This window comes from Veillonella sp. CHU110, assembly GCF_003992255.1.
Classification (GTDB): domain Bacteria; phylum Bacillota; class Negativicutes; order Veillonellales; family Veillonellaceae; genus F0422.
The window spans coordinates 115,343-171,558 of record NZ_RQVA01000002.1 but is presented as its reverse complement, the minus strand read 5'-3'; the positions used below and the strand labels follow the sequence as shown (position 1 = coordinate 171,558).

The window sequence follows — 56,216 nt, the reverse complement described above, 5'->3', positions numbered from 1 at the left end:
ATGCCTACTTTTTTGCATAAAAAAATATACCTTGGGGGGATGGCTTTTGCTGTCCCCCCAAGATATATTATAGAGCCAATCAAAACTGCTATTGCTCCCCAAGACATATGCAACTTTTTTATAACTTATTCATTTATCATAATTGTTGCAGCACCAACTTCAAATTTTTACAACATTTCATTTAAATTTATGTCTCACACAGTCTACCATGAAGCAAGAAAACTCTGGATACAACTTAAGCCTCACTTTTGGTTTGAAAGTTAGAGATTTTACACGAGAAATCATTTCTTCATATTCTCTTTTATCTTTTTCCAATTCCTCAATATATTTCTTCTTATCTTCCTCGCTCACATAGTCATCATCAACTATAGCTTCTTTAATAGCATCCATTAAATAAAGTCTATTTTTTTCTTCAAGGACAAAAAACTTTGCTTTTTCATCCTTTAGCCATAAAGCATAATAATAGTGTTCCCAGTCAGCTAAATAGTATTGACAAATAACTTCATCGCTATAGTAATGTAAGAATTTGTCGAATTCTTCAAGTACATAATAGGCATCAAAAATTTGCTCCGCAGAAATATCATCTGTTTTCAAATTGTAATTTTCATCTTCTCCTGACTTTACTCTTTCTAGCCAAGATATTGCTTTATCTTTATTACCAAGATATACTTCGCAATATGCAATGCTAAGCAATAGACTCATTCTATCAGGATATTTTTTCAATAGTTCTAAAAATATTTCTTTAGCTTTCTCATATTCTTTGAGTTCATATAAAGAGACTGCATGATTGAAGGAATATTCGTAACTATCATCAATATTTTTAGCTTTTTCAAAATATTTTTGACTCAATATAAGCCATTCTTTATCTTCATTAGATTGGTACATATTAAAGTAATAAAGCCCCAACCCTGTATATGTTTCAATAAAAGGAGAATCTAAATCCTTTGCTTTTAGTAAATACTCTAATGTTTCTTCAGTATAATCATGGTTACATGCAATATTGGTGTAAACTCTTGCTTTTTGAGCATTATCCAAATAAATTTCAAATTTATCAAGAAAAGAATTTAAATATCTTATATACTCACCGCGTCTAAGCTCTAACTTTAAAGAAGCAAGCGTACATACTATATCAATATCTGAAGGATATTCTTTTTGTTTGGATAACAAGTAGCTTTCCATTTTTTTAAGGTATTCTGTTGATCTTTCATAGTCCTTTAAAAATGTCTCTTTATATCTATCCTCATATTCTTTTTTCTGCTTGTCCCAATATGCCTTTATTTCATTTATCAAAATCTGTATTCCTCATTAGTTAAAATTTAACAAACACTATTTCCACTTTTTATCCTTTCCTACAGCTTCGAATTTACGTATCCACATATATTTATATTTTCTACTATTACAATACTATCCAATTATTACTTATTCATCTTTCTTATAGTAGCTAGGATAAAGAGGGTGTTCAAATAAACCATCATCAATCATTTTTTCAATCTCCGCCGGCAAATCAACTTTATATACTTTGTTATAAATTAGCTGTGCTTAAACATTCAAATCCGCCTCCCGAAGAAGCATCACCTAAAAAATTTTGAATTGATTCTATATCGGGATAATGATCAGGATTATGTAGATAACGCATATATTCCTCTAAAACTCGTCTAATGTATAGAAAGTCTTTCAGGTTCATTGTTATTTTTTCCTTATCAGAAATAGTATCTAATCCATATTCAACGATATCTTTTATATTTGTATATTTTATCATCTTTAAATTCAATACCTCTCATCATGTGTATACTCTTTATAATCTTCTAGTATTCCTCAATGAATTATCTATATCCAAAAATAATAAAACATTTTTCAATATCATCATATTCATAAGGGATACTAAATGTATTAAGCATACGCTCTATTTCTGATTTTTTATCAGTAACACATGTCTTTGGCTCAATTAAACGCCCTTGACCAAGAACTTTCTCAAATTTACTTCTAATTTTGAACCATTCAACAATTCTCATATTCATATGAAAAAATGTTCATCAGCATCAATCGTCCAATATATGCTAGGCTCTTCTTCATCAAAAAACGTCTTATATTGTATCGGGATGTCTCTCATGTTCTCCATGATGGAATCTATCAGTTCTTTCCATTTTGTATTGTTCATAAAAGAGGTTAGATTTCTTTCTTCAAGAACCTGCTTAATTTTTTCTTTTTCAGTTTTTTTGTTGTTATATTTCCCATTTTCAATCTCGTCTATAATGTGTTGCATAACAGATAACGCTCTATTATCTAGTTCTTTATAAACATAAGATGGCGATATACATTGTTTATCTCTTTGTACATAATACCACCCGTAATGCATCCAACCAGTCACTATAAAATGGAAATCTCCCTCCCAACTTATATCGAAATAAATTCTATCGTCAACTTTAGAACTACTTATTTTTATAACTCCACTTCTCGGATTTAGTTTTTCACATAAAATATTATGTATTGATTGCATCTATCACTAATTCTCCTTACAACTTTAAATTTACCTGTCTATTTCTAATACAAAGATTTTATTCTTCAAACTTTTCCTCAATATTAAAAATCACTTCACAATCGCAACCAGCACCATTTTCTCGCAAAAATTCTATAACCTTTTCAATATCCGCATTTTTATCTTTCAAAAACTCATTTGTTAAAGAAAAATCGTGATTACACTCTACCGTTTCTGATTTATCATTTAGATAATCAAATAATTCATAAAATAATTTCTTTTCCATCGGTAAGTTCTCTTCAAATTCTTCCATTTGTTTGACTTGATATTCTTGCAACAATTTTCTATTCTCAAATTTGTTCATGAGCTTTTCTCCTTTATAAAATTATTGATTTAAATCGTTTATTTTTGTACGTTATACACCATATCTCCACTATTCCAAACATACATGATTGCCGACACTGGTCGTTTTCCGTCTTCCCGAAGCCATCCTGTATATGTAGTTCTGTTGCTATAATAACCTTCAATAATGATTTCAAATTCTGAGTCTGTATATTCATCTATAAATTGTTGTAAACCAATAGACTTTCCATTGAAGCGTCCTTCACCTAAGGTTTTGTTAAATATCAATACATCGCATAGGTCGATATCACATTTTTCAAAACATATTTCACCTAGATATGATCTTTCTTCACCTTCCACAAGTTCATATATTTTATTAACTTGTAACGTCAAAGTTTCGTTGTAATATGTGATTTCTTTCACCCTACTATCATGAAGGCTGAAAATGATATTGCTATTTCTATCGTGTATAAACTTCATACTGTTCCTCATAATTTCATCTTAATATATTTAGTCATTATAGTTTTCATCATGTGTATACTCTTTATAATCTTCTATAAATCCAGTGCTGTTTCATCCAAGAGAAAATCCTCTACTCCAATATATAAAATTCCATCATCATCAAATCTAGGCACTATGTTGTTTCTAACTATAACAACTTTCTTAAATGAATCTCCTGTTCTTCTCAAGGATTCCGTTTCTTGTACTTGTTTTTCTTTTGTATCAACATTAAGTGCCGATTGAATATAATATCTATTACTTCCTCTATTGATAACAAAATCTACTTCTAAATTTTTTTTAACCGTTTTTTTATTCTCATCTTTATAGTTATATTCCACAACACCAACATCTACATTTAGTCCTCTCATACGAAGTTCATTATATATTACATTCTCCATAATATGTGACTGCTCATTCTGTCTGAAATTTAGCCTTGCATTTCTAAGCCCAATATCTGAAAAATAGTATTTATACGGAGATGATATATATTTCCTTCCTTTCACATCATATCTTCTAGCTTTTTCAATTAAAAAAGCATCAATAAAATAATTCAAGTAATTACTTACTGTAAGCTGAGATATCTTTATATTTTTTTCTGACATAAAAGTATTCGCCAGCTTAGTTGGATTAGATAAAGAACCAATAGATGAAGATATAATATCCAACAAATCATCCATGATAGATGCATCTTTAAGAATTTTATTGCGCTCCATGACATCTTTAATATAGGTGCTTGTAAACACATTCTTCAAATACTCGCTCTTTTTTTCATGATTACTTAGCTGTACAGACATTGGCATGCCACCGTACAAACAATATTCATCAAAAGCCTTACCCTTGTCTCCTTCATAACATGAATAAAATTCTGCAAATGAAAATGAATATACTCTTATTTCATCACCACGATCTCTAAACTGCGTTAGCACATCTGATGAAAGCATCTTTGAATTACTGCCAGTAATATATACATCTACATTCGGAATTTTCATAAGACCAAGTACCAAATCAACAAAGTTTACCTTTGAGTCAGTGCCTTCCAAATATGGATTAGAAATTTCTTCTACAAATTGAATTTCATCGATAAAAATATAATATTTATGTCCATCATCTTGTATTTTACCTCTTAAATAATCATCTAACTCAATTGGATTTCTATATTTGATATTTTTCAGGCTATCAAGTGCAATCATTATAATTTGATCTTCACGCACTTCACTAGAAAGTAAATACTTTCTATATAGTTCAAATAAAAGATAAGATTTTCCACATCTTCTAATACCTGTAATAATCTTTACTCTTCCATTATCTTTTTTGTCTATAAGTTGATTTAAATATCTTGGTCTTTGTACTTCCACTCTCATACCCCATTTAATAATATATTGTAAATACGCATTTTTATTAAATCTATTTACTATATTATAGCATTCTTAACCGACAACTCCAATTAGTACTTTTAAAATAAATGCGTATTTACTACTTTTATTTAAATCAGCGTAAAATAAAGCAAAAAACGCCACATACTTTCATCCTATGAAAGGCTATGAAAGTACATGACGTTTCTAATAGATATGTAATTGTCTAATGCACTGGTACCCAAAGTACCCTAACTTTCAGATTAGTGTGTACTTTTAGAATCGTTTCTTCGGCAAATGCCCGCAAAGATAGATCCTGTAAAGTTATGGATAATGGAGAACACAGCACCTGCTACAGCTGCTTGTGGTGTAAAGTGTTTCAATGCCAAGCTAGCTGCTAAGGCAGAGTTTTGCATCGCCACTTCGATTTGCATAGCACGACGATCTGGTACGTTAGAACCAAACAGACGACAAATGAAATATGTCACCACATAACCGCTCACGTTTTGCACTAAGCAAGCCAAGAAAATCATCACACCATGTGCTAAGATATTATCACGGCTAACGGCAGTGACCCCAGCTAAGATAATCAATACAGCTACGGCACCTACTGTTGGCAAGATTTCTTTCACAGGTTCAATGCGAGAACCGATGAAATAGTTCACAATAATTCCTAGCGCAATTGGCACGGCAATGATGTTCACGATGGACATGAACATTGGCCAGAATGCAATATCTACGGTTTGTCCTGCGTATAACACAATGAAAATCGGCGTTAACACTGGCGCTAATAAGGTGGATACTGTTGTAGCAGACACAGACAACGGCACATTACCATTTGCCAAGAATGTCATTACATTAGATGCAGTACCTCCTGGGGCAGCTCCTAACAAGATAAATCCTAAGGCGATTTCAGGCGGGAATCCAAATACGATTCCTACTAGCCAACCTGCCAGTGGCATCCACAAGAATTGAATCAAGGATACCAAAATGACTTGCCACGGTTGTTTAAAGACATCTAAAAATACTTTCCCTGTTAATGTTAAGCCCATGCTGAACATAACCAACTGTAACAAAGGAACCGTTTGTTTCGCTGCCCCCATGAATACTTCTGGCACTAAGAATGCGATAACTGCCATAGCCAACACAATCCACGCTAAGTAATCATTGAACAGGCGATTAATACTACGAATAAAATTCATATGTAACCTACTTTCTATAAAAAATGAGAACTTTACAATTATAGCAAATCTTTTGCTCTAATAAAAGTCATTTATCTTAAATTTATAATATGTTTGTCCTCTTATATACTACAGCTATAAGAGCATATACGCCTCCTATGTATGGCACTATACAAAAAATTGGATTATGCTGTATTACTTTCATGTCTGACAACAAAAAAACATAAGCAACTCTACTGTATTGTATCCATATGATACTAATCGTTACATCGCTTATGTTTCTCGTTATATGTCTTTATGTTTTAATGTATATAGTTCTTAGATACATCTATCATTCACTTTCTAAAAAAGCTTTAATAGCAGGATTTTGCTTCATCATTGCTTGTTCTTCCTGTGTAATCACTTGCACCTTATCTCGATCCACATTGACTAAGCACAAAAACCCTAAATGGTCACCTTGATTCGCACGGAATTGATGAGCCATCAACTTAGGAATTTCAATCATATCTCCCTCTTGTACATCTTCCACGGTATCGCCTAGTAAACATTGCCCTTTTCCACGAAAGATCATCACCATATGCGTATGTTCATGGCGTTCCATAGTGGAATATCCGCCAGGCTTCACCTCAAAATAGCGAAATTGGCACGGAATATCCCACGCACCATCAAACAGTACTTGACGTGTTACGTCTTTAAAAGGGCTATTATCTTGCTTGTATACTAATGTATCCACGCCATCCCATGTATATCCTTCTCGATTAAATTTACGTATCATTTGAATATCTTTTTAATGGCCCCTAAAATGCCACCATGCTCATGTACATAGTCTTTTACGCCTTCTACATCAAAACCAGTCGCATCAATGGCCGCACGAATGGCAGCTTCATCAATTTTTGTATGGTCAAAGCGAATGCGTACTTCTTTTGTTTTCAAATCTACTGTAGATTCCAAAACACCTGGCAACCCTCGAACAGCGCCATTCACAGTATTTTCACAATTCACGCACATCATACCTGGTACATAAAATAATTTTGTTGTTACATTACCTGTACTTCCACAGCCACAATCTTTACACATAGTTCCTCCTAATTATTTTGTTTATGATTATTTTTAGCTCCCGCTTCTACATCGATTGCTTCAGTTTTCACTGCTTCTTCTTTCACTTCTTTTTTTTCGCCACTCACAGCGCCTTTAAATTCACTGATACCTTTACCTATGGCTTTGCCAATTTCAGGTAACTTTTTCGGTCCAAAGATAACTAATGCTATGATTAAGATTAAAATTAACTCTGGCATTCCCATATTAAACATATTTATCACCTCATATCCAAAAATTATTGTTTAGAATACGCCGATTCATCTACGTACCATTCTACTGGATCATGCGTTAATACTGCCCCTGGCAAACAATGATCTACACGATCTTCCCAAGAGTACTCCTCATATTCTGCACGTTGGCGAAGAACTCTTGCCAGTGCGGCTTCTTTAGAAGATCCCACCACGGTAAACCAAACAGATTTTGCCATTTCTAGTACAGGAAATGTCAATGTCACACGGTCCCACACTTTTCCGTCTTTTACTGCTACTACCAGACGATCCCGTTCATAAAGGGCATCTGATTTAGGGAATAACGAAGCTGTATGTCCATCATCACCGAGGCCTAATAGTACCAAATCAATCGTTTCTTTTTCCGTTCGCTTTAATACCATTTTAACTTCTTGCTCATATTTATCGGCCGCTTCTTCTACAGTGCCATTATTCGTTGGTACTGGATAGTAATGAGCAGCGCCCATAATATTACCAAACAGTCTATCTTTCGCTCGTCCAAAATTATTATCTGGATTCGATTGCGGTACAAATCGCTCATCTACCCATAAGAAAAAAATATGCTCCCAATCAATATGATTTGTATATGCATCTGTATCCAATAAAGAAAATAAAGCATTCGGCGTCGTACCACCTGATATAGCCACTACACAAGAACCTGTTTCAGCAATACATGCATTGGTATACGTTATAAATCTATCAGCTACTGCCTTTGCTACATCATCTCCTGTAGAAAATGAGTGAATTATATCTCTCGCCATCGCCAGGATCCTCCTTCTAATAATTCTTCCGCTTCTACTGGACCTTCACTGAAAGCTGGATAGAAGCACAACGGTGTTGCTTCATCATTACGTGCCCATGCTTCTAGCAACGGTTTAAATAAGCGCCAAGATTTTTCTACTGCATCATTACGAACAAACAATGTTTGATCTCCTAATAAACCATCTAAAATCAGTCTTTCATAGGCATCTGGAATATCAGATAATGCCATGGAGTCGCTATACGAGAAATTCATCTCCAACGTATTTACGCTCAGTTTAGACCCAGGAGATTTAACCTCTAAAGACAGCCCCATACCTTCATTTGGTTGCATGCGAAGTACCAATACATTTTGGTTAAAGTCTTTCGCATGGAACGGTTTGAAAATAGAATGAGGAATTGGTTTAAAAGTGATAGCAATTTCACTGGATTTTTTCGGCAATCGTTTTCCTGTACGAAGATAGAATGGTACATCGCGCCATCTCCAGTTATCAATGAATAACTTCAATGCTACATACGTTTCTGTCATGGATGTAGGCGGTACATTCTCTTCTTTTCTATATTCTACCGCTGGGCGATCTTCTGTGGTAGATTCCACATATTGACCGCGCACTGAAATATCACTTAAGTTTTGGCGATGCAGTCCACGAATGGAAGAAATCAGTTTTGCAATTTCATCACGATAGTCATCTGCATTAAAGCTTGCTGGTGGCTCCATCGCAATCAAAGATAATACTTGAATCATATGATTTTGTACCATATCTCTAAGAGCCCCTGCTCCATCGTAGTATCCTGCACGTTTTTCAACGCCCAACTCTTCTGCTACTGTAATTTCTACACGCTCAATATATTTACGATTCCAAAGCGGTTCAAAAATAGCATTTGCGAAACGAAGCATCAAAATATTTTGTACCGTTTCTTTTCCCAAATAATGGTCGATACGATATGTCTGTTCTTCTGTAATATATTGTTTCAATGCAGCATCTAAGGCAATGGCACTTTCTAAATCATGACCAAATGGTTTTTCAATAATAACCCTAGACCAAGATCCAACTTCTTCTAACAGTTGAGCCCCATGTAATTCACGTACAATAGGTTCAAATAATTCTGGTGGCATAGCTAGATAAAATAATGCATTACCACCTGTACAGTGAGCCTCTGCGACGCGCTCTAACTCGTCACGCAATGCTACATACGTAGACGCTTCTGTATATTGTCCTGCTACATAGGAAAAGCGCTCAATAAATGCGGCCTCTTCTGCTGTTGGTTCTTGCGCACCTAAAATGGATGTTTGTACCTCTTGACGAAATTCTTCATGGGTCATCGCCGTACGAGCTACGCCAACCACTGCTACCTTTGGTGAAAGTAAACCTCGCTTAAACAGTGAGAAAATAGCTGGCAACAATTTACGTTTTGTCAGGTCTCCAGAGGCACCAAAAATAACGATGGCTCCTGCACCTGGTGTATGATCAATACATAATTCTTCTCGAAAATTATAGGACACATTCATTGTGAATCTCCTTTACCTCATTCCCTATCGGAAATACTAATATTGTATCTTTTATTATATCACATTCATACACCTTGACAATGGTTATAGAGTTTTGACTTTTCTCACCACATAGGGTATAATTAATAAGCACGATTTTGTGCAAAGTTATATTAATCTATGAGGTGATTATCACATGGCAACGAGAAGAGAAGCACGATTTAAGTTATGCCGTCGCTTCGGTGTGAACGTATTCGGTCACGCGAAGGCTTTAAAACGTGTAAAAAAAGACCAACGTCAAAAGAAATTATCTGAATATGGTCTTCAATTATTAGAAAAACAAAAAGTTAAAGCATACTACAACTTGCTAGAACGCCAGTTCGTACGCTATTACGATAAAGCGAAAAAAATGCACGGTGTTACAGGCCAAAACATGTTAAAATTGTTGGAATGCCGTTTGGACAACCTTGTATATCGCATTGGCTTCGGTAACTCCATTCGTCAAGCTCGTCAAATGGTAAACCATGGTCATATCCTTGTTAACGGCAAACGCGTTGACATCCCTTCCTACCAATGTAAAGTTGGCGATGTAATCGAGCTTCGTGAAGCTAGTCGTGACAACGAAATGTTCAAAGTGAACTTCCAAGAACTTCGTTCTTTCGAACTTCCTTACATCGAAAAAAATCTTGACGCTTTCCAAGGTACATTAACTCGCCTTCCTGAACGTGAAGAACTTCCTATCGAAGTAAACGAGACACTAATCGTCGAATTGTACTCCAAATAATAGGATACTACAGCAACCAGTCTTCGGATTGGTTGCTTTTTTTATGCTTTCATAGTTGAAATTATTATGGGCAGTTTATATAATGAAAGTACATATCATTTATTATGTATTAAGCGAGGTGCGATTATGAAAAAACTATTTTTTCTACTAGCGATTTTTTCGCTCTTTACAATGTCAGCATTTGCCGTTTCATTAGATGAGCTGAGAAATTCACCTGAAAGATATAAACATATCTATGCAAATCAAACTCTTGATGGATATGTAGAAATTCCTTCAATTAATGTAACACGTTATAATCCACCATATTATATTATCAATGCAACTATGTATGTGGTCGAATACAAAACAAATACTATTGGTAAAGCAGATACTACCTTTTTCTACGATTATAATCGTAGCTCAGAAGTGCTAAAGAAAAAACTCCCCGATAATATGTTAATTCTTGAGGAGCAGGAAAAAAATTCCGGAATACAATGGAAACTATCTGGACTAACCGACTATCATTTTGATGGTTCAATAGACAGACCTTATCTTCACATAAACTCTGCTAACCCTAAATTTTCACCCGAAGAAGCTCCTATCACTTCACTAGGGTATATGGCAGCTACATATAGCTTCTACAAATCTTATAATATGTACTTTAATCCACTTGCTGATAATTATTTATTCTAAAGGTGTTCAACATGTCACAAATTCTTCTCTCTATTTTTTACTTCATTCTAGCCGGTATTGCCGAAATCGGTGGCGGTTATTTGGTATGGCTCTATCTGAAAGATGATAAAAGCCCTTGGTATATGCTAGCAGGTGCCATTACCCTCATCATCTATGGTATTATCCCCACATTACAAGAAGCACCTTTCGGTAAGGTCTATGCAGCCTATGGCGGTATCTTCATCGCCTTGTCCATTCTATGGGGCTATTACGTGGATGGTATTACTCCAGACCGATATGATATTATCGGTGGTGTTGTATCCATCATTGGGGTATTGATCATTATGTATTATCCTCGGTAATAAGAATGGCATATTTTTATATTGCTATATAAATAATACAAAGCAAAACACCCTAGGATTCCACCTAGGGTGTTTTTATACTTCTTTAAGGCCCCTATTCTTTGACCTCAACCCCTATCTCCTCTAGACACAAAAATCTCTAGTCCAAGCTATGCACCATGCACTCGCTCAAACTAGAGATTTTTTATTACTCATAGAAACTATTCTTTGTACAATGTACGAAAGCTATTTATTGATCTAACTAAACTCTATTAAATTTTTTCTCCATAGAAGATCAACTCTTCGTCTTTCACTAAAGCATAGGAGCGTGTACCTAGTCCCATTCGGTCTGCACGTAGTAAGATGGCTTGCCATTCGCTATTAGGGGAAATATCTTTAAAATAATCCCACGTGCGTTTTTCTACCGTGCTAAGCACGCCATTTTCCACTGGTGTAGCTTGCGTGATAATATCGCCCAAAGCTTCATCCATAGCTACCATGTCATAGGATACAACAATTCCCAAGTTACCTACGATTTCGTTTGTAGCACCTGCAGCTACTAGTTTTTCTTGGTTCACATAATCTGCTACTACATCCATCGCCACCCCTACATGGAATCGTTGGCGATTTCTTGTAGCTGCTGCAGCATATTCAGCCACCGCTTTATGATGCTCTGTACCCGTTAAGCCAACAAGCTCACGACGGCCTTCCAAACTTGCGGAATACCAACCAGTATTGTTCACAGCACCCGAGAATCCACTGTATTCATTCGCTTTAATATGATTCACCGTAATGATGACATCACAAGTAGCTACTCTTTCATCAATGAAAGCTACTTTCACCGCTTCTCCATCAGGCACAATGACCTCTTTATACGCACTAGAAGGCTCATCCATATACACTACAGTGCCACCTTCTGCTTCAATACGGTCTTTCATATAGGCAACCACTGTTTCATAGGCCACATAGTCACTGTGTAAATCATTTCGCACCAAGGCTACTGTTTTCCCTTTGCATTGAATTTCTTCAAAGCCAATTTTACGCAATAAAAACTCTAATCGTTTATGAATTAATTCTTGATTTGCTTCTTGTATTGGTGAATAATATACTTCCATAGGTCTTCTCCCTGTATTCGCATAATATACATAATACTATTATTATATCATAGGATATATAGTTTCATGTACTATAGAGTGCAAGTTTTATCTATATTGTACCGGATAATCATAGTGAACACTCCATAGTATCCCCCACGAAATACATACTTTCTATCTGTATAAAATACTACTAAACTATGTTAGAGATATATAACTATGATGAGCATAGTATGATCTCATATCCTCAAACTCTATGCAATACAAAAAAGACGTACATGCATAGCACATACGTCTTTCGATCATGGCGGAGGATTAGGGATTCGAACCCTAGCGCCGGTAACCCGACCTAACGATTTAGCAAACCGTCCTCTTCAGCCTCTTGAGTAATCCTCCATGATACTCAATAAGAATATCATAGATTGATACTGTTTGTCAATCACTTTTTATAAATCGTAGCCAGTTTCTACAACTTCCACTTCTCCAGAATTAGGGTGCATCATCAATCCATGAATGGCTACATCTTTTGGAATGAGTGGATTCATTCGCAACATACTTACTGTCTCTTGTACATTATCTACGGGATGGGAAAATCCATCAGCCCAATGTTCTAATTCATGGCGTACCATTTGAATCGCTTCTGGCGCAACACCACGGCTAAGCATCGCCTTTGTTAAGCTTTCAGAAGTAGTCTTAGCCATACCACATTCATAGTGTCCGATAACAAAAATTTCAGATACACCCAATTCATAAATACAAACAAGCAAGCTGCGCACAACACTATCAAACACACCTGAAATGGAGTTCCCTGCACTCTTAATTACTTTCGCATGACCTCGTTCAATACCCAAGGCTTGCTCCATAAAATTAACCAGTCTCGTATCCATACAAGTTAATATAGCTACTTCTCTTGTAGGCACTTTACTAACAGGCTCTGTAACATCTCCATAGTCTGGCTTATTTCTTTCTAAAAACTCTTGATTATGGCGTAAAATTTCACTTAATAAGTTCATATACTCTCCTTTCTATTTCACAATTCGCTTCTTATAATGCTGTGAATTACCCTGTTCTTTCCAACCCACACGGTCTCCAATGGACATCACGCGGCGAGTTAAACATTCCTTACACTGGTCTGCATTATCGTCCACACATGGTTTATTATCGTATAGTAAATATTTTGCACGATGTTCTGGCACTGTAATAATAGGCATTAATATATTGGCACCTGCTGCAAGTCCTTTTTCACGACCCAATTTATCCAATGCTTGTAATGCTGTTGTGGCTGCAATATTCACATCTTTTAGGAATAAGCGTGTTAAAGCAATCATTTTTAAGCCTAATTGTACTCGTTCTAATTTCCCTTCTTTAGAATCGATACCTAGATCCAAAGCCCGTTGTCCTAATGGTGTATCATGATGGACAACATAGGGCCCCATACCGATCATATCGATATCCATATCACGGTAGAATAAAATATCATTCACAAGATCATCTAAGGTTTGACCTGGGAGGCCAATCATTACACCTGTCCCCACTTGGAATCCTACTTTTCGCAAGGACTTCAAACAATTGACTCGAGTCTCAAAAGAGTGTAACGCATCCTTAGGATGAATCATCTCAAACAATTCTTGATTCGTTGTTTCAATCCGTAGTAAATATCGGTCTGCTCCTGCCTCACGCATACGTCGGTACGCTTCTTCCGATTGTTCTCCCACGCACATAGTAATACCTAATTCATTATTACTTAGCTTTTTAATATCTCGAATTAGATCTACTACGTAATCAACAAAGCCCTCATCTGTTCTTTCACCAGATTGCAAAGTTAGAGAACCATATTCATGCTCATAGGCCCATTTCGCCATTTTCAACACATCATCTCGAGACATATCGAAACGTTCCGTCTTGCTGTTTTCATAGCGAATGCCACAATATAAACAGTTTTTTATACAGCGATTGGAAAACTCAATGAGTCCACGGTAATAGGCTACCTTATCTACGTAAGCAGCTTTTACCTCATAGGCTTTTTTATAAATCTTTTGCAATGTTTCCTCATCAGTAACGGTCATCAGAAATCGTAACTCTTCTTCTGTTAACCACTCGTTACCAACAAGGTCTTTCTCTAAAATACTATCTACTGTCATAGTCCCTCAATTTTAATACCTTGATTAGGTATATTTTTTATACTATATATTCATTATATAAACACGTATAGGTTACTACATTCTATTATATGCCTCAAATCTAATTTAAACATTTTTATGCCTATTTACGATAGGCTAACGTAAATGAACCATCTAACTGTTTTGGTAATGGATCCAATACAAACCCTTTCAATTCTTTTGGCAATTCTGAAAGTTCAGTAATTTGATGCTCACACATATAATGCACTAAAGTGCCTCGCATCTGTTTGGATGATGTACTTAATTGTTTCCATACTCCATTACGATGCTCTAGAAACTCAATAGTCACCATCTTAGGGTGATTGATCCATTTAGAATATTCTTTAGATGCTAGATTTAAAATCCACTCTTCCCTAAGCACAGCTTCATCAATCAATGGTTGCCACCATGCATACAAACTAGTTTTCTCAGCTTTTAATACAGGATCTATTAAATCTAGCCGATATCTTTTAATACCACTATCAGGGGCTACTAAGCCATACAAGGCAGATCCTATCCATACATGAGAGTTAGCAAATAGTTTTCCCTCCGTCGATAAGCCTTCGTAATTAAAATTTTTAAAAGATAAGCCATCATAACTGAGTGCAGCCATACCTTCTACTTCAGTATCATAGTTTTGGTAAAAAGTATATACCTCATCTAATACAGCCTCTTTTATTTTTAAAACTTTTCCTAAGACATCCTTTGATATACCTTGCATATGTTCTACAATCCGTTCCGTCATATGGGGTGCAAACTTTGGAGCATTAGGAATTCCTTTTATATCTTTTGTTTTACTAGGGGATATAATAATTTTCATAATATTCCTCTACTGGATTACAATCATCTTTACTATATATAATAAATCTACTAAAAGGACAATAGTTCCTTACGCTAGTGAATACAGCCCCCCGCCCTCATAATAGATTTTGTAACTATATCATACTTATTAAGTATACCATATATCGAAGAGTTTTAATATAAAAAGACGGGCACAATACCCGTCTTTTTATTAACACGCAAGTTAATATCTTTTGCAAATTTTTATTCAAGCATTTCATGACAATGTTTACATTTTGTAGCAACTTTAAGTACTGTTTCTCCACAATATGGGCAAGACTTATATTTGTCTGGCTCTGCCTTAACCTTATCAGAAGACATCATAATGGCATGTATTAATGCAACTATCCATAACAATATTCCGTAAATAGCAAATAAACTAAATGATTTGCCCTTTCTATGAGCAATGTTAGCTGGAATAAGCATTATAACTGAAAATAATGCATAATCTGTTAAAATGCTACTAAAGAATATATGTCGATTTACACCTTGAAAATGAGGATCCAAAATAACTGATGTAACAATAAATGCAATTATAAACCAAACTATATTCAATACTATAATCATGACAATTTCCTCCCTTTAATTTTCTACAACCTAGAATGATATCTTACAAGTGCATTATAACACAAAAACCCCTCAAACACGAATGTTCAAGGGGTTTTTAGTAGCTTAAGAATTATTTCAATTCTACAGATGCGCCAGCTTCTTCTAATTTAGCTTTTAAAGCTTCAGCGTCAGCAGCAGCTACGCCTTCTTTTACAGGAGCAGGAGCGCCGTCAACGATAGCTTTAGCTTCTTTCAAGCCTAAGCCAGTAGCTTCACGTACAACTTTGATTACGTTGATTTTGGAAGCACCAGCGTCTTTAAGAATTACGTCGAATTCGGATTTAGCTTCAGCGCCACCAGCAGCAGCACCAGCAGCAGCTACAGCTACAGGAGCAGCAGCAGTTACGCCGAATTTGTCTTCGATTGCTTTTACAAGATCATTAAGTTCAAGAATAGTTGCGTTTTCTAAATCAGCAACGATTTGTTCGATGTTCAATGCCATGATTGATATCCTCCATTATTGATATATGTTATCTTAGTTAATTGTGTTGCTATTATGCAACAGTTTCGTCTTTTGCTTCCGCAACAGCTTTTACTGCGTACGCTACATTGCGAACTGGAGCTTGAAGCACGGAAAGAAGCATGGAAAGCATACCTTCGCGGTTCGGCAAGTTTGCAATTTCTTGTACTTGTGCAGCAGTTAAAACTTCACCTTCCACAATACCAGCTTTAACAGTTAAAGCTTCAGTTTTTGTGTCGTTAATGAAGTTTTCAAGAATACGAGCTGGAGCTACAGCGTCTGTGCTAGAAGTTGCTAATGCAGTAGGACCTTCTAAATGCTCAGAGAAAGCTTCGTAACCTAATTCGTTAGCAGCGATGCGAGTCAAAGTATTTTTAATTACTTTGTAGTCTACACCTTCAGCCAAGAATTTACGACGAAGATCTGTTACTTGAGCAACAGTCAAACCGCTATAACCAACTAATACAGCACCTTTCGCTTCAGAAAGAGTTTCTTTCATTTGAGCTACAACTGCTTGTTTTTGTTGAGTGACAGCCATTAGAATACCTCCTTGTAGATTTTTGGTGATTTTCTATGTACTATCTTAGCGTAAAAACGACCTCAACGAAGACGTTGAGGTCGAGAACCATTCTATAATAGATTGGATTCAGCCTCAGCGGGCGAGTTTCCTCATTAAATCAAATGATGCCAGCCGTCTACAGCTAAGAGAACATATATAATTATTGTTCCTTAGTAGTGCTTGTTAATTTAAACACGTTCATAGGAACGCCAGGACCCATAGTGGAGCTAATAGTCACAGATTTAATGTATTGACCTTTAGCTGCTGCAGGTTTGGCCTTAACAATAGTATCAACGATTGTACGGAAATTGTCAAGTAATTTCGCATCATCGAAAGATGCTTTACCGATAGGACAAGCAATAATACCAGCTTTGTCTGTACGGTATTCGATTTTACCTGCTTTAATTTCGCTAACAGCACGAGCTACATCAGGTGTTACAGTACCAACTTTAGGGTTTGGCATTAAGCCTTTAGGACCTAAAATTTTACCTAAACGACCAACTTGGCCCATCATGTCAGGAGTAGCTACAACAACGTCGAAGTCGCTGAAACCACCTTGTACTTTTGCTACTAATTCTTCGGAACCAACGATATCTGCGCCAGCATCCTCAGCTTCTTTAATTTTGTCGCCTTTCGCAAATACGAGTACGCGTTGAGTTTTACCTGTACCATGTGGTAATACAACGGCACCACGAACTTGTTGATCAGCGTATTTAGGATCGACGTTCAAGTTGAAAGCGATTTCAATTGTTTCGTCGAATTTTGCAGTGGCAGTTTTCTTAACTAATTCAATACCTTCTACTGGTTCGTAGAATTTATCTGCTTCGATAAGTTTTACTGCTTCAGCATATTTCTTACCTACTTTTGCCATTTTTATTCCTCCTTATGTGGTGTAACGGGATGTCCCTCCCACCGATATGTGAGTCACATACCGTACGCTAATTAATCAACGATTTCAATGCCCATGCTGCGTGCAGTACCTTCTACCATACGCATAGCTTGCTCAACAGTGTTAGCATTTAGGTCAGGCATTTTAAGTTCAGCGATTTCACGAACTTTATCGCGACCAACTTTAGCTACTTTATCACGGTTAGGTACTCCAGATCCTTTTGGGATACCTGCTGCTTTTTTCAATAAAACTGCAGCTGGTGGAGTTTTTGTGATGAAAGTGAAGCTTCTATCTTCGTATACAGTAATAACAACTGGGATGATAAGACCAGCTTGTTGAGCTGTTCTTTCGTTAAATTCTTTAACGAAGCCCATGATGTTAACACCTGCTTGACCCAAAGCTGGACCAATCGGTGGCGCTGGACTCGCTTTACCAGCCTCGCACTGTAATTTCACAACTTTACTAACTTTTTTAGCCATGGTGATTACACCTCCTTGCGTCAAAATGTGGTGGTAACGGAGCGAAATTGCCCCTCCCACTGGCAACCTCCCGGCCGCCTAAAAAGGTTAGAGTTATATTATATATTAAAGAATCTTCTCAACTTGAGAATATTCTACCTCTACTGGGGTTTCACGATTAAACATTTCTACATTTAAACGTAGTTTTGCATGTTCGTGGTTAATTTCAGTAATAACGCCGGTCCTATCTTCAAAAGCACCGGATGTAATTCGGACAGTTTCTCCTACTTCAACGTCGAGATTTTGTACTGGCTCTTGATCTAAACCTTGAGACTTTAAGATATAAGCTACTTCAGAATCAGATAGTGGTACTGGTTTTGTTACAGAACCAACGAATCCTGTTACACCCGGCGTATTACGCACTACATACCATGATTCATCATTTACTTCCATCTCTACCAGCACATAGCCCGGAAAGACTTTGCGTTTTACTACTTTTTTTACACCATCTTTTTCATCGATTTCATCTTCCATAGGAATCAAAATGCGAGAAATCACATCTTCCATTCCCATAGCTTGAACTTTCAATTCCAAAGTGGTTTTTACTTTATTTTCGTAGCCTGAGTAAGTATGTAAGACATACCACTTTTTATCTGTTCCCATCAAAAAGGCCTCCTACCTTACAGCACTCTTTAACAATTTAAAAAGTTCTGCAAACACTGTGTCAACGATACCAATAATAGCAGAAATAAGAATCACTGCTACGAATACTGCAATCGTATAATTCACAAGCTCTTTACGTGTAGGCCAGACTACTTTCTTAAGCTCAGAACGAACTTCACGAACAAATTTTCCATTGCCGTTTTGTTGTGTTTGAGCTTTGGAATTAGTTACTGCCATGATATCACATCCTCACGTCAACAAATAACTGAATAATTATTTTGTTTCACGGTGTAACGTGTGTTTACCACAGAATTTACAGAATTTATTCATTTCAATACGATCTGGGTTATTTTTTTTGTTTTTGTTTGTCTGATAGTTACGTTGCTTGCATTCAGTACAAGCCATAGTTACTGCGTTACGCATCAGTTTACACCTCTCTTTAAAGTGCCTAGACGGCTATTACATCATAAACATACTAATATAGACTACCACAAGTGGGAGCCTATGTCAAATGCAATCTAAAAAAGCCAGGCAATTCCTGACCTCTCTATTATTACATAGAACCGCGTAAATAGCAAGTAGTTACCTATGTAATTTCTAAATTTATCGTTTACAAAATTGAATGATGGGTCTATAATAAAACCATAATTTCAGTTCAACTATGGAACACTAGCTCAGTTGGCAGAGCATCTGACTCTTAATCAGAGGGTCCAGGGTTCGAACCCCTGGTGTTCCACCACATCTAGAACCGCACAACAGTGCGGTTCTTTTGTTATGTAATACCATAATCGATTAACGTAACTTTTTCAAGTTGACATCTTTTTGACATTAGTTTGACATCACTTTATTTTTTCTAAACTTGAGTTCTTGAAAAATGCACGCAGTTCACAGATAGCTGTTTTAGCTAATTTGTGAAACTGCGTGCATTATTTAAATTCTATTTTTATAAAATTAGCGCCCCTACAACACCACCTACTAACAAGGTAATGTCATAGAATATAAATGTTGGCACACAAGTGTCCCATATATGATTATGTTGTCCATCTGCATTAAGTCCTGATGTAGGTCCTAATGTAGAGTCAGATGCTGGAGACCCTGCATCACCTAATGCTGCAGCGATACCAATCAGCAATATGATAGCTGGCACGGAAAATCCTAAATGCACTCCCATAGGAATGTAAATCGAAGCAATCACCGGAATGGTCCCAAAGGAAGTGCCAATTCCCATTGTGATTAACAAGCCTACCACTAGCATAACGATAGCACCAATTAACTTAGAATCGATGATAGATACAGTGGCTGACACTAAATGCTCTACTGAGTTGGTCTCACGCAAAACGTTAGCATAGCCCGCTGCAATTAACATGACAAAGGCTATGGTCCCCATCATACGGATACCACCTTCAATATCTTCATCCATTTTTGACCACTTAATAAGACCTGTTGCAAAGAATACAACTAAACCAGCCAGAGCACCAATCGGCAAAGACTTAAAATATAATTGTGCCACAAAAGCGACTGCTGCTCCCGCAAGACCTTTCCAACAGTCCGCCGTCATACGAGGTACTTCATCGGTAGTTTCTTCTTGTATCACCGCAATATCTTCATACTCACGGTTTCGACTATAGTACACAATGGCAAGCAATAATCCTACCACCATGGATATGCCACCAATCCACATAACAGAAGCTATATCGGAAATCGATACATTCACTCCGTTCGCTACCATTTGATCTTTTATGATAGTCATAAACAGCAAGCCAAATCCAACTGGCAAAGATACATATGGCGCTTTCAGCCCAAATGTTAAAGCACACGCCACCGCTCTACGGTCCAATTTCATACGATTCATAACCACCAATAGGGGCGGAATTAAAATGGGAATAAAGGCAATGTGCACAGGAATTAAATTTTGCGAAAAGCACGCTACAAAGGCAATGAGCAATGTAAACGCTACCTTTTTTGTTCCTACTATATTCGTAATTTTTTTCGTCACTACTGTAGCTAGCCCAGAACGGCCTATGACAATCGCTAAGGCCCCTAATAAAATGTAGCTAAATGCTGTTTCCGAATTGCCGCCCATACCGCCAATCAAGGATTCGATCGTATCTGTCACAGACATACCACCTGCTAATCCTGCCACCAAGGAAGCTGCAATGACTGACAGCAACACATTGAATCGCAGTAAACACAAGATTGACATGGCAATCACCGATAACACGATGGGGTTTACTAAAATATCCATTCAGGATCTCCTTTTTATCATACTTATTAGTTTTTCTTACCGTACAAAATGCAGTACCTTTCATACAGGTAAGCAAGCCCTTTGGTTATAATTGCACCAAACTTAACAGGCGTTTCTCCTCTTCATCCAATGTTGCTTCAATCTCGCTCATACGTACATTCATGGCATCCACAAACTCTTGATCCTGAATAGAGCCGAGGTTAATTCTAACATTTAAAAATGCGCTTTTTACAGCTGCTCTGGCATTAATCACAGCAATGGCACCATCAGTAATGGCATTTGTATTTCCTTTCACAATCACTGTTTCTGCCAACGGCAACAAGGATACAGCTAGCACACCAATTTCAAATGGTACGAGGGCAGCTTGCTTTGTAGTGCGTTGAATCTCTTCTTTACGAACGTGTTTTTCCTCGTCAGTTTCTTTTGGTAACTTGAAAGCCCCCATTAGTTCCATGAAAGCTGCACTATCTTTATTAATATAGTGGATAAAGTCTTCTTTCACCTGACACATCCGTCCTTGAATCTCTTTCATTTCTTCTTGGACAGATTCATACTTCGTTTTACCAATCGTCAAATTCGCTACCATTTCGATGAGTGCTGCTGCCGTAGAGCCACTCATCGCCGCTACACTTCCACCCCCTGGAGCCGGAGCACTAGAGCCCAGTTCACGAATAAAATCCAACACTGATACTGTATGTAATTCCATATTACCTCCTAGAATAGCCCTTGAATTGTGCCATCTGTGGCCACATCCATGCCAAGAGCAGCTGGCTGTTTTGGCAAACCTGGCATAACCATGATATTACTTGTCTGACACACAATAAATCCAGCACCATTGGCAATACGCACATCTTGTACTGTAATTGTGAAATCAGTTGGGGCTCCCAATAATTCTGGGTTATCACTTAAAGAATATTGTGTTTTAGCTACGCATACCGGTAAGTCCGCAAGGCCCCATCCTTCTAATTGCGCAATTTGTTTTTTCGCTGCACTTGTAAATACAATTCCAGTACCGCCATATATTTCTTTAACGATAGCTGTCAATTTATTTGAAATGGTATCTTTCACATCATATAAGAAAGTCGGTTTCGTCGTTGTATTCTCTAATATACGCATCACTTGCTGTGCCATATCGATGCCACCAGCACCGCCTTTTTCCCAACATTCATTCAGTGTCACATCGACACCATGGCGTTCGCACAATGCTAACAATGCATCGATTTCAGCAGCTGTATCAGTAGCAAATTTATTAACGCTCACTAATACAGGTAGCCCAAAGGCTTTCATATTGGCAATTTGTTTTTCTAAATTGACAAAGCCTTCCTGTACTGCTGTCACGTTTTCTGTTGTAAGATCAGATTTTAGCACGCCTCCATGCATTTTTAGAGCTCGTATCGTCGCCACAATCACCACTGCATCTGGGAAAATATCTCCATAATGACATTTAATATGCAAGAACTTTTCCGCTCCCAAATCAGCGCCAAAGCCCGCTTCTGTAATGACAACATCACCTAGCTTCAATCCCAATTTAGTGGCAATAATAGAGTTACATCCATGAGCAATGTTCGCAAATGGCCCACCGTGAATCAACACTGGCGTATGCTCAAGGGTTTGTACTAAATTTGGTTTTATGGCATCTTTCATAAGAAGCGCCATCGCCCCTTCACAACCTAATTGATGTACAAATACAGGTTCGCCCGATAGATTTGTGCCAATGACAATTCGTCCAAATCGGGCTTTTAAATCTTCTAAATCACGAGCTAAACACAAAATAGCCATAATTTCTGAGGCCACTGTAATCATAAAGTGATCTTCCCGTGGTACACCACTCATAGGGCCACCAAGACCCACCACAACATTTCGTAGGGCGCGATCATTCATATCCATCACACGCTTCCAACTAATGCGTCTCACATCAATTTGCAATGCATTGCCCTGAAAAATGTGATTATCAATCATAGCTGCTAATAAATTGTTAGCCGATGTAATCGCATGCATATCCCCTGTAAAATGAAGGTTGATATCTTCCATTGGTACCACTTGTGCATAGCCACCGCCTGCAGCGCCACCTTTCACACCGAAGACGGGCCCTAACGATGGTTCTCGCAATACAGCAATGCTATTCACTCCAATGTGTTGCAAGGCTTGTGTTAAACCGATGGTTGTAGTCGATTTTCCTTCTCCAGCTGGTGTTGGTGTAATGGCCGTCACTAACACAAGTTTTCCATTCGGTTTATGTTGTAAACGTTCCATCGCATCAAAGGAAACTTTCGCTTTATATTTTCCATATAATTCCAATTCATCTTCTGAAAGTTGGCATCCTTTGGCAATCTCTACAATTGGTTTCATCTCTGCCTGTTGAGCAATTTCAATATCACTTAACATATATATTCCCCTCCCAATACGCACTCATGCACTTGCATAGAACATACAATATCATCGACTAATTGACACTCTTCGTAGATTCATGCTTTTGACTAGTACTACAATAAAGAAAAAGTCTATTAGAACCATCATACAACGTTTTCCTATATTTCGTCTATTAATAATTGTCACAATTCGACATAAAATATCTATACATAGGCAACAAAAAAGCACCATGCCTGTTCTATATTAGCATGGTGCTTATATTGTTATACTAGATAAAGTACAATCTAAATACTTTGTATTTATGCTTTTACATCTTCGTGAGCTTCGCCTACGTGCTCAAAGCTTTCTTGTTCCATCGCATCTACTTCTTCATCAGTTAATGGATGTTCCATTAAATATGTCAATCGCTCTGCAGATACTTCATTTTCCCAACGACCTACTAGAGCAGCCGCTAAGCAGTTACCAGACAAGTTACATACGGTACGAGCCATATCCAAGATACGATCCACACCAAGAATTAATGCTAATCCTTCTACCGGCAATCCAAAGGCAGCTGCTGTACCCGCAATCACAATTAAGGAAGCTCCTGGTACTGCTGCAATCCCTTTCGTAGATAACATCAACGTAAGAACCATCAACAATTGTTGTTCAATCGGAAACGGAATGCCATATACTTGTGAAATAAATACAACTGCTAAGGACGAATACAATGTAGATCCATCTAAGTTAAATGTATATCCCAATGGTAACACAAAGCTTACGACCTGATTCGGAATCCCTACTTTTTTCAACTTTTCCATCGCAATCGGTAATGCTGCTTCAGAAGCTGCTGTAGAGAAGGCCAATACGATTGGCTCTTTCAACACTTTACCTAATTTAAACAAGTTTACTTTTGTAAGGAATGATGCGATAGCAACGATGATCACTAAGAATAAAATCAATCCACCGTATAATGTAAATACAAGTTTCATTAACGGTACTAACATACCTAAACCGAAGTTACCTACCGTATAGGCAATAGCACCAAAAATACCGATTGGAGATACGTACATAACATAGTGCGTCACTTTAAACATGATGTGAGCCAAGTCTTTGGAAAGCTCTACAATTTGTTTACCTTCTTTACCAATACTAGCTGCAGCAATCGCAAACATACAACTAAAGAAGATAATTTGCAACATATCGCCACGAGCCATAGCATCTACGATATTCGTTGGAATGATGTTAACCAACATTTGTATGTGGTCCATTTCCCCTTTGGCAGCTGCTTTATTAGCAATATCCACCGCATTGCCAGTAGCTGTTAAATTAACACCTACACCTGGTTCAAATACGTTAACTACAAATAAACCAACAAATAATGCCAATGTTGTTGCAATTTCGAACCATAAAATAGCTTTACCGCCTAGACGACCTAACTTTTTAAAGTCCCCTGTACCAGCAATCCCCATAACAAGAGAGCTGAAAATCAATGGAACTACAATCATTTTAATCATGCGAATAAATACATCACCTAACGGTTTTAATTGTTTCGCAAAATCTGGTGCTACAACGCCCACCAATACCCCTGCAATCAAGCCAATAACAATCCATCCGGATAGGCCCAATTTTTTTAATACTGCCATAGAATCCCCTTTCTTTCAAAGTAATACCCTTATATGGACCATATAAAAAGAGGCACTGGTGTACTGGATAGCACATCGTGTCTCTTTTGTCAGACCCTAGTTTATAATTCTATAGAAAGATTATACCAAATTTTTTCTATATACACAAGATATTTCGTTTAAAAATAAGGGTATTTATTCATTTTTTTGATTCTTTATTCTCACTTACTTTGAAAATAAAAGCACTTCTACAAGATTTCCCTGTTTCATAACATCACTATTTTTAGCTACTTTAACAAGTCCTTCCGCCGTTGCTATACTTTTAATTCCACCTGATGTCATAGCAAAGTTTGGATAAAACCAACATTTCCCTTCTTCATATTGCAAAGATCCCTGATAATACCGATCACAAGGATGCTTACGATCTATAGATTCCCCTAAATAGCAAGATATCCAAGGTGTTCTACTCTCAGTACCTACTGATAAGGAACGCAATATAGGTGCTACCAGTATATAAAATTGATTTAGCGCTGCTGTAGGATTCCCAGATAAGCCCATACACCATGTTATATGGCCATCTCTTTCTATACATCCTCCAAAGGAAGCTGCCCCTGGTCTCATCTGCAACCGACGATATAGTGTACGAGCTCCTAGTTGTTCATAGAGTTGAGGCATTGTATCAAAATCGCCTACGGATACACCACCCGTACTAATGATCATATCAATGGGCCCATTTGCATCGAGTAATTGAAGTACCTTTTGACAATTTGATTCCAATGCATCTAGTGCATCTGACAAATGTGCAACAACTGCTACCTCAACTTCAAGAGATTCTAATGCACCTTGGAATAAATATCGATTAGAGTTATAGATTTGTCCCGCTTGTACCGCATCCGATACATCTACTACTTCACGACCTGTCGTCAACAAAAGTACTCGTGGCTTTCGGTACACACATACAGTTTGAACACCTTGGCTAGCCAATAAGGCCATGTGCCCCGGCGCCAATCGTGTCCCTGTAGCAGCTAGTACTTCTCCAGCCTGTACATCTTCTCCTTCTAACAAAATATGTTGTCCTTGTTGAATCTTGCCAGCCACTCGTACATGATTAGCATCTATCTCTACGAGAGCTTCTTTCACAATCACAGTATCTGCTGTATCAGGAATCATCGCTCCCGTCATAATCGCAATACCTTGCCCTTTGGCTAATGTGCCTTGAAATGTTTCTCCTGCACCGATTGTATCTATGATGGTATAGGTGTTGACCCCTTCCTGAAAGGCAACGGCAATACCATCCATGGCAGATCGACGGAATGGAGGATAGTTCATCTGTGCCACCACAGGTTCTGCTAACACTCGACCTCCACATGCCTTTAATGAAACTTGCTCTGTTCCCAATATATATTTACTAAAAGGAGCCTTCAATTCTTGTAAGGCTCCCTCCACTGTTACTGCAGGTATCATAATAACTCCTTTGTTATCCAATCTGCTAAACGCTCCATATCATCATCGCTAAAGCTAAATTGTTCACACAGAGTACTTCCTTCCAATCGGTCGTCTGCATCCGTTACTACAGCTACAATATCATCCACCTGATGCAAACGAGCTTCATCATGGTCAGTACGCACCACTTCAATAATCGGTGCCACTCCATGAGTGCGGCTTTCTAGGAACACTAGATCTACTGGCATCTCATTGGCTAATCGAATCAACTGCTGCTGACGTTGCATACGTTCATCATTTACGATCATCGCATACCCATTAGGCCCTGCAATAGCGACTGCCTTCGCCCCTGCCTGTGTAGCTTTCCAAGTATCAGTTCCCTCCGTATCCATAGTAAATCCATGACCGTCACTTTTCACCATGCCTACGACGATACCACGTTCTGACAAGACTTTGATCAGTGCTGTTGCTACCGTTGTTTTGCCAGATTTGGACTGGCCTGCACTAATCGATACAATCGGTACAGAACGTTCGCGATTTAAAGCTTTTGCTTGAGCCAGTTTATAGGAAAGCTTTGTATTTACATTTTGATACATTTCAGCTTCATCAATCATATCCATTTCCATATAAGGAATCTGTTCTAACATACCATGCATGGATACGTCATCACCTTCTAAAGCTTGCTCAATATAAGAGAATACGGACGCTTTATAAATAGCGGCTAATGGCTCATACTCTTGTAATCCCACATAGGGAACCATAGCCAATAATTCTCCTTGCAAGAATGTATCAATATGAACTTCCCACGATGGCAACCAATGGAATGAGAACCAAGGCATATCTGCAGATACTACAATATATGCTTCTTTGGATCCTACTGCAAAGGCAGCTTCCAATCCGCTCAATGGTCCTTTATCCGGAATGCGATCGTGCACCAATTGAATATCGCGTCCAAAGGAGCGAGCTTCTTCTAAAATATGCAATTCTGATTCTTCTAAATCACGGTTGATGGAAACTATAATTTCTCCACATTCTGTTAGTACCGCCTTGCGGAGCATCTCCCCCAACAGGGTTGTGCTTCCCCAAGGCAATCTCGTCTTGTCTGTTCCCATACGAGTACTTAACCCGCCCGCTAAAATAATTATTCCTAACTCTGAAATCATCTATATCTCCTATATACGTATTATGTCTTACTAGATACCTAGTTTCTATCTATGATTAGTATTTACTCGACGCAAGCCTTTCATCACCGGTACATACAACACGGCCAATACCACCAAATTAATGATTAAATCTGGTAACATGTAGGTAGCATTGTATAACAAAGAATACACCCAAGGGCTTTGTCCTTCTGGCGCATAGGCACCAAATACTACGACCCCACTAATGGCAGACATAGCAAAGCGAGTCAACGCAGCATAGACAGCCCCAAAGAAGGCTTTCACCGTACCGGCACCGCCAAAGAATCCCGCAATACCGATAGCACCATAGGCCAACAAGTAATCCAATATAATGCTTAAGTAGTGAACGGAATATTTAAACCCTAATATAAAATGAACAATGCCATATACTAAGCCAGTCAACATCCCTGCACGACCACCCCAACGGTAAGCATATATCAATAATGGCACTAAATTTGCTGCTTTGACTGCACCACCTTGTGGCATTTGGTAAATCACATACATACTTAAAATTTGTGCCATCGCAATAACTAAACCACCTTCAACAAGCATCAGTGTATTGGTAGAAGTTTTGCCAGGTGTTCTTTTTGTTACATTTGTATCATTCGTACTTTTTGGTGAATTAGTAGCACTCATAGTATTTCTCCTTTATATGGATACCTGTATATGTAAAATCTGAAAGCTCAATCACATGATATTAACAACTTTCTATAGTATTTCTATTCTATCATTTTTTATAGGTCTTTTGCAAAAATTGTTACTCTCTACGATTCTATACTTCATGTATGCACTGAAAGTACATAAGTTATGTTGCCAACTTGAAGGGACTTATGTATAATAGATAAGGATTATGTCTTAATCCTAATTATGTCTATTTAGGGGGCAACAAATAATGATCAATACTACAAACATTTTCGATTATGAAGACGTGCAACTGATACCAAATAAATGTATCGTATCTAGCCGTAGTGAATGTGACACAACTGTAAAGCTTGGAAGTCGTACATTCCGTTTACCAATTGTGCCAGCTAATATGCAAACCATTATCGATGAAAAATTGGCAAAACAATTAGCAGCTGAAAACTACTTCTACATCATGCACCGCTTCCAACCTGAAAAACGTTTGGACTTTGTCAAAGACATGCATGAGGCAGGTTTATTTGCATCTATTTCCATCGGTGTAAAACCAGAGGAATTTGATTTTGTAAAAGAATTAAAAGAAGCAAACCTATGCCCAGAATATATTACTATCGATATTGCTCACGGTCATTCCAATAGCGTTATTGAAATGATTCAACACATTAAACGTGAACTTCCTGAAAGCTTCGTTATCGCTGGTAACGTAGGTACTCCAGAAGCCGTACGTGAACTAGAAAATGCTGGTGCAGATGCCACAAAAGTAGGTATCGGACCTGGTAAAGTATGTATCACTAAACTAAAAACTGGTTTTGGTACTGGTGGTTGGCAATTATCCGCGGTTCGCTGGTGTGCGAAAGCGGCTACAAAACCTATCATCGCTGACGGTGGTATCCGCGATCATGGTGACATTGCGAAATCTATTCGCTTTGGTGCTTCCTTCGTGATGATCGGATCTCTATTCGCTGGTCATATCGAATCTCCAGGCAAGGAAGTCACTATTGACGGTGTAACTTACAAAGAATACTTCGGCAGTGCTTCTGAACACCAAAAAGGGGAACGCAAAAACGTAGAAGGCAAAAAAATTACAATCCAATCTAAAGGCAGTATCTTCGATACATTGATAGAAATGGAACAAGATTTACAATCTTCTATCTCTTACGCTGGTGGTACTACACTACAAGCCATCAAAAAAGTTGACTACGTTATCGTTAAAAACTCTATCTTTAACGGTGACCGCTAATCACATATATGAGGACTCTTTTCTAGAAGGGCCCTCTTTTTTATTAGCCTCCCAATTACCTATATCTCCTACTCTATATAGGACCACAGCATATATATAGAAGCCCCTCACGAACATGTTCTCTACATGCAAAAAGAGCTATTATCGACCCTACTTAGTCGTAATAGCTCTTTCTTTTCACATCCACAGATGTACTATTTAAATTTAGGTCTTCTTCCTTCTGCAAAGGCGCGTACACCTTCTCGGAAATCTTCTGTGCCCCCTAAGGAATTTTGGATTTTCACTTCTAATTCCGCATATTCCTCAAAGTTTGTAAAAAAACTAGCCCACATCATTTGCTTCATAGCACGGAAAGAATGAACAGGTCCTTTCGCCAAGCGTTGTACCAAACGATTCGTGGTGCGCTCCAAAATTTCTGGTTCACACACTTTATAAACAAAACCATATTCCTTGCCTTTTTCCGCCGTTACAGCCTCACCAGTCATAGCTAATTGCATAGCACGGTTGATACCTACAGCACGGCTCAACAAGTACATACCACCTGCATCAGGGGCTAATCCTACATTAACAAAAGCTTGAATAAATCGGCTATTGGTAGAGGCTACGCACATATCGGCTGCCAATACCATATTGAAAGCCGCCCCTGCCACAGCACCATCAGTGCACATCACAACAGGCTTCGGCAAATGTTTCATGGCTAAAGAAATTTCCATTACCAAGTGAGTAATCTCAAACAAAGATTCTGTATCATCCTCTTCTACAGCGCGTTTCATTTCTGTTAAATCACCGCCTACAGAAAAGACTTTCCCTTCTGCTTTGAAGACTAATACACGGGCCTCATCCGTTTCTTTCACCACCCGAATGGCATCTAGAATTTCTTGGCACATAGGCACATTGAATCCATTTTGCACTTCTGGGCGATTAAATGTAATGGTGGCCACATTATTTTCAATACTAAATATAATATTTTGATACGTCATACATCACCTATTTCAATGTTTTCGTAGGATCATCTGAATCATCTTGTGGCTCTTCTTGTAATGTGAACGGTTTACCTACCCCATCATTACGTAAGCGATCGGCTCTAATTTTCGCCCAATCAATAGGCTCACCTTTTTCTAACGCTTGACCTGTTACAGCATCTACGATAACGCTATATTCTTTTTCATCAGTATCCTGTGTACGAACAATGTAGCGCACTTCATTATTCTCGGCTTTAATTTCCCAACCACGAGAGAAAGAGCCTGCTCCTACTAATTCACGAGCCGCTGCCTCTGCTTGCTTCGGCGCTACCACTTTCAATGGATTAAACACTTTAGAAGCTACATCTTTTGCTTTACTAGAACGGAATTCACGGATTACTTTCCCTGTAATAACGTCTACATCAATGGTAATTTTTTGTTTTGGTGTATACCCTACCACCACATATTGGTAGTTACCTTTTGATGGGTCTAACGTAATAGAACTAACAGCAGCTTTCACATAGCGACCTACAAAAATACCTGCTACTTCACGCATAGACAATACCATAGATTGACCAGGTTGACGTACCACCACTGTTTTATCATTCAAATTAGAATACTCATTGATTTCAGCATGTGCTTGTGGAGCTACTGCAAAAGTCGTAGCAAATGCCATAGCACCTACTAAAGCTAGTGTACTTTTTTTCATTTGACTCTCCTATATATACAACTCTATGAACAAAACTTCCATGCCTATACCACATGAAGTTCCCATTCTCATTCTTGAGATATCCCTTTCATTATACCGTATCTATCGGAATTCTTCAATACAATCAACATGTCAGGATTAGGCCGCATAGACTCTTACCTGGCATTCTCACATAGATGGGAATCATAATAAAAAATAAAAAACGTTCCTACCTGAGTAAGAACGTTTTTATACACATATTATAGATACTTAGCAATCACGTCTTGGAATGCCGCTGGATTTTGTTCTTTCCATGTGTCAAAATCTTGTCCTGCTGTCTCTAAGGCATTCACAAGATCAATGAAGAATTTAGGAATATCTTCCACAGTGATAACTCCCACTTCTTCTGACATACGTGGACCCTCTAATTCACCATTACCATTTAAGAACACTTTGAAAGCTGGTTGAGGCTTTTTATCCACTACTTTTGTAAATCCATGGAATCCTAGTGTGCCCACTTGGTGTGTACCACAGGAAGATGGACAACCGGATACATGCAATTGTGGCAACTTATCTGTCGATAAGCCTTCTGCTTCTAGCGTATCTTTAATGACTTTCACAAGACCAGAAGAATCCTGGAAGCCAATTTGGCAAATGGTAGCTCCTACACAGGATACAGTGTGCTCAAATTTGTTTTTCGCATGTGTATCACCGATAATAGCTGCTACTGCATCTGCTTCTTCACCAGTTAAGTTTACGATGTATACAGATTCGTCACCGCAGATACGGATTTCTGTTTCTTCTAAACCACCTACATAATCGAATAGTTTTACGAACACATCCATCGGTGGTGTACCCACTAATGGTTTGTATTGAATGTAATACAATCCTTTTTGTTTTTGAGGTTTTGCCAAGGCTGTCGTTGGTGTTGTTGTACCTGCTTTTTTCACTTCGTAAGGAGCTACTGACAATGTTAAATCATGAGCCGCTTTAGATTTTTCTAAATATTCATGGTACGCTTTACGGAATTCCTCTTCCCCTAATCGTTGCGCAATGAAACGAGAACGAGCTTTCCCACGATTTTTAAAATCACCTAATTCATGGTACAAATGCAACATACCCTCCACATGATGTAATACTTCATTTGGATCTACATTTTCATCTACTAAGACACCAAAGGCAGATCCGCCTCCAATACCACCACCTGCGTAGACATCGAACTTGCCATTTTCTTTTGCCAAGAATCCTAAATCTTTATAGTTAGCATGTCCTTCATTATCTACCACAGAGAACCCAATTTTATATTTCCGTGGCAATGCTAATGTGCCGATCAAGGACACCGCATATTCACTAACGGCTTGCAAGTATGGAGTAACACCAAATGGTTCATCTGGATGTACACCATGTAATGGACTGGCCGTTACATTACGTAAATTATCTCCACCAGTACCACGATTATAGATATCATGTTCAAAACACTCTTTATACAATTCCAAAATTTGTTCACCTTGTAATTTATGGAATTGAATACATTGGCCTGTTGTAAAATGTACATGTTTTAAATCATATTTTTTCACCGCATTAACCAAGAATTTCATTTGGTATGGAAGAATACGAGATCCAAAGAATCGCAAACGCAACATTGCACTTTCAAAACCACGTTCAGCATAACTACCGAATCCTCCGCCAATTCCTTTGAAATCTTTTGGAGCGATTTCTTTCGCAAAGAAACCTTCAATCCCTGCTTGAAACTTCTCAAACTCTCCCGCAAATCGTTGTCGTACTTCTTCTGAAATAGCCATGATACTTTATCTCCTCTCCTGAGCACTCGCTCAATAGAAACCTCTTCTTCTAAAGTATAACAGATATTAAACCTGATTTCTATACCTTGAAATCCGCCTATTTTCATAGGTTATACGACTTTTGTATACGATGTAATAACTGATTTCTATCTTATTCTACAAATGCTACCACATGCTCAGTCAATTCATTTTGTAATTCATTAGATCGATCTTCAGAGTCAAACGTATCATCAAAGCTTACTGCCATACGACGTTGCTTTGCCTTCATGCCAAGCACAAGACGCATAAACATCTTCTTAGCGCCTTCATCATCGCTATACACAATGTCCTGTACATCATCTACCAATAGCAAATGTAATTTGCAGTATTCTTCCATATAATCTGCCACTTCACCATAGGTCACGCTGTCGTTGTATTCTTTCATAAACTGCGCCCCTGTCACATACCGCACACGGATGGCTGCGTTCTGCTTCACTGCCTCTTGCTCCATGGCTTTCAACAGATGCGTTTTACCCACACCAGATTGTCCAAATAGAAATAGTACTGGTTCAAAACATTTTGTGAAATCAGTCATCGCCAACGCAGATGTCATAGCAAATTTATTTTTTTCTGTTACCTTGAAAGTTTCAAATGTTTGCATAGTTACTCCTTATTTCCTTGCCACAATCGAAAAGAGTGGCACTGGATTATATAATTCATCTTCTTCATCATACATGCGGCTGCTCACCGCCATATCTAAATACACTCTGGAAAAGCCTGCCTTGCGCATCATGTGCACATCCCAATGGGGACGATCCATACGACTGATAGATAGTTCCTCTGTAATGGCAATACATTCCCGCATCGTTTCCTGCGCTACGCCTTCATGAATGTGATGCTGTGACACCACGGGTACTTTGAGCTCTACTCCATAATCACCATCAATGTTGATGAGCACCCCTTTCGGAGCAAGTATTCGATACCACTCCTTATAAGCTGCTTCCACATCTGGTAAGGTCCAAGTCAGATTCCGTGCCAGAATCACATCGAAAGATTGGTCAGGAAAGTCTAGTTGCATCGCATCCATACAGCGAAAGTCCACAGTCCCACGCAGAGAATCTCGTAACTCCACAGCTTGCGCCTTAGCCACTGCAATCATATCTTCCGTTAGATCAATGCCGGTTACCGAGTAGCCTTGTTGTGCTAGCAAAAAGGCAAAAAAGCCCGTTCCCGTCCCTAAATCTAAAATTCGTTGGTGAGTGTCCTTAATATGCGGAGAAATCTCTCGCAACCAGCGAGGTGCTAACTTCGATTGTAATTCCTTCATGCGTAGCGCACCAAAATCACCGCTCCGCCCTTTCCAGTAGGCAATAATCCTATCTCGTATCGTCATAGGCCCTCCTTGTATCACATCGTATTATACCATGAGAAGAGATGCTTTGTATGTAGCTAGAGTCACGAACAAATATATAGTACAAGCTTTCATTATTCTTTACTTGTTAATCGTATATCTTTACTTTTCATTCCAAAATCTTTACTTTTTATTTATTTTTTTATATGATAAGTAAAGATTATGGAGGTAGCATATGTATAATTACCAGGGATTAATAACAATATTAGAAAAGAATAACATACGCAAATCAAACTTAACGCAATTACTTCACATATCTTCAAGAACCATTTCTAAAATTGGAAGAGGCGAAAAGCTTTCACCCTCAGTCATACGCAAGTTATGTGAGTACTTTTCTTGCTCCCCAACAGATCTCTACACAATAGAGCCTGACAATCCCATCCTTAAACAATTACGAGAAGAAAAAGAACATAAAATCTCTGGTGGGCTCTACCATGAACTCCAAGTGCGCATGACCTATAACTCCAACCATATAGAAGGCAGTAAGTTGAACGAAGAGCAAACTAGACATATCTTTGAAACGAATACTGTTCACGGGGAAGAGAGTCTGTCCGTTGATGATATCATTGAAACTATCAACCACTTCCGAGCCATTGATTACTGTATTGATATTGCAGAAAATCCATTAACAGAAGAGAACATCAAACACCTTCACTATCTATTAAAAAGTAACACCAAAGACGAAACACTTCCTTGGTTCAAGGTAGGAGACTACAAAACACGACCGAATGTAGTCGGTGGCAGGGAAACCTCAAAACCTGAGCAAGTAGCAGTGGACATACAAAATTTACTAGCATGGTATACTAGCAAAAAACATATTTCATTTGAAGATATCGTGGAATTTCATTTCCATTTTGAACGTATCCACCCCTTTCAAGATGGAAACGGTCGAGTAGGTAGACTCATCGCCTTTAAAGAATGCCTCAAACATAATCTAATCCCATTTATCATCGAAGATAGAAAAAAATATTTTTATTATCGAGGCTTAACAGAGTTTTTACGTGAACCAGGCTACCTCATCGACACCTGTTACGATGGACAAGACACAATCAAACGCCTATTGGAGTACCTCGAGATTCCACACAAGGAACGTAGTTAGACGTAGTAGCCTCGTGGCAGTTATTACTAGCTAAATCACACAAATCAAAAAGACCGCAATATGCTCCTGAACAAACCTACCGTAGGATCAGTTTGAGAAGGAGTATGTTGCGGTCTTACTTTCCCCTATTCAGTTACAAACCACAGCCTGCATAGGCTTGCAAATGACGACCCACAAGGCTACCTAGTATAAAAAGTAGTATTTTTTCTTAACATATGCTACAATATAGACATAAACAAGAAGAGCCATCAACGTGTGAACGGCGTTAGGCTCATCTCAAAGATTCGAATTATGATGATGCCTAACGTGTATAAGTGCTGGTAACACTTATCTATTACGTTAGGCTTTGTCATTTCTAATTAAAGAAACGATAAATATCTATAATTAATTTTAAAAATTTTACTAATAATAGCAACTTTTTCCAAAATTTCATAGAAATCACCTCCTCCCATACTGGGAAGAGATAAGCCCAACTCACGTCAATGACTCTTCTATACACATATTATATCACATTTTCTGCATATCGTTTATATTTTGCAGCATCATTTCCCTATTGAGGAACGCAATTAGGCGTAGCAGCCTTTGTGGCGTTCCTTACTAACCAAAATACACAAATCTAAAAGACCGCAACATGCTCCTGAACAAACCTACCGTAGGATCAGTTTGAGAAGGAGTATGTTGCGGTATTCCTTTATCCTATTCAGTTACAAACGCCACAGGCTGCATAGCGTCACAAGTGACAACCCTACCGTAGGATCAGTTTGCGGAGGAATGTGTCGCGCTCGTTCATTTAACCACTCAATGCGTGCCACAAGTTTTCATAGCATCGCAAGAGACGTTTTACTCAGGCTGAATCGTAAAGGACAAGCTAGAGAAGTATTTAGTTTGTTCACCTTTTGTTTCTGTTGGGAATGCTACTTCTACGCCTACTACGTTCACACCATTAGCAGCTACTGTTACCATTGCTTTACCTTGTGCATCAGCTTGACTTTCATTAGTCAAATCATTGATAACGTCTTTGATTAATGGAGCGTTAGCATAAGGCATGCCATCTTTAAATACTTGGATTTCGTAAGTATCGCCTTTGCGCAATGTTAATGGGTTAACACTTGGAACGATTTCGATTGGCATATTCAAACGTTCAGGTTTTACTGCTGCATTCCAATAGTTTACATTATATTTCACAGCATGCGTAGATTTCACCGCATTTGGCACATCTTTCATCATGGCTTTATGCATTTTGCCGTCTTTATCTTTTGTAAAATATCCATAGTCAAATGTAGTTGCTGTAGTACCTAACATTTCATTTTTCTCAATAGTTACATTGTGTTCATGAGGCATTACTTTCATGTCCAATGGATTATATGCTACATCATAAGCTTCAAAGCTTTTTACCATGGATGGTTCGTATGCGTTATCTACAGGGCCTTCTCCTAATACCAATGTTGGTTGATCAATGCGTTCTGCAAACCACACGCCATGTGCTGATGCATTGGATCCCACAGATACCGCCCCTACTAATGCTAATGCAAGAATTGCTAACTTACTTTTTTTCATGATGGATCCCCTCCTATGAAATATATAATTACAATACTTACATTGTACATCCTTTGAGAATCACTAGCAATATTTATTTTTAATTATGAATTATTTCTATAATTGACTATTGTTTTTATCTATATATTAACAAAACACATATCCATTAATTACAGGATTAGATGAACAATACTTTCAAAAATTTCCAAAATCACTGCAAATACCGGACGTATCACAGCACCTAAGAATCCAAATTGTCCCAATACTAGAATGCCAATAAAGAACCACAACTGAGCGCCTAATAGTTTTTCTTGCCACTCATAAGGCAAATATTGTAGTAGTACATAAAACCCAATAAAGCCTGGCACTGGTAGCATATTGAAAACGCCAAAGCCGATGCACAAGGTCACGATATAGGACATGACCATTTGTAAACCAGTGCTTACTGTGCTGACTTGCATAGCGATGGACATGCCTACATAGGCTAGAAACGCCACTAAAATATTAGCACCTAGTCCAGCTAAGGCAATTTGTATCATCGCAGTGCGTGGGTTTTTAAAGTTGTACGGCGAAAAGGGAATTGGCTTACTCCACCCTACGCTAGCAATGAGCATCACTAAAATTCCTAACAAATCAATATGGGCAAAAGGGTTAATCGTATCTCGTCCCCACTGCTTAGGCGTCATATCCCCCAAGCGAATTGCCATCTTTGCTTGCGCATAGTTAAATATAGATATAGCGATAGCTATAGCTGGTAGCATCGCAATATAATGAACAAAATCTTTCATACTATCTCCTTTATATAATAGACCTTCTTTACTCAGCACTCATTCTGTATCTAAATAGGTATCTTTTTCTCTATTATACACGATGATCGCCCATCACAACACCATTGAATATATACACTGTCAGTCAAGCTTTCCTTATAATGCAATACCCTCTTAACAGTCAGTGGACATTTTGCATCTCCTTCTCCATACTGAAAGTATCTATACGAACTAACTTTCAACATATAATTAGGAGGTACCCCTATATGCAGTATAAAGAGCAACGCTTTATCATTCCTATTCCTTATGAATTACTCTATGAACTATATGTCATTCGTCATATATCTACTAAAGCCATTGCAGAACTATTACACTGCAGCCAAAGCACTGTATGCCAACGATTACATGCCTACAAAATCCCAATACAATCAAAGTTGGTCGCCATCCCTCAGGAGGAACTGATGCTGTTATATCAACAAGGGCATTCAGTCAAACAATTAGCTCAGCACTACCATGTGTCTACTCGAACCATCTATAATCGTTTATATGACTGGCATATCAAAGAGCCTACTCGAACACAAGTTGATAAAGACCTTCCCATTGCTGCTATCATCAGCTCCTATGAGTCCGGAAATAGTGCCTATACCATTGCCAAAGAATTTCGCATCTCGCCTTCTACTGTCATTCATCTACTACAATCAAAGAGAATTCCCCTTCGTCACAGTCATAAACGACTTTCCTTACCGATTAAAGATATATGCAATCTCTACACAGCACATAAACTATCCACCACTCAAATTGCCAATCTCTATCATGTAAAAGCTGCCACCATCGCATCTCGATTACGAGAGGCGGGCATCACATTACGGGGCAATAAAGAAGATCTCCCCATTCCATCCATTGTATCTGCCTATCAAAATGACACACCATTGCAAGTCATCGCCACTACGTACGGCACCAATTATCATACGATTCGCAATATACTAATCAGAAATGGGGTCTACCAAAAAGCTCGTCGTATTCGAGACTGTGCCTATGATATTCAAACCTTACACAGAAATGAACAATTATCGATTGCAGAAATTGCCTCTCACTATGCTTGCCATCCTGAAACCATTAGACGTATTATCAAGGACGCCACCAAGAAAAAGAAAAGTACCCCCTGAACTCCTTGCCCTGACCCGCAAAGTAACGTATACTAAAAGAAACAATATATATCATTAAAAGGAGTCTATTATGGATTATATTATCGCTTTATTACCTTACTTTGCATTAGGTATTCTATCCGCATTAATTGCTCGCTTCTCAGGGATTGCTATGTCATTCCTAGTAGTGCCAACCCTATTATATTGGGGTGCTACCCCTGTGGAAGTCATCTCATTTATGCTGACGTTCACATTGTACAATACATTTACCCTTGAAACACAAGATGTACGACTAGATTTTAAGGATTTAACATTTTTCCCAGGTTGGAAATTAATCATACCTTTACTCATTCCATTTGGACTTAGCTTAGTCTCTCCACATCTATCGATTGGTCTATTCATTTTCTTCTTCATCTTGGAGTTAGGGGCCGCTCTATATAAACGTATCCCTAAGGAAGAACGTCCTACCTTAAAGCAAATTTATATTTCTTCCACCCTTTCCATCTTAGGAACGATTGTGGGGGTATTAAATTATCGCTATATTCCAGAGCAATGGTTTTTTCTATTTGTGGGAATCGCTATGTTAGGTCTTACATGGTTCGCCTATTATGCGGGCAAGAAACGATCTGCTATGCGTGAATCTTGGACTGCCATTTGGCCATCCTTTTCCATATTGTTAGGGGCCTTAGGATTAGAAATTTCTTCCTATATTTATGGAGTTAAACGAAATTTCTCATCTCCTTTTGAAAGAATGGTTCCTATGTTTACTGTCATCGGTGCCTTTGCCGGTACGATGGTATTATTCGTAGTAGAAAACCAATTTTCTCTAGCATCACTCATTGCCGCCGTAGGCTGTGCTTTTGGTGTTCGTCTATCTGGTATCTATCAATTTAGCAAAAATGGTAAGTTTTCTTGGTTAATCATTGGTCTTACTGTACTCATTGTGCTCTGTTTATACTTAGTAAGCCCTACACCAGTAGGCTTAGAAAGTGGTAGCCAACTATTACAAGCACCAATTACACAATAATCACATATTCTTAGCCACGTATGTTACAAAGCTAAACAACAGAGGACAGTTGCTACATTCGCAACTGTCCTCTTTCTATATCTATTGTTGTGGAAAGGGTCCCACAAACTCCCAGACACTCATATCCGGTAAGTGATTATCTACGTACATGGTTTGCAATGTATCCATACACCATGGTATAGTCACATACTTTTTCACATACATATAGTTATACCCATCTTTATCTAAGGCAATTTCCAGATTCAATTGATCCGGGTGGTCTTCATCCATAATGGCTTGGACAAAGTGGCAGTTTTCTTTTGGGGAGTCCCAAAACAAACTGAAAAATATACGTTCATCTGCCACAATTTGATGTAGTACGTTTTCTACATCTGACCAAGTCCCTTGTTCATAGGTCTCTTCATCTGTAATGAGTCGAAACATTTATGCTTCTCCTTGTTCGATGCGGATTACATCACCAATCCGATGGCATAATTCATCTAATTGTTCTTGATCAGGACCTTCTGCCATGACACGGATTAGAGGCTCTGTACCAGATGGGCGCACTAAAATACGACCATTGCTACCTAACTCTTCTTCCGCTTCACGAATGGCATCTTGAATGGCTGTATTCGTTTCCCAACCAGCCTTAGTCAATACTCGTACATTGACTAATAATTGAGGATACTTCGTCATCAAACCGGCTAATTCAGATAAAGATTTTCCTTTTTCTTTCATAATGGACAATGTTTGTACAGCTGTTAATAACCCGTCACCAGTACTATTATAGTCCAAGAAGATCACATGACCAGATTGTTCTCCACCAATGGAATATCCCTCTGCTAACATTTTTTCTAATACATAGCGATCACCCACAGCCGTAGAACATGTCTTCATACCCAGCTCTTCTGCTGCTTTGTGAAAGCCAATATTACTCATCACTGTACCAACAATCATATTGTCTTTCAACTTGCCCTGCTCTTGTAAATGCAAGCCACAGAGCAACATAATTTGGTCCCCATCTAAGACTTGTCCTTTTTCATCAACCATCAAACAACGATCTGCATCGCCATCGTTGGCGATACCAACATGAGCCCCCTCACGAAGCACCGCTGCTTGTAGCCCTTCTAAGTGTGTGGACCCAGCATTATCATTAATGTTTGTTCCATTTGGCTCTACATTGATGGCAATGACCTCTGCCCCTAATTGACGAAGGATCGTTGGTCCCACATAAGAAGCTGCTCCATGTGCACCATCATAAACTACCTTAAGTCCTTCTAAAGAAGCGCTAGTAGATACCACAAAATCCACATATTCTTGTACCCATTCTTGGTGGTATTGGATAGTTCCAATATCTCCTTTTGTAGGGCGTGGCAAGCAATCATCGGCACTGGATTTACATAATTCTTCGATTTCATCTTCTACTGCATCTGGCAATTTAAATCCGTTTCCATCAAAGAATTTAATACCATTATCTGGATATGGATTGTGCGAAGCAGAAATCACCACACCAGCTGTACATTCTTTTTGTCGCACTAAATAGGCAATAGCCGGTGTCGGAGCTTCTCCTAAAACAATCACATCGCCACCAACTGCGCAAATACCAGAGGCTAACGCACTTTCAAGCATACCTCCAGAAATACGTGTATCTCGACCAATCAAAAATACTGGACGCTCTATGGATTGCCCAAAATAGGATGCTGCCGCACGACCTAAATGATAGGCCAGTTCTGGAGTTAAGAATTCATTCACCAATCCGCGTACACCATCGGTCCCAAACAATCTACTCATGATTTTCTCCTTTCAAAGGGCTGTATCGATTCATAATTAATATGGCTGTTTCTGCGCCATCCAAGGCAGCACTCATGATACCGCCTGCATATCCGGCCCCCTCTCCAATAGGGTAGAATCCTTCTGTCGATAGAGAGACTCTGTCTTCATCACGAAGCAAGCGAAGCGGTGCAGACGTTCTAGTTTCCACACCCGTCATGCACACTTGATCCCCATCAAATCCATGAATACGACGACCAAAGTATGGCAATGCATCTGCTAATGTATCTGTTACGAAAGTAGGTAGACACTCTCGTATATCCGCTGGCGTCACACCAGGCTCATAACTATAGTGTTCACGCTGTACATGATTATCAGTAGTGCGTCCTAAAAAATGACCCACTGTCTGTATCGGTGCATAATAGTTGCGTCCCCCCAAGATGAAAGCCTTTTCTTCCCACTCTCGTTGGAAATCAATACCCGCTAATGGATGTGTACCAAAGTCTCTTGGCCCCACTGTGACTACTAAGGCACTATTTGCAATGCCACTATCACGAGCATATAAGCTCATACCATTTGTCACAACACCGCCCTCTTCTGAGGCACTAGCCACTACTTGTCCACCTGGACACATACAAAAGCTATAACAAGATCTATCCTTCTCTTTATCATGGTAGACCAGTGAATATTCCGCAGCTCCTAAACCGATATCGGCGGAATGTACTCCATATTGTGAAGTGTCAATCACATCTTGATCATGTTCAATTCGAACTCCGATGGCAAAGGATTTACCTTCCATCTGTACGCCTCTGTCATAGAGCATACGATACGTATCACGAGCACTATGTCCGATACCACATAATACAATATCTGCTGGCAACGATTCTGTACCATTGATCGTCATTCCTGTAATACGATTGTTCTTTGTCATAATATCTGTCACATGTGCACCAAAGCGAACCTCTCCGCCCCAATCAATAATTTGTTGGCGCATCGCTTTTACCATGTGCCGCAAAATATCTGTACCTACATGTGGTTTATGCTTATACAAAATCTCTTCAGGTGCACCAAATTCAACAAAATATGTAGCAATTTCATGCAAGCGTGGATGTGTGACACGGGTTGTCAATTTTCCATCAGAAAATGTGCCTGCTCCACCTTCACCAAATTGTACATTAGATTCCGGTTTAAAGATCCCTTGTTTCCAAAAGGCTTCTACATCTAATGTACGTTGATCTACATCTTGTCCACGTTCCAGCACGATGGGACGATACCCCTCTCGTGCTAAATAAAAGGCAGCTAACATACCGGCTGGGCCAAAGCCTATCACAACAGGTCTATGTTGCATCGGTTCTGTCCCTAGCTGTATGGGCTCAGGAATTTCTGGTTCCATCAACGTAATATCTTTATGGCGACTTAACTTTTTAAATACTTGATTTTCATTCTGCACTTCTAAAAACAATGTATACACGAAGGTAATATTCGGCTTTTTGCGTGCATCTACAGCTCGACGTACCACATGGATCGTCTTGATTTGCCCCCGCAAAGGGCTATATTTTTTTACAATTAATTCTTCTAATCGCTCTGCCTCTTGTACGGGTATACGAAAATTAATGATACGTAACATATATCTCTCCTACATTTGTGGTGTAATCTCAACTTTGACAACTACTCTATCTGTACTAGTCGTCACACCGTCTGGTAGTACTAAACTATAATTACCTGAAAAATTACCGGTAGCACCATTAACGTTAATATCTATCGTTTTAACTCCATCAATGGCATTCAATAAGGATTCTTTCCCTGTTATGGTCAATTCTTTTGGCTCCATATCAACTCGTTTCACAATATATCCAGCCGGTACAGTTCCTACTAAATTCGCTTGTATTGGCACCTTTTTATCCATCCGAATTCGTTCCAATTCATATTGGACTTGTGCAGATTTTGGTGTAATTGTTACCCCTTCTACAATGTTGCCCGCTGTATCAACCGCTAAAATATCGCCTACTTCTGTAAAGCTTTCACGGTGCTTATCTAAATTGGTTCGGATGACTGCATACGCTGCTTTCGATACTTGATGTGCAGGTCCTGCAATTGTCACGGTGGTAGGTATAATTTTCACATCTTTAATGGCAATATCATTCGGCACCATGCCTAATGGCTGCATCTGTACCTGTAATTCTTTTACCATATATTCATCAACAGTAACTGTCACATTTTCTGGAGTCATACTATCGATATACGTTCCTGTAGGCGGAGTAAATTGAATGCTCACATTGTCTTGTCCTAGTCGAGCATCTTTCATATTTACATAAGCTTTTAAAATATTAGGGTTAATATCTAAAATCGCATTTCGAGGTCCATGTAAACGAACACGCACTTCTTTAGGAATACCTTCTACCAAATAGTTCTGATCTAAGTTTTGCACTTGTACCGGTACCGTATAGGCTACTTCAATGACCGGATTTTGATCCCGCATGACATAAAGCCAGACGATAATCGCACTAATTAGGCAAAGAATTTTAATACCCCAATTCTTTTTCCAACTCAAGATCCATTGCATCATTTACCTTCACCTCGCTTTATTTTAAGTAACGAACTCACAGCACTTGGTGTTGGTTCTAACAACGACAACATAATGGTGCGCAATGTATCTTCTGTGACACCACGGTGGATTTGTCCTCCTAAGGCATAGGAAATCTGACCAGTTTCTTCGCTGACAACAACGACTAAAGCATCACTTTCTTCGCTTTGCCCCAATGCAGAACGATGTCGTGTTCCTAATTCTTTACTGACATCTCGGTTTTGGCTCACAGGTAGCAAGCTAGCTGCCGTTTCAATGCGGCCATTTCGAATGATGACAGCCCCATCATGAAGGGGTGATTTAGGATAAAATATATTCATCAATAGTTCACTTGTCACAAGACCATCAATTCGAGTTCCTTGCATGGACAACACATCTAATTTCATACGTCGTTCAAATACCATCAGAGCTCCAATTTTACGACGGGACATACTGCGACAAGCAATGACTACTTCTTTCACAATAGAAGTCAATTCCTCTTTAGAGATTTTCGATCGAGTGGAGAAAAAGCCTCCTCCATTCCCTAATTGTTCTAATAATCTACGTAATTCTGGCTGGAATACGATGGGCAATGCAATCATCAAAACTGCAACACTCTGTTGTAAAATCCAACTGATGGCATGCAGACCGATGAAGTGCGCCACGATGTTAATCCCCACAAGAACAACAAGACCTTTCACAAGGCCTAACGCTCTTGTATTTTTAACCAGTCGATAGAGGTAATAAAATAAAACAGCTACAAATACAATATCTACTATGTCTAAAAAACGCAATGTTTCTAACGTCGTTTGTAGTTGAAATGGCATAGATATCCCTATCCTTTCTTATACAAAATAAGGGTACATGCTCATACATGTACCCTTTTATTGTATCCTATATCGGTATTTTTTTCTAGTAAACCTATGTCTTATATATGGTAGGTTTCAATTAACACATCCATATTCCCACCACATACCATGCCTTCTTTAACTGCTACATCATCATTAAGATCCACATAGATACGACGAAATGATTCTTTCTGCTCCATCGCATCAAGAGCGCTCAATCGAATTTCGTTTTCTGCGCGCCCTCCGCCAATAGTCCCAAAAATAGATCCATCTGTGTGGACAATCATCGTAGTGCCTGCTTTACGAGGCGTGGATCCTTGTGTATGTAAAATCGTTGTCACTGCTAATGGTGTCGATGTATGTTTCTTTAAATATTCTACAAACTCATACTTCATCCTGATACCTCTTCGCTGATAAAAATTGTCCTTTTCGATGTCGTTCCACTGCTACATATTCACTGACAATGGATAGTGCAATTTCTTCTGGAGTTTGTGCACCTATATCAAGACCGATAGGACCATATAGTTGATTTACTTCCATATCCGTCCAACCTTCTTGTCGCAATACTTCAAAGGCATGATGAATGCGCTTATGGCTACCCATAACGCCCACATACGTTGGTAATACATGACGAACCTGGTGTAGACAGACACTATCGAATTCATGAGCTCTTGTAACCACCACAATCCCCGTGTAAGAATCTAAGGATAATCGCTCCTGTAATTCCTTAAAATCTAGATGAATCCGTTGTACTCGTGAATCGAAAAACTCTGATTTTAAATACTCTTTTCGATCATCCACGACTGTGACCCCGCACCCAATGAAGAGAAATTGATCCGCCACGCAACGGCTCACATGACCGGCCCCTAAAATTAAAATTTCAGGAGCTCTTTCTACAGGTTGCAAAAAGCATTCCATTTGTGCAATAGAAAATAATTGTGGTTGTATTCTTTCAGGCATAGTAAACCCTTCAATAGCCGTCCCATATAGAATATCACCAGTCTCGCTATAAACTACTTTATCCCCCTGTCTTGCCCCTGATAAAACAGTGACAATGACAGATGGTTCATGATTCCCCATACGTTCGTATATTACATCAATTACATTCACTATATAACTCCTGTGTTTGTCCAAATTCCCAGCTTGTGATGGCTTCCATTACTCCACCTCCAATAGCTAATGCTTTATCTGAAATCGTAAAGCAATGGTTTTCCTCACATCTAGCATCTACATCTGCTAGTTTGACCCCTTTTGAGACTAATATGTTCGAGGCCAAAATGCCTCGTAATATGCCTCGAATTTTAGATTTGATGGGTACTGTATCTACATGCCCGATGACAGATCCAGCTTCTACTACATCTCCAATATGACAATTCGCTACAAATAAGCCTTCTGCAGGTGAATGTATCACACGCTCATGAGTATATCCACCCACATTACCAGGAACTCCCGTATTCGCTATAGCAGCTCCTTCATATATGCAGCGACCTAAACTATGCCCCCGCATCGTTTCTATCACCACATGCACATCTTTGGGCGCAGAAAATCCAGGTCCACATCCAATGACTAGCTGTGCATCATCTTGCGCTGTACCTACATTGCGTTTCGCTAATATAGCATCCACCACTATACTAGGCTGTATCGTCTTCAACACCTCTGCATAGGGTTCTGTCACAACAGGGATGGCCTCTCGTGTACTGAGTAAGTCCTGTACATGTTGTAACAATACATGTCGTGACCGCAATCTGTCTAGAATCATTTCACCACGATGCACTGCATTTCCATAGGATACTTCTCTTCGAATCATAGTAGGGATCGCAATTTCATTGACCACAACAGGATATCCTGCTCGCCATAACCGATAGATAATCCCTGATGCTATATCTCCACCACTACGGATGAGAACGATTGGTTTCATCATATCCTCCTTTGCGTACTATCCGCTCATAGTCTTCTTCTGTATCAATATCTACACCACTATGCCAAATTCTATCTGGTTCTACCCAAATATGCCTTACATAGGGGGCTCCCTCTCCTCGCAAGATGATGCGTCCTCCCTGATCTTCAGGAATCTGGCACAACGCATCTGCCCAATATCGTCCAAATAAAACTGGATTTCCTCGCTCTTGCTGGGGACCATACTGCGGTTGCAGAATGATCCTATCTGACTGAAAGCTTTCAAAGGCTCTACATACTGCATGTATGACCTGCACATCTAATAAAGGTTGATCGATGACACCACATAATATGCCTGAAAGCTTCTTACCCTCACGTTGTTCCCATTGTAATAAGGTCTCTACCCCCAATCGTATAGAGTGTCCTTGTCCCCACTCTGGATGTACATTATACACGGGAATCACAGTCTCTTGCGAAGCCGTAAGTTCCATCTTGTTCGGTACTACAACAGCCAGTGGGTCCATGACTGCATAGGTAGCTAACGCTCTCTCCAACAGTGTTTGCCCTTCATAAGGCAACCATTGTTTAGGCCGTCCCATCCGCCTAGACAATCCTGCTGCCAATACCACACAACCTAGGACCATGGTAACACCTGCTGTATACGAAACGTCTCTCTATACCCATCGACTAAGAGTACATACTGCAGTGGGACTCGTTTTAATATCCTTAAAAACTGTTCCACTAGTACCGCATCACTTTGGTCATAGCCAGTACAAACTATGACTTTATAGCCACGACTATATTGAAAGAGCCCTTGCTCATGTTCTATGAGTGTTACAAGATGCCCTGGCCGAATTGTCTCTCCTGGTGTCCCATCGATAATACGACACACCTCTTCTATACGATGTACAACATCTTCTGTAATAGGAGCTCCCAAGGCTCGCAAATTCACAACGCCTATCGTCATCCGCGTTAGCTCAGGAATGACTGGTTCATGTGATTTTGGCGCTTTGATCCACTTTTTCTTGGCCCCATCTGCTTCTAGGACAATCATCCAATCTGGGTGCGCTCTATGTAACTCGTCCACCGTCCTAGGTTCCAATCCTACCACCTTATGACCTGCTAAACTTCTGAACCAAGCACCAATGCGCTTCTCTTCTATCTGTTTTTGTACATAGGCACTGCCCAGTAAGAAATCATCTCCATAATAGGGTTCCCAAGGCTTCACTTGCAAAGAACCCATTTTAGTGGTAGTGCTCACCATCGTAGAAATATGGTGACACACTCCATAGTTAGCTAGTTGAGATACTACTGTTGTTTTGCCACCGGCTCCTACGACGGAAATAATACCTGGCCCTGCTAAGCACTCCCAAAAGAGTTCTTCTTTCATATAGCACTCCTTATCTTTCCCCGAATCGGTTTATTTCTCCTGTAATGCTACATAGACACGTTCTGGAATCATTGGTAATGTGGTCACTTCTGCCCCTGTAGCATTCAGTATAGCACCTTGTATAGCCGGACAAGATGTATTGATAACAACTTCACCAATCGATTTAATGCCATAGGCACCAGAAGGTTCATAAGATTCTACAAAATCTACATGGATGCGACCCGTATCAAGCCGTGTAGGCAATTTGTAATGCATGAAGTTGTTGGTCTCTAACACACCTCGAGAGGAATAGCGAATCTCTTCATACAAGGCCATACCAATCCCTTGTACAACGCCACCTTCTGTTTGCACCGTTGCCAAATTACGATTCACAACCGTACCGCAGTCAACAACTGCATAGAAATGTTCTGGTGTCACTTTACCTGTTTCTGTATCTACTTTCACTTCTGCAATGCCAACCATGAAAGGCGGTGGTGATGTATGGCTGCCCCACGTTGCCATGCCACTTAAGTAATGACCTGATGCGCCGCATACAAGTTTAGGCGCCAGTTCTGCGGTGGTCATCGAATGTGCACCATCCTCTGTCCACGCGCGTTCCCCATCAAAGGTAAGCAAAGCTTCATCCACTTCTAGAATGCGAGCAAACTCTGCCACAATTTTTTGCTTCAAATCTTCTGCTGCCAATTTAGTCGCTGTTCCTGTTACATACGTTGTACTGGATGCGTACGAGCCTGGATCAAAGGGTACCACATCTGTATCGGCTTCGTACACCACCATCATATCCATAGGACACCCCAATGTCTCACAGGCAATTTGTGCCAGTGCTGTATTCGAACCTTGTCCCATATCAGTGGAACCTGTAAAGAGCATATAACTACCATCATCTAGCATACGTATCTCTACGGAAGCAGAGTCAACATTGGCGACCCCTGACCCTTGGAAGGCAAAGGCTACTCCTAAGCCACCTCTATACCGCTCATCAATTTTCCAGGATTTAGGACGTTCATCCCACTTCGCCATTTCCTTTGCACGCTGAACCGCTTCTTTTAGTAAGCCAGATTCCAATACTTCACCTGGGTCATAGGATTGTGCCGTTTCGCCTACTTCAATTAAGTTTTTCAAACGCAACTCAATCTCGTCCACATCCATCTTCTTAGCCAATTTAGTGATTGCACATTCTAGTGGCCATAACGCTTCTGTAGCACCATACCCACGGAAAGCACCCCCTGGCATATGATTCGTATATACAATATTCGATTCATAGCGAATTGCTTTTGTCTTATTGTAAAGTGGTAAGGACTTATGTTCTCCTGCAGTAAATGTTGTCAGCGCATGTGTTCCATGAGCCCCTGCATCTGACACAGCCACCATATCAATCACCTGAATGATGCCATCTTTGGTAGCCCCCACACGCACTTTCCAGTCCCTAGCATGACGGCTAGTAGAACAGTTGTTAGCCTCATGACGATCATAAACGATGTAAGAAGGCTTTTTTAATGTCCATGTGACGAAGGCAGAAAACAATTCTGTACAACCTGTTTGTTTGGACCCAAAGCCTCCGCCAATCCGAGGTTTAATCACTCGAATTTGTGACGCAGAAATACCTAGAGCTCGTGCTGCATGACGTCGAATATGGAATGGTACTTGTGTAGAACTAGTAATCACTAATCGATTAAATTGATCGATCGTACAGAACGTTCTAAATGATTCCATAGCGGATTGCAATGTCGCTTGGTCAAAATAGGACTCTTCTACTACGTAATCACACTTAGCTAATTCCGCTTCTACATCGCCCACCACATGACTATAAGAACAAGCAATATTTCGTTTCGGATCTCCCCCTACCGGGAAATTATAGTGTAAATCTTCCTCAGGATGAATCACGCTAGGATGATCGATAGCTGTATGAATATCTAGCACAGGCTCATATACTTCATACTTTACTTTAATTAATGGCATTGCCTTTAATGCAGTTCGTTCATCTACAGCAACCACAAGCGCTACTTCATCACCTACATACCGCACAATTTGATCTAAAATCAACATATCGTACGCAGATGGCTCAGGATAACTTTGTCCTGCCAAAGTAAAGCGAGTCTTAGGTACATCTTTATAGGTATAGATAGCCTCTACACCTGGTACTTTCATGGCCGCATCAATATTAATATCGACAATCTTTGCAAAGGCGTGTGGACTTCGCAATATTTTAATACATAACGCATTAGCAGGTATGAAATCTTCTGTGTAGGCTGCTTTCCCACTTAAAATTGTAGCAGAATCCTTTTTCTTATAACTTTTACCTAAATGTTTCATATGGATAGGCCCCCTAAATATTTACGAATGCCTCGCATATGTGATTCATAGCCAGTACAACGGCATAAATTATTATTTAAATAGGCTCGAATTTCTTCATCTGTTGCATTCGGATGTTTACGACCTAAGGCAATGGCACTCATCATCATTCCCGTTGTACAGTACCCACATTGATCGGCCCCTTCTTCTGCTAAACAATCTGCTAGCTTTGCGGCCTCCTCTGCCACACCTTCGAGGGTGGTAATCTCATGGCCTGGTACTCTGAAAGTCGGATACGCACAGGATAAGATAGGCTCTCCATCTAACCACACTGTGCAAAGACCACAATTCGTCGTATCGCAGCCACAACGTACACTATAAAAGCCTAAATTGCGTAATGTTTCCAATAAGGTTTCATCTGTTTCAATATATACCTTACGCTTTGTGCCATTAATTTGTAACATTATTTCCATGTGTCTACCTCTTTAACTAAACGCTTAAACATATTCTTTGCCATGCTTAAGCGATACTCTGCACTTGCATGAGAATTACTTTGGAACGCTACGTCACCTTCAATAGCCTCAGTGGCTTCTTCTAGTGCATCCATCCCCTTTTCATTCAATATATTACAAGCGGTTATGGCTCGTATTGGTTTCCCTGGACGACAACCAATATAAACAGAATAACCACTGTCATCACGTCGTGCTGATCCTGTTAGATACGGGAAATCAGAAGTAGATTTTCTAAGTGCTTCGATCGCCACTGGCACATCTTGTTTAGGCACAATAATTTCGATGAGCAAATCTCGTTTTCCATACGATAAGTATGCTTCTACTGACATACGTCCGCCTTCGAACAATCGCACCTCTGCTTGTAGGGCTAATAACAGAGGAATGATATCAGAAAATCCAAAGCGTGCCGCTACAGATCCTCCCATAGTCGCCATATTTCTAAATTGAACACCTAAAATATCTTTCACAGCCTTTGGAAATGCTCCATTCGCAAATGTTTGAAACGGCTCATACACCTCTACATCTCGCTGTGTAGCCATCGCCCCAATACGAAATTCCGCATCGTCCTCTTCTATATATCGGAGCCCCAATCCTGAAAGATCAATGACCATCGGCCACTTGCGGTTTCCCAATCGTGTCCAACAACCACCAGCCAATACAGGTGCCATTTTTTGTTTTATCATTAAAGCATGTGCTTCTTCTAAACTACTGGGTTGTTGCACTTGCGTAAACATGAGCATAGCCATACCTCCTAATTTCAATATATTCTTACCTAATATATTACCATGTATTGCTTGCCTTTGCATATGAATTCTCTTGTTAGTTATACGTCTTATCTATGAAAATTCATAGTATTTTCATAGAATCATGATATCTTTATATGAATACTCAGTCATTCTTATATTGATTTATATAAATCTGTAGGTGTACAATACAAAGATATGAAAGTTTCCTTTCACAAGCAATCTATATCATCTATCATTCTTAGGAAGCAACTGCCATGACACAATTCGATTTACAAGCATTAGCTGAACAATTACATATACCGGAAATTGGCGTTGCCCCTTGGCCACTACCACTAGAAGCAAGCCACCATTTGGACACCCCCTATCCTTGCCCTTTTACAGCAGGAACACTAGAAGAACGATTACAAGGAAGCCCCACAATCGAGTCAGCCAGGTCTGCCATTGTGTGTCTATTTCCCTACTATGTTCCCACAACAGATAAGACCAATCTAGCTCGTTATTGCTGGGGACAAGATTATCACCTCGTAGTACAGTCCTATTTAATAAAACTAGTACAAGCACTGCAGGAGAAGTATCCATTGGAGTCCTACGAAATTCATTGTGACACATCCCCCTTAGCTGATCGCTATGTAGCCTATCTAGCAGGGCTCGGTTTCTATGGTTGGAACCAAACATTCATCCATCCTCGATGGGGCTCCTATACAGTGATTGGTACCATACTAACGAGCCTAGAACTCCCGGCTGACACCCCTATGAAACAAACCTGTTTACAATGTGGGGCATGCCTGCAAGCATGCCCTGGACAAGCCTTACAAGGTGATCACCTTGATTATAGAACTTGCAAAAGTTATCTCACCCAATGCAAAGGAGATCTCACTTCAAAGGAAGAAGCGATCATAGCAAAAACACCTTTAGTATTTGGCTGTGATGTATGCCAAGAGGTCTGCCCACATAATCAGCAGATTCCGATGACCCCCATTCCTGAATTTCAATCGATCGAGCCTTACATTGATCCCTGTGCATTAGAAACAATGACTAATAAAGAATTCAAAACTGCCTATGGACACAAAGCATGGGCTTGGCGCGGCAAAAAAATCTTACTTCGCAATGATGCGATTATTAGAAAGGATCATACATGACACAGAGTAATTCTATTTCACTATCATTAATTATTTTCCTCGGTCTATTAACAGCCGTCACCCCCTTAGCCACCGATATGTATTTACCATCCTTGCCCATTATGCCAGGAGAATTACACACATCGGCTTCTAATATTCAATTGACAATTGGCATTATGACGATTGGCATTGCCTTTGGGCAACTGTTTGCAGGCCCTATTAGTGACGTACTGGGGCGTAAGAACCCTCTCATCATTGGCAATTTACTTTGCGTCATAGCGACTATTATTTGCGCCTACGCTCCCACCATCGAAGTACTCTTACTAGGCCGCTTTTTACAAGGTGTAACGGGTTCCTTCGGAGTCGTCATCTCCAAAGCCGTCGCACGAGACCATGCATCAGGACCTGCTCTAATTAAGTTATTGGCCTCCTTGATGATGGTCAACGGATTAGCACCTGTTATTGCCCCTTTATTAGGCGGTCAGATTCTAATTTATGAAACTTGGCGCTTCATCTTTATTGTCCTAGCTGGATTCTCCTTGCTTCTCCTCATTGGATCTTTTCTCTTCACTGAAAGTCTCCCTCCTACACAACGTGTAGAAGGTGGTCTTCAAAAAGCAATCGACAATTATAAGACTTTATTACGAGATAAAGCCTTTCTAGGCCAATGTGGCATTCAATGTTTTGCCTTCGGTGCTTTTTTCTGTTATATCAGTGGTTCTTCCTTTGTATATCAGAATATTTTCCACCTGAATGCACAACAATTTAGTTATATTTTTGGGATTAATAGCTGTGGGATCATTCTATCCAGTATGATTAGCTCTCGCTTGAGCAATGTGATCAAAGACTATCAGTTATTACAATTTAGCTTGAGTGTACTATGTATTGGTTCTATTCTCTTTTTAAGCGCAATGCTCCTGAATATGCCCTTCCTTGTTGTAACTACGATTCTGTTCTTTACCGTAGGAATGGTCTCTCTATTTGGAGCCGCTAGTTTTTCTATGGCTATGGCTAAGTATGGCCATCTAGCTGGAAGTGCCTCTGCCTTATTAGGTTTCTTTTCCATGGTATCTGCCGGCATCGTATCACCTATCGTAGGTATCGCAGGATCTCATACAGCCATTCCTATGGGAATCACCATGACTATATGCTCTGCCATTGCTTTATTGTGCTATTATACATATGCGAAGCCAAGAACTCACTAATCGTCATTGTGTGTGCCTATGAAATCTATTTGCATTCTTATTTGATACGTTGAAAGGAAAACGAGCAACATATTCCTCCACAAACTGATCCTTCGGTAGGTTTGCTCCGGAACATGTTGCTCGTTTTTACGTTTGTGTAATGTATCTTCATGGGGTACCAATAGATGTTCTACTGCACACTGTATTCCTTCGGGGTATCTGAACCTGTCGTGCTCTTTTATTTTTCCATTATTTAGTAAGTAAAATGCCATTAGATATTCTACGGCACATTGTATGCCTTGGGATATCTAAACATGTTGCTCCTTTTGCGTTTGTCTAATGTACTATTATAAAATGCGATTAGATTTTCTACGTATACTGTGTTCTTGGTTCTTGACCTAAGGGGATAAAAGTTTTATTCTAGTACATATTACTGAATACTTTCATATTTCAATATAGGAGGAATGTTATGTCTATAGAATTACGCAAGGTTGCGATTATTGGGACTGGTCATGTGGGTTCTCATGTAGCCTTTTCTCTTGCTACGCAAGGAGAGGTAGATCATTTATACATGGTAGATATTGATAAAGACAAGGCCATTGCGCAAGCGACGGATGTGAATGATGCGGTAAGCTATTTACCTCATCGTGTGAAAGCTATCGCCTGTGAGCCAGAGGATATTGGTGACTGTGATGTGCTCGTCATCTCTGCCGGTCCTCTACCTACTCCAGAACAGGACCGATTAGATACACTGGGTGCTACGGTAGAAGTGTTACGTGAGTTTCTACCCCGTGTGAAAGCCTCTGGATTTAATGGATTCATCGTCAGCATTTCCAACCCTGCTGATGTGGTAGCTGCCTATGTACAAGACTATTTAGGCTATCCTAAACATAAAATTATTTCTTCTGGTACATCCTTAGACTCTGCACGATTGCAACGTCTTGTATCCGAGCAAATCAACGTACATCGACGCTCTTTATCCTGTTATGCGATGGGCGAGCACGGTGGTAGCGCCATGGTACCTTGGTCTCATGTAACTGTATCAGGAAAACCTTTGAAAGAACTACAAAAGGAACTACCACACCGCTTCCCTACTTTTGATGAAAACGCCTTAGTTGAACAAATGAAGTATGGCGGGTACTTAGTTCTCATCGGAAAAGGATCCACAGAATTTGGCATCGCTGCATCCGTGACAGAAATCATCCGAGCCTACTTTCACGACGAACAAAAAGTCCTCCCTCTCTCTTGCAAATTAGAAGGAGAATACGGTGAGCATAACGTCTTCGCCTCCGTCCCTGCCATCATCGGTAAAAATGGCATCGAAGAGATTTTAGAACTACACCTAACACCAAGCGAACAAGAAGCATTCCACGCATCTTGCGAACGCATCAGAGAATATATCAAACTAGCACACACACTATAAACTGAGCGACGCCGTTACGAGTAGTAGCCTTATGGTGTTCGTAACTACCTAATTTAGATAACTGCAAAAGGCCGCAATATATTCCTGAACAAACCTACCGTAGGATCAGTTTGAGAAGGAATATGTTGCGGTCTTCTATTTACTAATAAATGCGCCTCACGGGCTACATAGCATCACAAGAAATAACCTTGAGCGTGTAACTACGAGTAATATCTTATGGTGTCCATAACTACCTAATTTAGATAACTGCAAAAGGCCGCAACATACTCCGGAGCAAACCTACCGTAGAATCAGTTCGGGTCGGAACGTGTCGTGCTACCCCTGAGCGAGGCCGTTACGAGTAGTAGCCTTTATGGCGTTCCTTACTAGCTAAATTACACAAACACAAAAAGGCCGCAACATACTCCTGAACAAACCTACCGTAG

General features: G+C 39.3%; 62 protein-coding genes and 2 tRNA genes. 11 read left to right on the top strand and 53 right to left on the bottom strand.

The genetic code is table 11. From position 1 onward, the window contains the following. Positions 1 to 177: 177 nt before the first annotated feature. The 13 genes from EO122_RS01610 to zwf form a co-directional block, all read right to left on the bottom strand. Entirely contained in the window at positions 178 to 1,290 is a 1,113-nt protein-coding gene (locus EO122_RS01610) for a tetratricopeptide repeat protein (RefSeq protein ID WP_127009078.1), read from the bottom strand. Positions 1,291 to 1,522: 232 nt separating this feature from the next. Further along, positions 1,523 to 1,759, bottom strand: a complete 237-nt coding sequence (locus tag EO122_RS01605; RefSeq protein ID WP_240632627.1) for a hypothetical protein — start codon at positions 1,757 to 1,759, stop codon at positions 1,523 to 1,525. A gap of 64 nt (positions 1,760 to 1,823) precedes the next feature. After that, entirely contained in the window at positions 1,824 to 2,012 is a 189-nt protein-coding gene (locus EO122_RS08250; RefSeq protein WP_206168497.1) for a DUF6678 family protein, read from the bottom strand. A gap of 2 nt (positions 2,013 to 2,014) precedes the next feature. Then, positions 2,015 to 2,497 (bottom strand): DUF6678 family protein, encoded by a 483-nt coding sequence (locus EO122_RS01600; RefSeq protein WP_206168496.1) that lies wholly within the window; start codon positions 2,495 to 2,497, stop codon positions 2,015 to 2,017. 58 nt (positions 2,498 to 2,555) lie between these two features. After that, positions 2,556 to 2,840, bottom strand: coding sequence for a DUF2695 domain-containing protein (locus EO122_RS01595; protein WP_127009077.1), 285 nt, complete (start codon positions 2,838 to 2,840; stop codon positions 2,556 to 2,558). Positions 2,841 to 2,878: 38 nt separating this feature from the next. Next, positions 2,879 to 3,298 (bottom strand): hypothetical protein, encoded by a 420-nt coding sequence (locus tag EO122_RS01590; RefSeq protein WP_127009076.1) that lies wholly within the window; start codon positions 3,296 to 3,298, stop codon positions 2,879 to 2,881. Between the two features lie 74 nt (positions 3,299 to 3,372). Next, complete coding sequence (locus EO122_RS01585; RefSeq protein WP_240632626.1) at positions 3,373 to 4,680, bottom strand: ATP-binding protein; 1,308 nt, start codon at positions 4,678 to 4,680, stop codon at positions 3,373 to 3,375. A 254-nt stretch (positions 4,681 to 4,934) separates the two neighbouring features. Next, positions 4,935 to 5,873, bottom strand: coding sequence for a bile acid:sodium symporter family protein (locus EO122_RS01580; RefSeq protein WP_127009074.1), 939 nt, complete (start codon positions 5,871 to 5,873; stop codon positions 4,935 to 4,937). Positions 5,874 to 6,183: 310 nt separating this feature from the next. Then, on the bottom strand, positions 6,184 to 6,627 hold the full coding sequence (locus tag EO122_RS01575) for a cupin domain-containing protein (protein ID WP_127009073.1): 444 nt from the start codon (positions 6,625 to 6,627) through the stop codon (positions 6,184 to 6,186). Next, positions 6,624 to 6,929: a heavy-metal-associated domain-containing protein gene (locus EO122_RS01570; RefSeq protein ID WP_127009072.1), complete on the bottom strand. Its 306-nt coding sequence runs from the start codon at positions 6,927 to 6,929 to the stop codon at positions 6,624 to 6,626. Before EO122_RS01570 ends, EO122_RS01575 begins: the two co-directional genes overlap by 4 nt. An 8-nt stretch (positions 6,930 to 6,937) precedes the next feature. Continuing rightward, entirely contained in the window at positions 6,938 to 7,162 is a 225-nt protein-coding gene (locus EO122_RS01565) for a twin-arginine translocase TatA/TatE family subunit (RefSeq protein ID WP_127009071.1), read from the bottom strand. A 23-nt stretch (positions 7,163 to 7,185) separates the two neighbouring features. Continuing rightward, positions 7,186 to 7,938 carry a 6-phosphogluconolactonase gene (gene pgl, locus EO122_RS01560; protein ID WP_127009070.1) on the bottom strand — a complete coding sequence of 251 codons (753 nt, stop codon included), beginning with the start codon at positions 7,936 to 7,938 and terminating at the stop codon, positions 7,186 to 7,188. Continuing rightward, entirely contained in the window at positions 7,923 to 9,446 is a 1,524-nt protein-coding gene (gene zwf / locus EO122_RS01555; protein ID WP_127009069.1) for a glucose-6-phosphate dehydrogenase, read from the bottom strand. Before zwf ends, pgl begins: the two co-directional genes overlap by 16 nt. Positions 9,447 to 9,621: 175 nt before the next feature. Here zwf and rpsD point away from each other — a divergent pair, with 175 nt between their 5' ends. The 3 genes from rpsD (at position 9,622) to EO122_RS01540 (ending at position 11,222) form a co-directional block, all read left to right on the top strand. Further along, positions 9,622 to 10,209 carry a 30S ribosomal protein S4 gene (gene rpsD / locus EO122_RS01550; protein ID WP_127009068.1) on the top strand — a complete coding sequence of 196 codons (588 nt, stop codon included), beginning with the start codon at positions 9,622 to 9,624 and terminating at the stop codon, positions 10,207 to 10,209. Positions 10,210 to 10,335: 126 nt separating this feature from the next. Further along, on the top strand, positions 10,336 to 10,881 hold the full coding sequence (locus EO122_RS01545) for a hypothetical protein (protein ID WP_127009067.1): 546 nt from the start codon (positions 10,336 to 10,338) through the stop codon (positions 10,879 to 10,881). 20 nt (positions 10,882 to 10,901) lie between these two features. Then, positions 10,902 to 11,222, top strand: coding sequence for a YnfA family protein (locus EO122_RS01540; protein WP_206168498.1), 321 nt, complete (start codon positions 10,902 to 10,904; stop codon positions 11,220 to 11,222). 251 nt (positions 11,223 to 11,473) lie between these two features. On the opposite strand, the gene EO122_RS01535 is transcribed toward EO122_RS01540, so the two are convergent. The 13 genes from EO122_RS01535 to rpmG all read right to left on the bottom strand — a co-directional run bounded on the left by EO122_RS01535 (position 11,474) and on the right by rpmG (position 19,355). Continuing rightward, positions 11,474 to 12,316: a DUF362 domain-containing protein gene (locus tag EO122_RS01535; RefSeq protein WP_127009065.1), complete on the bottom strand. Its 843-nt coding sequence runs from the start codon at positions 12,314 to 12,316 to the stop codon at positions 11,474 to 11,476. Positions 12,317 to 12,600: 284 nt separating this feature from the next. Further along, positions 12,601 to 12,691: transfer RNA gene (locus EO122_RS01530), tRNA-Ser, on the bottom strand. A 50-nt stretch (positions 12,692 to 12,741) separates the two neighbouring features. After that, the gene (locus tag EO122_RS01525; RefSeq protein WP_127009064.1) at positions 12,742 to 13,308 is read right to left on the bottom strand and encodes a carbonic anhydrase; all 567 of its coding nucleotides are present in this window, start codon (positions 13,306 to 13,308) and stop codon (positions 12,742 to 12,744) included. Positions 13,309 to 13,320: 12 nt separating this feature from the next. Next, a complete protein-coding gene (gene hydE / locus EO122_RS01520) occupies positions 13,321 to 14,436 on the bottom strand; it encodes a [FeFe] hydrogenase H-cluster radical SAM maturase HydE (protein ID WP_127009063.1) in 1,116 nt (371 codons plus the stop codon). A 121-nt stretch (positions 14,437 to 14,557) separates the two neighbouring features. Next, complete coding sequence (locus tag EO122_RS01515; protein ID WP_127009062.1) at positions 14,558 to 15,274, bottom strand: YaaA family protein; 717 nt, start codon at positions 15,272 to 15,274, stop codon at positions 14,558 to 14,560. A 224-nt stretch (positions 15,275 to 15,498) separates the two neighbouring features. Next, complete coding sequence (locus EO122_RS01510; protein WP_127009061.1) at positions 15,499 to 15,861, bottom strand: hypothetical protein; 363 nt, start codon at positions 15,859 to 15,861, stop codon at positions 15,499 to 15,501. Positions 15,862 to 15,973: 112 nt separating this feature from the next. Then, complete coding sequence (rplL, locus tag EO122_RS01505; protein ID WP_126937680.1) at positions 15,974 to 16,345, bottom strand: 50S ribosomal protein L7/L12; 372 nt, start codon at positions 16,343 to 16,345, stop codon at positions 15,974 to 15,976. 52 nt (positions 16,346 to 16,397) lie between these two features. Continuing rightward, the gene (gene rplJ / locus EO122_RS01500) at positions 16,398 to 16,901 is read right to left on the bottom strand and encodes a 50S ribosomal protein L10 (protein ID WP_127009060.1); all 504 of its coding nucleotides are present in this window, start codon (positions 16,899 to 16,901) and stop codon (positions 16,398 to 16,400) included. 181 nt (positions 16,902 to 17,082) lie between these two features. Then, entirely contained in the window at positions 17,083 to 17,793 is a 711-nt protein-coding gene (gene rplA / locus EO122_RS01495) for a 50S ribosomal protein L1 (protein ID WP_126937678.1), read from the bottom strand. Between the two features lie 71 nt (positions 17,794 to 17,864). Continuing rightward, positions 17,865 to 18,290, bottom strand: coding sequence for a 50S ribosomal protein L11 (gene rplK, locus EO122_RS01490; protein ID WP_062401677.1), 426 nt, complete (start codon positions 18,288 to 18,290; stop codon positions 17,865 to 17,867). Positions 18,291 to 18,395: 105 nt separating this feature from the next. Continuing rightward, on the bottom strand, positions 18,396 to 18,932 hold the full coding sequence (gene nusG / locus EO122_RS01485) for a transcription termination/antitermination protein NusG (protein ID WP_126937677.1): 537 nt from the start codon (positions 18,930 to 18,932) through the stop codon (positions 18,396 to 18,398). Positions 18,933 to 18,944: 12 nt separating this feature from the next. Further along, a complete protein-coding gene (gene secE, locus EO122_RS01480) occupies positions 18,945 to 19,169 on the bottom strand; it encodes a preprotein translocase subunit SecE (protein ID WP_127009059.1) in 225 nt (74 codons plus the stop codon). A gap of 36 nt (positions 19,170 to 19,205) precedes the next feature. Further along, complete coding sequence (gene rpmG / locus EO122_RS01475) at positions 19,206 to 19,355, bottom strand: 50S ribosomal protein L33 (RefSeq protein ID WP_062401675.1); 150 nt, start codon at positions 19,353 to 19,355, stop codon at positions 19,206 to 19,208. 240 nt (positions 19,356 to 19,595) lie between these two features. On the opposite strand from rpmG, the gene EO122_RS01470 reads away from it, so the two are divergent. After that, positions 19,596 to 19,671 (top strand) — tRNA-Lys (locus tag EO122_RS01470). Between the two features lie 204 nt (positions 19,672 to 19,875). Here EO122_RS01470 and EO122_RS01465 read toward each other — a convergent pair. The 7 genes from EO122_RS01465 to thiT all read right to left on the bottom strand — a co-directional run bounded on the left by EO122_RS01465 (position 19,876) and on the right by thiT (position 28,327). Next, positions 19,876 to 21,177: a Na+/H+ antiporter family protein gene (locus tag EO122_RS01465; protein ID WP_127009058.1), complete on the bottom strand. Its 1,302-nt coding sequence runs from the start codon at positions 21,175 to 21,177 to the stop codon at positions 19,876 to 19,878. Positions 21,178 to 21,262: 85 nt separating this feature from the next. Further along, positions 21,263 to 21,883, bottom strand: a complete 621-nt coding sequence (locus tag EO122_RS01460) for a cyclodeaminase/cyclohydrolase family protein (protein ID WP_127009057.1) — start codon at positions 21,881 to 21,883, stop codon at positions 21,263 to 21,265. Positions 21,884 to 21,891: 8 nt separating this feature from the next. Next, on the bottom strand, positions 21,892 to 23,562 hold the full coding sequence (locus EO122_RS01455) for a formate--tetrahydrofolate ligase (protein ID WP_127009056.1): 1,671 nt from the start codon (positions 23,560 to 23,562) through the stop codon (positions 21,892 to 21,894). 284 nt (positions 23,563 to 23,846) lie between these two features. Continuing rightward, a complete protein-coding gene (locus EO122_RS01450) occupies positions 23,847 to 25,172 on the bottom strand; it encodes a dicarboxylate/amino acid:cation symporter (RefSeq protein ID WP_127009055.1) in 1,326 nt (441 codons plus the stop codon). Between the two features lie 204 nt (positions 25,173 to 25,376). Beyond that, entirely contained in the window at positions 25,377 to 26,615 is a 1,239-nt protein-coding gene (locus EO122_RS01445; protein WP_127009054.1) for a molybdopterin molybdotransferase MoeA, read from the bottom strand. Then, complete coding sequence (gene mobB, locus EO122_RS01440) at positions 26,612 to 27,757, bottom strand: molybdopterin-guanine dinucleotide biosynthesis protein B (protein WP_127009053.1); 1,146 nt, start codon at positions 27,755 to 27,757, stop codon at positions 26,612 to 26,614. Before mobB ends, EO122_RS01445 begins: the two co-directional genes overlap by 4 nt. Positions 27,758 to 27,802: 45 nt before the next feature. After that, the gene (gene thiT, locus EO122_RS01435; protein WP_127009087.1) at positions 27,803 to 28,327 is read right to left on the bottom strand and encodes an energy-coupled thiamine transporter ThiT; all 525 of its coding nucleotides are present in this window, start codon (positions 28,325 to 28,327) and stop codon (positions 27,803 to 27,805) included. 340 nt (positions 28,328 to 28,667) lie between these two features. Between thiT and guaC the strand changes: the two genes are divergently transcribed. Further along, positions 28,668 to 29,654 carry a GMP reductase gene (gene guaC, locus EO122_RS01430; protein WP_127009052.1) on the top strand — a complete coding sequence of 329 codons (987 nt, stop codon included), beginning with the start codon at positions 28,668 to 28,670 and terminating at the stop codon, positions 29,652 to 29,654. A 194-nt stretch (positions 29,655 to 29,848) separates the two neighbouring features. Here guaC and EO122_RS01425 read toward each other — a convergent pair whose 3' ends face one another. The 5 genes from EO122_RS01425 to EO122_RS01405 form a co-directional block, all read right to left on the bottom strand. Further along, positions 29,849 to 30,634: an enoyl-CoA hydratase gene (locus tag EO122_RS01425; protein WP_127009051.1), complete on the bottom strand. Its 786-nt coding sequence runs from the start codon at positions 30,632 to 30,634 to the stop codon at positions 29,849 to 29,851. Between the two features lie 7 nt (positions 30,635 to 30,641). Next, positions 30,642 to 31,325: a PepSY domain-containing protein gene (locus EO122_RS01420; RefSeq protein WP_127009050.1), complete on the bottom strand. Its 684-nt coding sequence runs from the start codon at positions 31,323 to 31,325 to the stop codon at positions 30,642 to 30,644. Positions 31,326 to 31,564: 239 nt separating this feature from the next. After that, positions 31,565 to 33,106, bottom strand: coding sequence for a nitrite/sulfite reductase (locus tag EO122_RS01415; protein WP_127009049.1), 1,542 nt, complete (start codon positions 33,104 to 33,106; stop codon positions 31,565 to 31,567). Positions 33,107 to 33,257: 151 nt separating this feature from the next. Next, positions 33,258 to 33,746 carry a DnaA ATPase domain-containing protein gene (locus EO122_RS01410; RefSeq protein ID WP_127009048.1) on the bottom strand — a complete coding sequence of 163 codons (489 nt, stop codon included), beginning with the start codon at positions 33,744 to 33,746 and terminating at the stop codon, positions 33,258 to 33,260. A gap of 9 nt (positions 33,747 to 33,755) precedes the next feature. Continuing rightward, complete coding sequence (locus tag EO122_RS01405; RefSeq protein WP_127009047.1) at positions 33,756 to 34,478, bottom strand: class I SAM-dependent methyltransferase; 723 nt, start codon at positions 34,476 to 34,478, stop codon at positions 33,756 to 33,758. Between the two features lie 193 nt (positions 34,479 to 34,671). On the opposite strand from EO122_RS01405, the gene EO122_RS01400 reads away from it, so the two are divergent. After that, positions 34,672 to 35,595, top strand: a complete 924-nt coding sequence (locus EO122_RS01400) for a Fic family protein (RefSeq protein ID WP_127009046.1) — start codon at positions 34,672 to 34,674, stop codon at positions 35,593 to 35,595. Positions 35,596 to 36,435: 840 nt separating this feature from the next. Here EO122_RS01400 and EO122_RS01395 read toward each other — a convergent pair. Both EO122_RS01395 and EO122_RS01390 read right to left on the bottom strand, forming a co-directional pair. Next, positions 36,436 to 37,152: a DUF4198 domain-containing protein gene (locus tag EO122_RS01395; protein WP_127009045.1), complete on the bottom strand. Its 717-nt coding sequence runs from the start codon at positions 37,150 to 37,152 to the stop codon at positions 36,436 to 36,438. 149 nt (positions 37,153 to 37,301) lie between these two features. After that, positions 37,302 to 37,919 carry a site-2 protease family protein gene (locus tag EO122_RS01390; RefSeq protein WP_127009044.1) on the bottom strand — a complete coding sequence of 206 codons (618 nt, stop codon included), beginning with the start codon at positions 37,917 to 37,919 and terminating at the stop codon, positions 37,302 to 37,304. A gap of 245 nt (positions 37,920 to 38,164) precedes the next feature. Here EO122_RS01390 and EO122_RS01385 point away from each other — a divergent pair, with 245 nt between their 5' ends. After that, on the top strand, positions 38,165 to 39,064 hold the full coding sequence (locus EO122_RS01385; protein WP_127009043.1) for a helix-turn-helix domain-containing protein: 900 nt from the start codon (positions 38,165 to 38,167) through the stop codon (positions 39,062 to 39,064). Positions 39,065 to 39,134: 70 nt separating this feature from the next. Beyond that, a complete protein-coding gene (locus EO122_RS01380; RefSeq protein WP_127009042.1) occupies positions 39,135 to 40,070 on the top strand; it encodes a hypothetical protein in 936 nt (311 codons plus the stop codon). Positions 40,071 to 40,151: 81 nt separating this feature from the next. Here EO122_RS01380 and EO122_RS01375 read toward each other — a convergent pair whose 3' ends face one another. The 13 genes from EO122_RS01375 to EO122_RS01315 form a co-directional block, all read right to left on the bottom strand. Beyond that, entirely contained in the window at positions 40,152 to 40,493 is a 342-nt protein-coding gene (locus tag EO122_RS01375) for a hypothetical protein (protein ID WP_127009041.1), read from the bottom strand. Next, a complete protein-coding gene (glmM, locus tag EO122_RS01370) occupies positions 40,494 to 41,840 on the bottom strand; it encodes a phosphoglucosamine mutase (protein ID WP_126937656.1) in 1,347 nt (448 codons plus the stop codon). It abuts the gene before it with no gap. After that, positions 41,833 to 43,446 (bottom strand): NAD(P)/FAD-dependent oxidoreductase, encoded by a 1,614-nt coding sequence (locus EO122_RS01365; protein ID WP_127009040.1) that lies wholly within the window; start codon positions 43,444 to 43,446, stop codon positions 41,833 to 41,835. Before EO122_RS01365 ends, glmM begins: the two co-directional genes overlap by 8 nt. Positions 43,447 to 43,455: 9 nt before the next feature. Next, positions 43,456 to 44,385 (bottom strand): YbbR-like domain-containing protein, encoded by a 930-nt coding sequence (locus EO122_RS01360; RefSeq protein ID WP_127009039.1) that lies wholly within the window; start codon positions 44,383 to 44,385, stop codon positions 43,456 to 43,458. Further along, complete coding sequence (gene cdaA, locus EO122_RS01355; RefSeq protein WP_127009038.1) at positions 44,382 to 45,209, bottom strand: diadenylate cyclase CdaA; 828 nt, start codon at positions 45,207 to 45,209, stop codon at positions 44,382 to 44,384. Before cdaA ends, EO122_RS01360 begins: the two co-directional genes overlap by 4 nt. Positions 45,210 to 45,310: 101 nt before the next feature. Next, positions 45,311 to 45,625: an XdhC family protein gene (locus EO122_RS01350; protein WP_127009037.1), complete on the bottom strand. Its 315-nt coding sequence runs from the start codon at positions 45,623 to 45,625 to the stop codon at positions 45,311 to 45,313. Continuing rightward, a complete protein-coding gene (locus EO122_RS01345; RefSeq protein WP_127009086.1) occupies positions 45,615 to 46,343 on the bottom strand; it encodes an XdhC family protein in 729 nt (242 codons plus the stop codon). The genes EO122_RS01350 and EO122_RS01345 overlap by 11 nt, the downstream gene beginning before the upstream one ends. Beyond that, complete coding sequence (gene yqeB / locus EO122_RS01340) at positions 46,327 to 47,148, bottom strand: selenium-dependent molybdenum cofactor biosynthesis protein YqeB (protein WP_127009085.1); 822 nt, start codon at positions 47,146 to 47,148, stop codon at positions 46,327 to 46,329. Before yqeB ends, EO122_RS01345 begins: the two co-directional genes overlap by 17 nt. Beyond that, complete coding sequence (locus tag EO122_RS01335; RefSeq protein WP_127009036.1) at positions 47,123 to 47,770, bottom strand: NTP transferase domain-containing protein; 648 nt, start codon at positions 47,768 to 47,770, stop codon at positions 47,123 to 47,125. Before EO122_RS01335 ends, yqeB begins: the two co-directional genes overlap by 26 nt. Beyond that, entirely contained in the window at positions 47,761 to 48,516 is a 756-nt protein-coding gene (gene yqeC, locus EO122_RS01330) for a selenium cofactor biosynthesis protein YqeC (RefSeq protein ID WP_127009035.1), read from the bottom strand. The genes EO122_RS01335 and yqeC overlap by 10 nt, the downstream gene beginning before the upstream one ends. A gap of 30 nt (positions 48,517 to 48,546) precedes the next feature. Next, positions 48,547 to 50,829 carry a xanthine dehydrogenase family protein molybdopterin-binding subunit gene (locus tag EO122_RS01325; RefSeq protein ID WP_127009034.1) on the bottom strand — a complete coding sequence of 761 codons (2,283 nt, stop codon included), beginning with the start codon at positions 50,827 to 50,829 and terminating at the stop codon, positions 48,547 to 48,549. Continuing rightward, positions 50,826 to 51,281, bottom strand: coding sequence for a (2Fe-2S)-binding protein (locus tag EO122_RS01320; RefSeq protein ID WP_127009033.1), 456 nt, complete (start codon positions 51,279 to 51,281; stop codon positions 50,826 to 50,828). The genes EO122_RS01325 and EO122_RS01320 overlap by 4 nt, the downstream gene beginning before the upstream one ends. Continuing rightward, positions 51,272 to 52,060, bottom strand: coding sequence for a xanthine dehydrogenase family protein subunit M (locus tag EO122_RS01315; RefSeq protein WP_127009032.1), 789 nt, complete (start codon positions 52,058 to 52,060; stop codon positions 51,272 to 51,274). The genes EO122_RS01320 and EO122_RS01315 overlap by 10 nt, the downstream gene beginning before the upstream one ends. A gap of 260 nt (positions 52,061 to 52,320) precedes the next feature. On the opposite strand from EO122_RS01315, the gene EO122_RS01310 reads away from it, so the two are divergent. The 3 genes from EO122_RS01310 to EO122_RS01300 all read left to right on the top strand — a co-directional run bounded on the left by EO122_RS01310 (position 52,321) and on the right by EO122_RS01300 (position 55,791). Next, positions 52,321 to 53,205: an epoxyqueuosine reductase gene (locus EO122_RS01310; protein ID WP_127009031.1), complete on the top strand. Its 885-nt coding sequence runs from the start codon at positions 52,321 to 52,323 to the stop codon at positions 53,203 to 53,205. After that, positions 53,202 to 54,389, top strand: a complete 1,188-nt coding sequence (locus EO122_RS01305) for a multidrug effflux MFS transporter (RefSeq protein ID WP_127009030.1) — start codon at positions 53,202 to 53,204, stop codon at positions 54,387 to 54,389. The genes EO122_RS01310 and EO122_RS01305 overlap by 4 nt, the downstream gene beginning before the upstream one ends. Before the next feature lie 454 nt (positions 54,390 to 54,843). Next, on the top strand, positions 54,844 to 55,791 hold the full coding sequence (locus EO122_RS01300; RefSeq protein ID WP_127009084.1) for an L-lactate dehydrogenase: 948 nt from the start codon (positions 54,844 to 54,846) through the stop codon (positions 55,789 to 55,791). Positions 55,792 to 56,216: the final 425 nt, after the last annotated feature.

Coding starts and splice junctions, on each gene's coding strand:
- EO122_RS01605 (WP_240632627.1), bottom strand. CDS start 1,759: ATGATAAAATATACAAATATAAAAGATATCGTTGAATATGGATTAGAT.
- EO122_RS08250 (WP_206168497.1), bottom strand. CDS start 2,012: ATGAGAATTGTTGAATGGTTCAAAATTAGAAGTAAATTTGAGAAAGTT.
- EO122_RS01600 (WP_206168496.1), bottom strand. CDS start 2,497: ATGCAATCAATACATAATATTTTATGTGAAAAACTAAATCCGAGAAGT.
- EO122_RS01595 (WP_127009077.1), bottom strand. CDS start 2,840: ATGAACAAATTTGAGAATAGAAAATTGTTGCAAGAATATCAAGTCAAA.
- EO122_RS01590 (WP_127009076.1), bottom strand. CDS start 3,298: ATGAAGTTTATACACGATAGAAATAGCAATATCATTTTCAGCCTTCAT.
- EO122_RS01585 (WP_240632626.1), bottom strand. CDS start 4,680: ATGAGAGTGGAAGTACAAAGACCAAGATATTTAAATCAACTTATAGAC.
- EO122_RS01580 (WP_127009074.1), bottom strand. CDS start 5,873: ATGAATTTTATTCGTAGTATTAATCGCCTGTTCAATGATTACTTAGCG.
- EO122_RS01575 (WP_127009073.1), bottom strand. CDS start 6,627: ATGATACGTAAATTTAATCGAGAAGGATATACATGGGATGGCGTGGAT.
- EO122_RS01570 (WP_127009072.1), bottom strand. CDS start 6,929: ATGTGTAAAGATTGTGGCTGTGGAAGTACAGGTAATGTAACAACAAAA.
- EO122_RS01565 (WP_127009071.1), bottom strand. CDS start 7,162: ATGTTTAATATGGGAATGCCAGAGTTAATTTTAATCTTAATCATAGCA.
- pgl (WP_127009070.1), bottom strand. CDS start 7,938: ATGGCGAGAGATATAATTCACTCATTTTCTACAGGAGATGATGTAGCA.
- zwf (WP_127009069.1), bottom strand. CDS start 9,446: ATGAATGTGTCCTATAATTTTCGAGAAGAATTATGTATTGATCATACA.
- rpsD (WP_127009068.1), top strand. CDS start 9,622: ATGGCAACGAGAAGAGAAGCACGATTTAAGTTATGCCGTCGCTTCGGT.
- EO122_RS01545 (WP_127009067.1), top strand. CDS start 10,336: ATGAAAAAACTATTTTTTCTACTAGCGATTTTTTCGCTCTTTACAATG.
- EO122_RS01535 (WP_127009065.1), bottom strand. CDS start 12,316: ATGGAAGTATATTATTCACCAATACAAGAAGCAAATCAAGAATTAATT.
- EO122_RS01525 (WP_127009064.1), bottom strand. CDS start 13,308: ATGAACTTATTAAGTGAAATTTTACGCCATAATCAAGAGTTTTTAGAA.
- hydE (WP_127009063.1), bottom strand. CDS start 14,436: ATGACAGTAGATAGTATTTTAGAGAAAGACCTTGTTGGTAACGAGTGG.
- EO122_RS01515 (WP_127009062.1), bottom strand. CDS start 15,274: ATGAAAATTATTATATCCCCTAGTAAAACAAAAGATATAAAAGGAATT.
- EO122_RS01510 (WP_127009061.1), bottom strand. CDS start 15,861: ATGATTATAGTATTGAATATAGTTTGGTTTATAATTGCATTTATTGTT.
- rplL (WP_126937680.1), bottom strand. CDS start 16,345: ATGGCATTGAACATCGAACAAATCGTTGCTGATTTAGAAAACGCAACT.
- rplJ (WP_127009060.1), bottom strand. CDS start 16,901: ATGGCTGTCACTCAACAAAAACAAGCAGTTGTAGCTCAAATGAAAGAA.
- rplA (WP_126937678.1), bottom strand. CDS start 17,793: ATGGCAAAAGTAGGTAAGAAATATGCTGAAGCAGTAAAACTTATCGAA.
- rplK (WP_062401677.1), bottom strand. CDS start 18,290: ATGGCTAAAAAAGTTAGTAAAGTTGTGAAATTACAGTGCGAGGCTGGT.
- nusG (WP_126937677.1), bottom strand. CDS start 18,932: ATGGGAACAGATAAAAAGTGGTATGTCTTACATACTTACTCAGGCTAC.
- secE (WP_127009059.1), bottom strand. CDS start 19,169: ATGGCAGTAACTAATTCCAAAGCTCAAACACAACAAAACGGCAATGGA.
- rpmG (WP_062401675.1), bottom strand. CDS start 19,355: ATGCGTAACGCAGTAACTATGGCTTGTACTGAATGCAAGCAACGTAAC.
- EO122_RS01465 (WP_127009058.1), bottom strand. CDS start 21,177: ATGGATATTTTAGTAAACCCCATCGTGTTATCGGTGATTGCCATGTCA.
- EO122_RS01460 (WP_127009057.1), bottom strand. CDS start 21,883: ATGGAATTACATACAGTATCAGTGTTGGATTTTATTCGTGAACTGGGC.
- EO122_RS01455 (WP_127009056.1), bottom strand. CDS start 23,562: ATGTTAAGTGATATTGAAATTGCTCAACAGGCAGAGATGAAACCAATT.
- EO122_RS01450 (WP_127009055.1), bottom strand. CDS start 25,172: ATGGCAGTATTAAAAAAATTGGGCCTATCCGGATGGATTGTTATTGGC.
- EO122_RS01445 (WP_127009054.1), bottom strand. CDS start 26,615: ATGATACCTGCAGTAACAGTGGAGGGAGCCTTACAAGAATTGAAGGCT.
- mobB (WP_127009053.1), bottom strand. CDS start 27,757: ATGATTTCAGAGTTAGGAATAATTATTTTAGCGGGCGGGTTAAGTACT.
- thiT (WP_127009087.1), bottom strand. CDS start 28,327: ATGCTTGTTGAAGGTGGTTTAGTTATTGCGATGGCACAAATTTTAAGT.
- guaC (WP_127009052.1), top strand. CDS start 28,668: ATGATCAATACTACAAACATTTTCGATTATGAAGACGTGCAACTGATA.
- EO122_RS01425 (WP_127009051.1), bottom strand. CDS start 30,634: ATGACGTATCAAAATATTATATTTAGTATTGAAAATAATGTGGCCACC.
- EO122_RS01420 (WP_127009050.1), bottom strand. CDS start 31,325: ATGAAAAAAAGTACACTAGCTTTAGTAGGTGCTATGGCATTTGCTACG.
- EO122_RS01415 (WP_127009049.1), bottom strand. CDS start 33,106: ATGGCTATTTCAGAAGAAGTACGACAACGATTTGCGGGAGAGTTTGAG.
- EO122_RS01410 (WP_127009048.1), bottom strand. CDS start 33,746: ATGCAAACATTTGAAACTTTCAAGGTAACAGAAAAAAATAAATTTGCT.
- EO122_RS01405 (WP_127009047.1), bottom strand. CDS start 34,478: ATGACGATACGAGATAGGATTATTGCCTACTGGAAAGGGCGGAGCGGT.
- EO122_RS01400 (WP_127009046.1), top strand. CDS start 34,672: ATGTATAATTACCAGGGATTAATAACAATATTAGAAAAGAATAACATA.
- EO122_RS01395 (WP_127009045.1), bottom strand. CDS start 37,152: ATGAAAAAAAGTAAGTTAGCAATTCTTGCATTAGCATTAGTAGGGGCG.
- EO122_RS01390 (WP_127009044.1), bottom strand. CDS start 37,919: ATGAAAGATTTTGTTCATTATATTGCGATGCTACCAGCTATAGCTATC.
- EO122_RS01385 (WP_127009043.1), top strand. CDS start 38,165: ATGCAGTATAAAGAGCAACGCTTTATCATTCCTATTCCTTATGAATTA.
- EO122_RS01380 (WP_127009042.1), top strand. CDS start 39,135: ATGGATTATATTATCGCTTTATTACCTTACTTTGCATTAGGTATTCTA.
- EO122_RS01375 (WP_127009041.1), bottom strand. CDS start 40,493: ATGTTTCGACTCATTACAGATGAAGAGACCTATGAACAAGGGACTTGG.
- glmM (WP_126937656.1), bottom strand. CDS start 41,840: ATGAGTAGATTGTTTGGGACCGATGGTGTACGCGGATTGGTGAATGAA.
- EO122_RS01365 (WP_127009040.1), bottom strand. CDS start 43,446: ATGTTACGTATCATTAATTTTCGTATACCCGTACAAGAGGCAGAGCGA.
- EO122_RS01360 (WP_127009039.1), bottom strand. CDS start 44,385: ATGATGCAATGGATCTTGAGTTGGAAAAAGAATTGGGGTATTAAAATT.
- cdaA (WP_127009038.1), bottom strand. CDS start 45,209: ATGCCATTTCAACTACAAACGACGTTAGAAACATTGCGTTTTTTAGAC.
- EO122_RS01350 (WP_127009037.1), bottom strand. CDS start 45,625: ATGAAGTATGAGTTTGTAGAATATTTAAAGAAACATACATCGACACCA.
- yqeB (WP_127009085.1), bottom strand. CDS start 47,148: ATGAAACCAATCGTTCTCATCCGTAGTGGTGGAGATATAGCATCAGGG.
- EO122_RS01335 (WP_127009036.1), bottom strand. CDS start 47,770: ATGGTCCTAGGTTGTGTGGTATTGGCAGCAGGATTGTCTAGGCGGATG.
- yqeC (WP_127009035.1), bottom strand. CDS start 48,516: ATGAAAGAAGAACTCTTTTGGGAGTGCTTAGCAGGGCCAGGTATTATT.
- EO122_RS01325 (WP_127009034.1), bottom strand. CDS start 50,829: ATGAAACATTTAGGTAAAAGTTATAAGAAAAAGGATTCTGCTACAATT.
- EO122_RS01320 (WP_127009033.1), bottom strand. CDS start 51,281: ATGGAAATAATGTTACAAATTAATGGCACAAAGCGTAAGGTATATATT.
- EO122_RS01315 (WP_127009032.1), bottom strand. CDS start 52,060: ATGCTCATGTTTACGCAAGTGCAACAACCCAGTAGTTTAGAAGAAGCA.
- EO122_RS01310 (WP_127009031.1), top strand. CDS start 52,321: ATGACACAATTCGATTTACAAGCATTAGCTGAACAATTACATATACCG.
- EO122_RS01305 (WP_127009030.1), top strand. CDS start 53,202: ATGACACAGAGTAATTCTATTTCACTATCATTAATTATTTTCCTCGGT.